This is a genomic window from Methanosarcina mazei S-6, from assembly GCF_000970205.1.
Taxonomy (GTDB): Archaea; Halobacteriota; Methanosarcinia; order Methanosarcinales; family Methanosarcinaceae; genus Methanosarcina; species Methanosarcina mazei.
This window is the reverse complement of record NZ_CP009512.1, coordinates 57,672-115,342: the sequence shown is the minus strand read 5'-3', so window position 1 is coordinate 115,342 and position 57,671 is coordinate 57,672. Positions and strand designations below refer to the sequence as shown.

General features: G+C 41.9%; 49 protein-coding genes, 2 tRNA genes and 1 pseudogene (2 of these 52 cut by a window edge). 22 read left to right on the top strand and 30 right to left on the bottom strand.

Translation table 11 applies throughout. From position 1 onward, the window contains the following. Together argB and MSMAS_RS00495 are read right to left on the bottom strand one after the other, a co-directional pair. A protein-coding gene (gene argB / locus MSMAS_RS00500; RefSeq protein ID WP_011033169.1) for an acetylglutamate kinase crosses the window boundary here: on the bottom strand, window positions 1-272 show its 5' portion. 607 nt of this gene lie to the left of the window's left edge; only the first 272 of its 879 coding nucleotides appear in the window; it begins with the start codon at window positions 270-272; its stop codon lies off the left edge, out of view. Window positions 273-499: 227 nt separating this feature from the next. Beyond that, the gene (locus MSMAS_RS00495) at window positions 500-784 is read right to left on the bottom strand and encodes a non-histone chromosomal MC1 family protein (protein WP_011033170.1); all 285 of its coding nucleotides are present in this window, start codon (window positions 782-784) and stop codon (window positions 500-502) included. 404 nt (window positions 785-1,188) lie between these two features. Here MSMAS_RS00495 and mptA point away from each other — a divergent pair, with 404 nt between their 5' ends. Together mptA and MSMAS_RS00485 are read left to right on the top strand one after the other, a co-directional pair. After that, on the top strand, window positions 1,189-2,145 hold the full coding sequence (gene mptA / locus MSMAS_RS00490; RefSeq protein WP_011033171.1) for a GTP cyclohydrolase MptA: 957 nt from the start codon (window positions 1,189-1,191) through the stop codon (window positions 2,143-2,145). Between the two features lie 256 nt (window positions 2,146-2,401). After that, on the top strand, window positions 2,402-2,728 hold the full coding sequence (locus tag MSMAS_RS00485; RefSeq protein WP_011033172.1) for a DUF2098 domain-containing protein: 327 nt from the start codon (window positions 2,402-2,404) through the stop codon (window positions 2,726-2,728). A gap of 144 nt (window positions 2,729-2,872) precedes the next feature. On the opposite strand, the gene MSMAS_RS00480 is transcribed toward MSMAS_RS00485, so the two are convergent. Continuing rightward, on the bottom strand, window positions 2,873-4,306 hold the full coding sequence (locus MSMAS_RS00480; RefSeq protein WP_011033173.1) for a methanogenesis marker 14 protein: 1,434 nt from the start codon (window positions 4,304-4,306) through the stop codon (window positions 2,873-2,875). A gap of 793 nt (window positions 4,307-5,099) precedes the next feature. Between MSMAS_RS00480 and MSMAS_RS00475 the strand changes: the two genes are divergently transcribed. The 4 genes from MSMAS_RS00475 to gatB all read left to right on the top strand — a co-directional run bounded on the left by MSMAS_RS00475 (window position 5,100) and on the right by gatB (window position 9,637). Beyond that, a complete protein-coding gene (locus MSMAS_RS00475; protein WP_011033174.1) occupies window positions 5,100-6,263 on the top strand; it encodes a Coenzyme F420 hydrogenase/dehydrogenase, beta subunit C-terminal domain in 1,164 nt (387 codons plus the stop codon). A 164-nt stretch (window positions 6,264-6,427) separates the two neighbouring features. Continuing rightward, window positions 6,428-6,709, top strand: coding sequence for an Asp-tRNA(Asn)/Glu-tRNA(Gln) amidotransferase subunit GatC (gene gatC, locus MSMAS_RS00470; RefSeq protein WP_011033175.1), 282 nt, complete (start codon window positions 6,428-6,430; stop codon window positions 6,707-6,709). Between the two features lie 12 nt (window positions 6,710-6,721). Continuing rightward, the gene (gene gatA / locus MSMAS_RS00465; protein ID WP_048039578.1) at window positions 6,722-8,149 is read left to right on the top strand and encodes an Asp-tRNA(Asn)/Glu-tRNA(Gln) amidotransferase subunit GatA; all 1,428 of its coding nucleotides are present in this window, start codon (window positions 6,722-6,724) and stop codon (window positions 8,147-8,149) included. Further along, window positions 8,150-9,637 (top strand): Asp-tRNA(Asn)/Glu-tRNA(Gln) amidotransferase subunit GatB, encoded by a 1,488-nt coding sequence (gene gatB, locus MSMAS_RS00460; RefSeq protein WP_011033177.1) that lies wholly within the window; start codon window positions 8,150-8,152, stop codon window positions 9,635-9,637. 38 nt (window positions 9,638-9,675) lie between these two features. Here the strand turns inward: gatB and MSMAS_RS00455 are convergent, their stop codons facing one another. After that, entirely contained in the window at window positions 9,676-10,494 is an 819-nt protein-coding gene (locus tag MSMAS_RS00455; RefSeq protein ID WP_226987704.1) for a nitrilase-related carbon-nitrogen hydrolase, read from the bottom strand. Between the two features lie 427 nt (window positions 10,495-10,921). On the opposite strand from MSMAS_RS00455, the gene MSMAS_RS00445 reads away from it, so the two are divergent. Continuing rightward, the gene (locus tag MSMAS_RS00445) at window positions 10,922-11,455 is read left to right on the top strand and encodes a class I SAM-dependent methyltransferase (protein WP_011033180.1); all 534 of its coding nucleotides are present in this window, start codon (window positions 10,922-10,924) and stop codon (window positions 11,453-11,455) included. Window positions 11,456-11,911: 456 nt separating this feature from the next. On the opposite strand, the gene MSMAS_RS19670 is transcribed toward MSMAS_RS00445, so the two are convergent. The 3 genes from MSMAS_RS19670 to MSMAS_RS00435 form a co-directional block, all read right to left on the bottom strand. Further along, the gene (locus MSMAS_RS19670; RefSeq protein WP_015411673.1) at window positions 11,912-12,046 is read right to left on the bottom strand and encodes a hypothetical protein; all 135 of its coding nucleotides are present in this window, start codon (window positions 12,044-12,046) and stop codon (window positions 11,912-11,914) included. Window positions 12,047-12,280: 234 nt separating this feature from the next. Then, window positions 12,281-13,369: a hypothetical protein gene (locus tag MSMAS_RS00440; protein WP_011033181.1), complete on the bottom strand. Its 1,089-nt coding sequence runs from the start codon at window positions 13,367-13,369 to the stop codon at window positions 12,281-12,283. A gap of 135 nt (window positions 13,370-13,504) precedes the next feature. After that, window positions 13,505-14,323 (bottom strand): hypothetical protein, encoded by an 819-nt coding sequence (locus tag MSMAS_RS00435; protein ID WP_011033182.1) that lies wholly within the window; start codon window positions 14,321-14,323, stop codon window positions 13,505-13,507. A 157-nt stretch (window positions 14,324-14,480) separates the two neighbouring features. Between MSMAS_RS00435 and MSMAS_RS00430 the strand changes: the two genes are divergently transcribed. The 6 genes from MSMAS_RS00430 (at window position 14,481) to MSMAS_RS00405 (ending at window position 21,075) form a co-directional block, all read left to right on the top strand. Beyond that, the gene (locus MSMAS_RS00430) at window positions 14,481-15,023 is read left to right on the top strand and encodes a dihydrofolate reductase family protein (RefSeq protein ID WP_052273690.1); all 543 of its coding nucleotides are present in this window, start codon (window positions 14,481-14,483) and stop codon (window positions 15,021-15,023) included. A gap of 75 nt (window positions 15,024-15,098) precedes the next feature. Further along, complete coding sequence (locus MSMAS_RS00425) at window positions 15,099-16,019, top strand: restriction endonuclease (protein ID WP_011033184.1); 921 nt, start codon at window positions 15,099-15,101, stop codon at window positions 16,017-16,019. A gap of 429 nt (window positions 16,020-16,448) precedes the next feature. Beyond that, window positions 16,449-17,312, top strand: coding sequence for a zinc metalloprotease HtpX (gene htpX / locus MSMAS_RS00420; protein WP_011033185.1), 864 nt, complete (start codon window positions 16,449-16,451; stop codon window positions 17,310-17,312). A gap of 600 nt (window positions 17,313-17,912) precedes the next feature. After that, window positions 17,913-18,566 carry a thymidylate synthase gene (locus MSMAS_RS00415; protein ID WP_011033186.1) on the top strand — a complete coding sequence of 218 codons (654 nt, stop codon included), beginning with the start codon at window positions 17,913-17,915 and terminating at the stop codon, window positions 18,564-18,566. Window positions 18,567-18,669: 103 nt separating this feature from the next. After that, window positions 18,670-19,962 carry a 3-phosphoshikimate 1-carboxyvinyltransferase gene (aroA, locus tag MSMAS_RS00410; protein ID WP_011033187.1) on the top strand — a complete coding sequence of 431 codons (1,293 nt, stop codon included), beginning with the start codon at window positions 18,670-18,672 and terminating at the stop codon, window positions 19,960-19,962. Between the two features lie 132 nt (window positions 19,963-20,094). Beyond that, entirely contained in the window at window positions 20,095-21,075 is a 981-nt protein-coding gene (locus MSMAS_RS00405; protein ID WP_011033188.1) for a 50S ribosomal protein L11 methyltransferase, read from the top strand. Between the two features lie 345 nt (window positions 21,076-21,420). On the opposite strand, the gene mcrA is transcribed toward MSMAS_RS00405, so the two are convergent. From mcrA to mcrB, 5 genes are read right to left on the bottom strand one after another with little or no spacing between them, the layout of a single operon-like run. Continuing rightward, window positions 21,421-23,133, bottom strand: coding sequence for a coenzyme-B sulfoethylthiotransferase subunit alpha (mcrA, locus tag MSMAS_RS00400; RefSeq protein WP_011033189.1), 1,713 nt, complete (start codon window positions 23,131-23,133; stop codon window positions 21,421-21,423). Between the two features lie 10 nt (window positions 23,134-23,143). Beyond that, complete coding sequence (mcrG, locus tag MSMAS_RS00395; protein WP_048045871.1) at window positions 23,144-23,890, bottom strand: coenzyme-B sulfoethylthiotransferase subunit gamma; 747 nt, start codon at window positions 23,888-23,890, stop codon at window positions 23,144-23,146. 1 nt (window position 23,891) lies between these two features. Next, complete coding sequence (gene mcrC, locus MSMAS_RS00390; RefSeq protein WP_011033191.1) at window positions 23,892-24,512, bottom strand: methyl-coenzyme M reductase I operon protein C; 621 nt, start codon at window positions 24,510-24,512, stop codon at window positions 23,892-23,894. A gap of 6 nt (window positions 24,513-24,518) precedes the next feature. Continuing rightward, complete coding sequence (mcrD, locus tag MSMAS_RS00385) at window positions 24,519-25,031, bottom strand: methyl-coenzyme M reductase operon protein D (protein ID WP_011033192.1); 513 nt, start codon at window positions 25,029-25,031, stop codon at window positions 24,519-24,521. A 24-nt stretch (window positions 25,032-25,055) separates the two neighbouring features. Continuing rightward, window positions 25,056-26,360, bottom strand: coding sequence for a coenzyme-B sulfoethylthiotransferase subunit beta (gene mcrB / locus MSMAS_RS00380; RefSeq protein WP_011033193.1), 1,305 nt, complete (start codon window positions 26,358-26,360; stop codon window positions 25,056-25,058). 419 nt (window positions 26,361-26,779) lie between these two features. On the opposite strand from mcrB, the gene mmp10 reads away from it, so the two are divergent. Further along, window positions 26,780-28,015, top strand: a complete 1,236-nt coding sequence (gene mmp10, locus MSMAS_RS00375) for a methyl coenzyme M reductase-arginine methyltransferase Mmp10 (RefSeq protein WP_048037131.1) — start codon at window positions 26,780-26,782, stop codon at window positions 28,013-28,015. Between the two features lie 359 nt (window positions 28,016-28,374). On the opposite strand, the gene MSMAS_RS00370 is transcribed toward mmp10, so the two are convergent. The 15 genes from MSMAS_RS00370 to MSMAS_RS00300 form a co-directional block, all read right to left on the bottom strand. Beyond that, window positions 28,375-31,833 (bottom strand): DNA polymerase II large subunit, encoded by a 3,459-nt coding sequence (locus MSMAS_RS00370; protein WP_048046256.1) that lies wholly within the window; start codon window positions 31,831-31,833, stop codon window positions 28,375-28,377. Window positions 31,834-31,865: 32 nt separating this feature from the next. Then, a complete protein-coding gene (locus tag MSMAS_RS00365) occupies window positions 31,866-32,111 on the bottom strand; it encodes a hypothetical protein (protein WP_011033196.1) in 246 nt (81 codons plus the stop codon). A gap of 145 nt (window positions 32,112-32,256) precedes the next feature. Next, window positions 32,257-33,351 carry an L-threonylcarbamoyladenylate synthase gene (locus MSMAS_RS00360; RefSeq protein WP_048040724.1) on the bottom strand — a complete coding sequence of 365 codons (1,095 nt, stop codon included), beginning with the start codon at window positions 33,349-33,351 and terminating at the stop codon, window positions 32,257-32,259. Between the two features lie 126 nt (window positions 33,352-33,477). Then, entirely contained in the window at window positions 33,478-34,764 is a 1,287-nt protein-coding gene (gene rbcL, locus MSMAS_RS00355; protein WP_015411687.1) for a type III ribulose-bisphosphate carboxylase, read from the bottom strand. A gap of 189 nt (window positions 34,765-34,953) precedes the next feature. Next, the gene (locus MSMAS_RS00350) at window positions 34,954-36,066 is read right to left on the bottom strand and encodes a DUF1646 family protein (RefSeq protein ID WP_011033199.1); all 1,113 of its coding nucleotides are present in this window, start codon (window positions 36,064-36,066) and stop codon (window positions 34,954-34,956) included. Between the two features lie 552 nt (window positions 36,067-36,618). Continuing rightward, window positions 36,619-37,731, bottom strand: coding sequence for a DUF1646 family protein (locus tag MSMAS_RS00345; RefSeq protein WP_048046254.1), 1,113 nt, complete (start codon window positions 37,729-37,731; stop codon window positions 36,619-36,621). A gap of 647 nt (window positions 37,732-38,378) precedes the next feature. Beyond that, window positions 38,379-39,491, bottom strand: a complete 1,113-nt coding sequence (locus MSMAS_RS00340) for a DUF1646 family protein (RefSeq protein ID WP_011033201.1) — start codon at window positions 39,489-39,491, stop codon at window positions 38,379-38,381. Window positions 39,492-40,396: 905 nt separating this feature from the next. Continuing rightward, complete coding sequence (locus tag MSMAS_RS00335; RefSeq protein WP_011033202.1) at window positions 40,397-41,509, bottom strand: DUF1646 family protein; 1,113 nt, start codon at window positions 41,507-41,509, stop codon at window positions 40,397-40,399. A gap of 1,122 nt (window positions 41,510-42,631) precedes the next feature. Further along, the gene (locus MSMAS_RS00330) at window positions 42,632-43,129 is read right to left on the bottom strand and encodes an Hsp20/alpha crystallin family protein (protein WP_011033203.1); all 498 of its coding nucleotides are present in this window, start codon (window positions 43,127-43,129) and stop codon (window positions 42,632-42,634) included. A gap of 33 nt (window positions 43,130-43,162) precedes the next feature. After that, entirely contained in the window at window positions 43,163-43,687 is a 525-nt protein-coding gene (hsp20, locus tag MSMAS_RS00325; protein WP_011033204.1) for an archaeal heat shock protein Hsp20, read from the bottom strand. A gap of 186 nt (window positions 43,688-43,873) precedes the next feature. Beyond that, window positions 43,874-46,129, bottom strand: a complete 2,256-nt coding sequence (locus MSMAS_RS00320) for a CDC48 family AAA ATPase (protein WP_011033205.1) — start codon at window positions 46,127-46,129, stop codon at window positions 43,874-43,876. Next, the gene (locus MSMAS_RS00315) at window positions 46,126-46,818 is read right to left on the bottom strand and encodes an ArsR/SmtB family transcription factor (protein ID WP_011033206.1); all 693 of its coding nucleotides are present in this window, start codon (window positions 46,816-46,818) and stop codon (window positions 46,126-46,128) included. Before MSMAS_RS00315 ends, MSMAS_RS00320 begins: the two co-directional genes overlap by 4 nt. Window positions 46,819-47,549: 731 nt before the next feature. Then, window positions 47,550-48,257, bottom strand: coding sequence for a hypothetical protein (locus MSMAS_RS00310; RefSeq protein ID WP_011033207.1), 708 nt, complete (start codon window positions 48,255-48,257; stop codon window positions 47,550-47,552). Window positions 48,258-48,580: 323 nt separating this feature from the next. Continuing rightward, entirely contained in the window at window positions 48,581-49,024 is a 444-nt protein-coding gene (locus MSMAS_RS00305; protein ID WP_011033208.1) for a Zn-ribbon domain-containing protein, read from the bottom strand. Window positions 49,025-49,386: 362 nt separating this feature from the next. After that, window positions 49,387-50,061, bottom strand: a complete 675-nt coding sequence (locus MSMAS_RS00300) for a phosphoribosyltransferase (protein WP_015411698.1) — start codon at window positions 50,059-50,061, stop codon at window positions 49,387-49,389. Between the two features lie 486 nt (window positions 50,062-50,547). Between MSMAS_RS00300 and MSMAS_RS00295 the strand changes: the two genes are divergently transcribed. The 3 genes and pseudogenes from MSMAS_RS00295 to MSMAS_RS19330 all read left to right on the top strand — a co-directional run. Continuing rightward, window positions 50,548-51,306 carry a helix-turn-helix transcriptional regulator gene (locus MSMAS_RS00295; RefSeq protein WP_230633315.1) on the top strand — a complete coding sequence of 253 codons (759 nt, stop codon included), beginning with the start codon at window positions 50,548-50,550 and terminating at the stop codon, window positions 51,304-51,306. Window positions 51,307-51,546: 240 nt separating this feature from the next. Continuing rightward, window positions 51,547-52,098 carry a hypothetical protein gene (locus tag MSMAS_RS00290; RefSeq protein WP_050035329.1) on the top strand — a complete coding sequence of 184 codons (552 nt, stop codon included), beginning with the start codon at window positions 51,547-51,549 and terminating at the stop codon, window positions 52,096-52,098. A gap of 12 nt (window positions 52,099-52,110) precedes the next feature. Next, window positions 52,111-52,380, top strand: a pseudogene (locus MSMAS_RS19330) (protease inhibitor I42 family protein); the annotation flags it as partial. 96 nt (window positions 52,381-52,476) lie between these two features. Here the strand turns inward: MSMAS_RS19330 and MSMAS_RS00285 are convergent. Further along, entirely contained in the window at window positions 52,477-52,668 is a 192-nt protein-coding gene (locus tag MSMAS_RS00285) for a hypothetical protein (protein WP_011033213.1), read from the bottom strand. A gap of 241 nt (window positions 52,669-52,909) precedes the next feature. Here MSMAS_RS00285 and MSMAS_RS00280 point away from each other — a divergent pair. From MSMAS_RS00280 to MSMAS_RS00270, 3 genes are all read left to right on the top strand, one after another. Continuing rightward, window positions 52,910-52,984, top strand: a tRNA-Met gene (locus MSMAS_RS00280). Window positions 52,985-53,047: 63 nt separating this feature from the next. Beyond that, window positions 53,048-53,122, top strand: a tRNA-Met gene (locus tag MSMAS_RS00275). A 405-nt stretch (window positions 53,123-53,527) separates the two neighbouring features. Beyond that, window positions 53,528-54,859 carry a signal recognition particle protein Srp54 gene (locus tag MSMAS_RS00270; protein WP_011033214.1) on the top strand — a complete coding sequence of 444 codons (1,332 nt, stop codon included), beginning with the start codon at window positions 53,528-53,530 and terminating at the stop codon, window positions 54,857-54,859. Window positions 54,860-55,156: 297 nt separating this feature from the next. Here MSMAS_RS00270 and MSMAS_RS00265 read toward each other — a convergent pair whose 3' ends face one another. After that, window positions 55,157-55,537 (bottom strand): hypothetical protein, encoded by a 381-nt coding sequence (locus tag MSMAS_RS00265; RefSeq protein ID WP_011033215.1) that lies wholly within the window; start codon window positions 55,535-55,537, stop codon window positions 55,157-55,159. Between the two features lie 289 nt (window positions 55,538-55,826). Here MSMAS_RS00265 and MSMAS_RS00260 point away from each other — a divergent pair, with 289 nt between their 5' ends. Then, window positions 55,827-56,402 carry a hypothetical protein gene (locus MSMAS_RS00260; protein WP_011033216.1) on the top strand — a complete coding sequence of 192 codons (576 nt, stop codon included), beginning with the start codon at window positions 55,827-55,829 and terminating at the stop codon, window positions 56,400-56,402. 207 nt (window positions 56,403-56,609) lie between these two features. Here the strand turns inward: MSMAS_RS00260 and MSMAS_RS00255 are convergent, their stop codons facing one another. Continuing rightward, window positions 56,610-57,179, bottom strand: a complete 570-nt coding sequence (locus MSMAS_RS00255; protein ID WP_011033217.1) for a GMP synthase subunit A — start codon at window positions 57,177-57,179, stop codon at window positions 56,610-56,612. A gap of 467 nt (window positions 57,180-57,646) precedes the next feature. Between MSMAS_RS00255 and MSMAS_RS00250 the strand changes: the two genes are divergently transcribed. After that, window positions 57,647-57,671 carry the 5' end (the start) of a 2-amino-3,7-dideoxy-D-threo-hept-6-ulosonate synthase gene (locus MSMAS_RS00250; RefSeq protein ID WP_015411702.1) on the top strand. The gene runs 773 nt beyond the window's last position, so only the first 25 of its 798 coding nucleotides appear in the window; it begins with the start codon at window positions 57,647-57,649; its stop codon lies beyond the right edge, outside the window.

Sequence of the window (57,671 nt, the reverse complement as noted above, 5' to 3'; positions counted from 1 at the left end):
ATGGTTTCATCATCCGTAATGCGAAGTCCCTGGAAGAACTCAGCTTTTTTGCCCATGCGCTCCATTTTTTCCGTGATTTCAGGCCCACCGCCGTGTACAATAACCGGCTTGATCCCCACATAACGCAGAAGGACGATATCTTTTATGATATCCTCCATGATCTGGGCGCTGACCATTGCGTTTCCACCCACTTTGATAACCATAATTGAATCGTAAAACTCCTGCATATAGGGCAGGGCTTCAATAAGCACATTCTCTCTTTTGAGTTCCATGATTTAGGAATCAGAAAATCTCTTTTTAAACTTATCGTTGAGTATAAAGGTATAATTAGAAAAATTCCCTGAAAAGATCAATATAAAAAACTCAAATAAATTGTTAATACTGGAAATAAGCCAGCCCGGATAGTATTAAATAAAAGACCTTTCCAGGCTAATTCGCATCGGTATTTCAAAAATAAAAAGAAAGGACCCCAATTTTCCAGGGGATATGAGAATAAAGTTTACTCGAGTTTTTCGATCTTTTCTTTCTTAACGAAGGGTTTGCTGATTTTCTCAGGCATCCAGTCCGGCCTGTTTTTCGGAGCTGCGACAAGTTCCTTCCATGCCTTGAAAACGTGCACCTTCTTTGTCCCGCGTTCCCTGAGGCGGATGATATCAGGTTTGGATTTGGTCCCAGAGCCCCGGTTTGCAGCTTTCAGAGCAGCCTGCCGAGGCTGTTTTCCAGTGAAAACTCCATGTTCATTGCCTTCTTCGTCTCGTAAAACAAAATTTCTTGTGTTGGACATAAAGGTCACCTCGCAAATTGTATTGCTAGACACTGATTAATTTTTAAAGTATATAAAATCTTTCTTCGGATGTTGGCTGTAGTTAGTGGTTTATACAAAACTGCTCTTAATCTGTAGAGGGTATATAAACTAAATTTTTCTAAATTGTCCCCAGCATAAGAAATATTTAAATATTTCTCCCTTATTAAAAATACAACTCAAAAAAGTATTCAGGAAAGGGTTTTTAGATACTCTATTAAAATATATTTTATTGTACTTTTGGAAAAGAACCTGGAAAGCACAAACTTTACATGCTATTACTTCTTATGGTCACTATATTTTTCCAAATGCATAAAATAAAATTATGTGTTTATTAAGGATTTACCCTACAAAACATACTTATCTTTTCACGGATCTGGTTAAATATGGAAAAGTGTACTTTCAACCTCCCGGATGTCCAGGCCAGCAAACCAAGCATAGCTATCAATCTCACCCGTGTTGGGGTAACAAACATGAAAAAGCTGGTTGAAATCAAAAGAAAGGACAAACGCCCAATAGTATTGATTTCAACTTTTGATGTATTTGTTGACCTGCCCTCGGACCGTAAAGGAGCAAACCTTTCAAGGAACTTTGAAGCTGTAGATGAGGTTCTGGAGAAGGTTCTCAGCACACCGGTATATGAAATAGAACAGTTATGCAGCGACATTGCACATAACCTGCTTGGCCGCCATGAATATGCAAATCAGGCTGAAGTCAGGATGAAGAGCGAATACATGATCAGGCGCGCCTCTCCCTCAACCGGAATCAAGTGCCAGGAAGTAGTTAATATCTTTGCCGAGGCTTCGGCTGTCAGGGGCAACGGCGATAGAGATTACTTTGATGTGAAAAAACTCATAGGCGCTGAAGTTGTGGGAATGACTGCATGCCCCTGCGCCCAGGAGATCATGAGAGATAAAGCTGCAACCGAACTCGCCAATCTCGGGGTTGAAAGGGACAAGATTATAAAGTTCCTGGAAAAAGTCCCCATGGCTACCCATAACCAGCGTGGCAGAGGCATAATTTCAATTAAAGTAGCTCATGATTTTGACGTTTCCCTGGAAAGCATAATAAAAATAATTGAGCGCTCCATGAGTTCAAGCGTTTATGAGGTTCTGAAACGTTCGGACGAAAAAGTCGTTGTGGAAACTGCACACATGAACCCGAAATTTGTGGAAGACTGCGTAAGAGCAATGGCAGACAACGTGGTAAAAGAATTCCCGAACCTTCCTGACAATGCAGTGATCACCATCAAACAGACCAATGAGGAAAGCATACACAGGCACAATGCATTTGCTGAAAGGGTAGCTCTCATGGGAGAACTCAGGAAAGAAATCAGTCAGTAAAAAGGTTGTAACCGGTGGAGAAAGCAACCCTTACTGAAAGAAACGTCTGTTTACTGAGAAATCAGTAAACACTAAATCCTTTTTTTGTTTTTTTAAACTTAATAATCTCTATCAGGCTTTTAAGATTGTACAGACATTTTCAGGTAAACCACACAAACTTTATTAAAGGACCTGAATAACCTATAAGCATATATTGAAAAAGGAGTGGACTTGCAGGGCCTGAAGTACCGCGTCCTGGAAGCCTCGAGGTGAAAGCATGGACGATGCTAAGGAAATCACAGCGGTAGGGCGGAACAAAAAAACTATCAAAGTGGGAGATGCTGTCAAGTACGTAAATAGCGATACTGTAAGTCGTATTGCCGAGATCAAAAAGGACGACCAGGGGAAAGTCTGGGTCCTGCTCGAAACAACCGATCTATGGTATAAAGAAGAGACTCTGGAATATACTGATATCAAGCCCCCGGAAAAGAAAGAACAAAGAGAATTTACTGCCGAAGAGCTGGAAGAGAGGTTCAGGAAAGAAAGGGAAACGATTCAGGCCTTCGATCTCGGAAAAGCCGGAGGAGGAGGGGCAGGAGGCTAACTTATCCTGCCTTTACTTTACCCTGCTTTTTTATTCAGGAATTCAATGCCTGCCTTTAAACAGCTATTTCTTTTGTTTATGTGAGCTATATTAAGAGAAAAGGCAGTTTGCTGTAGACACTACCATTTCACCTGGGCTATCCTTTCATTTTTCCTGCATTTTGATCCGCTGGGCAAGGATACATTTCCCACCGTGCCTGCCACCAAGCGGATTTTGTGGGGTTCCCAGAGAGTTCATGCAGCGTGCCATAACAGCTGCGCCTCTGGCAAGCCCATCGTCGACAAAGACCACTCTCTCATCAATCTTGGGGGCGAGATTCATTTTCTCCAGGCAGTTCAAAATCAGTTTAGGTTTGTTCCCGGTAATTCCTGCCCTGCCTGTAACTCCGAAAGTGCTGTCTTCAAAAATAAGGCCTTCTTTCTTTGCAACCTCTATGAGCCTGCACACCACTCCTGCCATCACCTCATCAATGACTGCATAAACAATCGATAATCCATGGCTTTTACAGACTTCCATGCCTATTGCACTCAGTTTTCCCATATTTGAGCCATTCTCACCCACATCGCAGCCTATAAGTATTACGCCTATCTCTTCAGCCGCGTCGGGTCTGACAGGGACACTGCCGTATCTCTTTCTATCCCTGGGGACTTTTTCAATAGTTATCAGCTCATGAATACGCCTTGAATACTCTTCTATGGATTTAGCTTTCATTTTCAAAGTAATGAAAGAAGGCGGTTTCTGTTTTTCAAAAACTTCCAGAGCAGTTCCTACTTTCGAATCAACGACCTTTGAGCCCCGAATTATGGCGTCCGGAATTGCGCCTGCATATCCGCAGAAATTACCAATTGTTTTTGCATAAGGCTGGTCAGAACTTGTTATCCTGCCGTCAAGGGTGGTCCCGAAGTCAATTGAGATGCAGGGGTTCCTGAAATCCACATCTGTCAATTTAGCCGCTTCCTTTATTCCTGCAGTTGCAAGTTCACCTTCCATCTCGTTTGCGACAATTTCAACTCCCGTAGAGCCTATTGGGGGCACAACCCCGGCAACTGCCCCATCAAAAATAACTTTCTCCAGTTTACTGTATTTCTGGAATTTTTTAGGGATATTTGAAATGGACATTGGAGCAGTCATATTTCTTGGAGGAACACCAGCCATAAGACACCCATCTGCCAGTGCTTTAATAAATTCGCCGACTTCTTCAGGAGAATCAAAGCCTGCAACGACACCAGTAGAGCGAACAACAAAATTAAGGTCAGTCTTTATGTCCAGACTGGCTTTTTCAACGGATTCTGTAAGTGTATTCTTAACAAGTTCTGCAACAGCCTCGCGTGTAAGTTCTACACCAGTAAGTGTTTTTCCAAATACAGCTTCTCCGGGTTTTGGAGGACGGACATCTCTGGTCATACGCACGACTTTATTTATGATGTGCGTCCTGCCAGTATCCAGATTGGTGGCTGTAAGGATACATTTGGTTGTGGTATTTCCTACTTCTACCGAAGCTACTATAAAGAATGGTTTTGACTTGAGGTCAATCAAACGAACCTGAGGAGATTCTGCAATTCTGGGTTTCATAGCCATTTTTTTTCCCTTCCTGAGGATCTATTATAGACTGAATTGGATCCGCATCTTATACTATTGAACCTGCAACTGAAAATTAATGTATTTGTATTGGAACACACCATGAAATTTATTTAGAGATAATAACAGTTAAAAACCGAAATATGGATGTCGAACTAGTATGAAGACCTGCCTCCTGATTCAATAAACAATCCTGATTCAATAAACAAGTGAGACAAGAATACAATTTATCTGAAGTTTAAAGAAGGTATAAACAAAGCCTGTAATAACCTTTTCTAAAACACTTCAAATTGACAGTTTATTCCAATTAGTTATTATTTGTTATTTTTCTGTTTGCAAGACATAAATAATATAATTTTTTATGTTAAATTTTTATCCAGCGGGACTATTTGTTATCCTATTTTTTTCTTTATTTAAAAAAGACTTGAATTTGAATTATCTGTGGTTATAAGGTCGCATTTAATCTGTGACTATAAGGCCTTATTTAGATACATATTGTAGCATTATTTTATTCACCCTCAAATATGTTTTTATAAAGAAGATTTTAACCCTGATTTATATTTCCTATCGAGACAGAAATTATATTTTGGGAAGAATAAATTAAGACACGTACTAATAAATAGCATAAATTATAAAAAGTACAAATATAATAACACATAGGAATTATTATAGACACATAAAATATAATAATTACAGATTGAAGAGCAATTTTAGATTTTTTCAAGAATCGGGAACTAGTGAATCAGGCACTAGTTATCCTTAAATATGGGGCAATAATCACAGGAGGTCTTTAATGCCGTTAGATCCTATTTGCAAAAAAATAATATCCAGGGATACTGAATACTTTTCGGATTACGGGGGAAAAAATTACTATTTCTGCAGTTCCGAATGCAAGCATAAATTTGATGCACTTGAAAAAAGCGTCATCAGGCTCAAAAGAAACCTGAGCGAAAAAGAAAAAATTTCATTTGGAAAACTAAAGAGAGATATTATAAAACCGGGAATCTGCACTCTTTGCGGAGCCTGTGCAGCAAGCTGTGAGTATATAACCATCAAAGATGAAAAGCCTGAACTGATCGGTCCCTGCAAAGCCTGTGGGGTCTGCTACTACCAGTGCCCCAGAACTATCACTACGGAAGAAGGGCTGATAGGTAGCTTCAGGTATGCTTATGCTGCACAGTCTGCCATACCGGAAATAAAAGGTCAGGACGGAGGGGTTGTGACTTCTCTTCTTCTGTATGCTCTGGACGAGGGGCTTATCGACTGCGCCGTGGTCACGGTTCATTCAGAAGAAGAACCCTGGAAACCCGTACCCATAGTTGCAAAAACCAGGGAAGAGATCCTGAAGAGTAGCGGCAGCATTTACTCCCATTCGATGACACTGGAAGCCCTTATGAGCGCAGTCAAACAGGGAATGAACAGCGTTGCCTTCGTAGGTACGAGCTGCAATATCGATGCAGTCACAAAAATGCAAAAAAGCTCTTACGGTTTTCTGCACCTTTTTATGAGGGCGAAGGTCCTCAAACTGGGACTTTTCTGCATGGACACTTTTGCCTACGAAGGGATCAAAGCAGTACTGGAAAGCTATGGGATCACTCTTGACAACGTCGATGCCATGAAAATCCGAAAAGGGAAATTCGAGGTCGCCCTGAAAGATGGAAAAGAACACATCTTCGAACTCAGCGAATTTGACGAATACAGAAGCTCCTCCTGCCGTTTCTGTACAGACCTGACAGCCGAAAACTCAGACATTTCCTTCGGAGGAGTAGGCAGTCCCAGAGGCTACACTACAGTCCTTGCCCGTTCAGCCATAGGCTATGAAATCTTCAACGAAGCCATAGACAATGGCTACATCGAAGCCCGTCAGCTTACGGATGACGAACTCGAAAAAGTCCTCAACCTGGCAAAGATGAAAAAGGTACAGATGTACGACCTGCACAGAAGGCAGAAAACATAATAAGCATAAATAAGTCCTCTTGAGCGAGCGAAGCGAGTGAAAAGGACCGCGTACTCCCGAGGTGCAATTCGGGCGAGATGAATATATATTTATTTCATAAACTGTTTCTATTATGCATTACCAACGGCATTCTATTCGGATCATTCTATTTTTGAGGAATTTTCATGATTACAAAAGAAGATGTAGAACATATCGGCTGGCTTGCCCGTATTGAGATCAATGAGCAGGAAACAGTCGAATATATGGAAAAACTTAACTCAGTTCTGGAGTACTTCGGGCAGCTTGATAAGGTGCCAACCGAGGATGTTGCTCCTACATACCACGTTGCTGAGGTCTATAATGTATTCAGGGAGGATGTGGCGGAAGAATGCCTCCCGCAAGAAACTGTTCTTGCAAATACCGAGCACAAACAGGACGGGACTTTCAGGGTCCCGAAAATCGGCTGAGGAGATGTTTTGATGGCAAAATGGATGAGTGTTGCACAGGTTAAAGAAAAGATTAAAGAAAGTTCAGCCGAAGAAGTGACATCCAGATACCTTGAAGTTATCAAAAAAAGCAAAATCAACGGATATCTAACGATTTCCGATAAGGCTCTTGAGCAGGCAAAAAAGATCGATAAAGAAGGGCATGAAGGCCCTCTTGCAGGCGTACCGATTGCTATTAAGGATAACATTTCTGTTGTCGGGCTGCCAAACAGCTGTGGCTCGAAGATCCTTGAAGGCTATGTCCCTCCTTTCAATGCCCACGTCATAGAGAAACTTCTTTCTGCAGGAGCAGTGATCCTTGGAAAAACCAATATGGACGAATTTGCCATGGGATCTTCCACTGAAACAAGTCATTTCGGGCCGACTGCAAACCCCTGGGACCTTGAAAGAGTGCCAGGCGGGTCTTCCGGTGGAAGTGCAGCAGTTGTAGCAGCAGGAGAAGCTCCTTTTGCTCTCGGTTCCGACACAGGCGGATCTGTACGCTGTCCTGCATCTTTCTGTGGGGTTGTAGGGCTTAAACCGACCTATGGAGCAGTTTCAAGGTACGGGGTTGTGGCTTATGCAAATTCCCTTGAACAGGTTGGACCCCTCGCAAACAACGTGGAAGACATAGCAGTCCTGATGGATGTTATAGCCGGATATGATAGAAGAGATTCCACTTCAATTGACAGCAAAACCGAGTACCAGAAAGCTCTTGTTGATGACGTGAAGGGCCTGAAAATAGGGGTTCCGAAGGAATTCTTCGGGGAAGGCATCCATCCTGACGTAGAAAAAGCAGTATGGGATGCAATACACAAATGTGAGAGCCTCGGAGCGACGTGGGAAGAAGTCTCAATGCCCCATATAAAGTATGCCCTTGCCTCATATTATATAATTGCAATGAGTGAAGCGTCCTCAAACCTTGCCCGCTTCGATGGAACACGTTACGGATTCAGAGCAGGCGGAGAAAACTGGCATGCTATGGTTTCAAAGACCAGAGCTGAAGGTTTCGGCACAGAAGTCAAGAGAAGAATTCTCCTCGGAACCTATGCTCTTTCTGCAGGTTATCATGACAAATACTATCTCAAAGCCCTGAAGGTCAGGACTCTTGTGAAGCAGGACTTTGATAAAGCCCTTTCAAAAGTTGATCTGCTCATGGCTCCGACCATGCCGAACCCTGCTTTTAAGATCGGAGAAAAGATTGAAGACCCGCTTACCCTCTACCTTTCAGACATAAACACCTGCCCGATTAACTTGGCAGGCGTGCCTTCGATCTCCGTGCCCTGCGGATTTACGGACGGGCTGCCGATAGGACTTCAGATAATGGGCAAGCCCTTTGACGAAGAAACTGTCCTGCGTGCAGCTTACACTTTTGAGAAGAATACCGATTACCATACCAAGAGACCTCCGGAGGTGGCATGAATGGTCTATGAAAACCCTGACGGTATAAGGATAGGGCTTGAAATCCACGTCCAGCTTAACAAACTCAAGACCAAAATGTTCTGCGGCTGCTCTACAGATTATCACAATGCGGCCCCCAATACCCACACCTGTCCGGTCTGCCTCGGCCTGCCGGGTGCACTTCCGGTCCTTAATAAAAAAGCCGTGGAAGCAGCAATTAAAGTGGGGCTTGCCCTTGAAGGTGAGATTGCAGAAGAAACCCAGTTCCACAGGAAGAATTACTTCTATCCTGACCTCCCCAAAGGTTTCCAGGTCACCCAGTACGACTATCCGATTGTTAGCAAAGGAAAAGTCGTGATCGAAGGAGAAGACGGGGAGCATGTGGTAGGAATTACAAGGGCTCACATGGAAGAAGACCCTGGAAAGCTTGTACACATAGGGAGCATTGAAAAGTCCAAAGGTGTCCTTATAGACTACAACAGGTCAGGCATGCCCCTGATCGAGACCGTTACCGAGCCGGATATGAGGAGTCCCAAAGAAGCAAGGAGATTCCTTGATAAGTTCAGAAACATCCTCGAATACCTGGATGTCTTTGACGGAAACCTTGAAGGAGCTATGCGTGTCGACGCGAACGTTTCTGTCCACTGGGGGACCAGGGTTGAGGTCAAAAACATCTCTTCCCATAAAGGAGTGGAAAGAGCACTTCTCTACGAGATCATGCGCCAGAAAAACGTGATCCGCCGCGGAGGAAAAATTACGCAGGAAACGCGTCACTTCGATGAAGGAAGGGGAGTAACCATTTCCATGAGGACAAAAGAAGAGGCAGAAGACTACCGCTACTTCCGTGAACCTGACCTCATGCCAATGCGCGTTACAGGCTGGATACCCGCAATTAAAGAGACCCTTCCCGAGCTTCCGGATGCCAAACGTGCACGCTTCATGGAGCAGTACGGTATCACAGATATGCATGCAAGAGCCCTGACCTCAAAGATTATGCTCGCCGACTTCTACGAAGGCGTTTGCGCAAAAGGGGTAGACCCGAAGGTTGCAGCTACCTGGACTGCTGACGTCCTCCTCGGAGAGTTAAACTATAGAGACCTTGCAATCTCTTCTTACGACGGCAGGACAATTGGCTTTATCCATGCAAAAGACCCTGAAGTGGAGAATTCCTTCAAGGTCTCGGATATGGTTGAACTGGTCACACTTTTTGCCGAAGGCAAGGTCAGCGACAGGGCTGCGGTTGAAGTCATCCGTACCATTCTGGACGGAAATGAGGAAAAGAGCCCATCGCAGATCATAGAAGAAAAAGGCCTTTTCAAAGCCGAAGACGATCTGGTAACCAGAGCTGTTGCAGAAACAATTGCCGAAAACGAAGCTGCCGTGCAGGACTATCTTGGAGGAACGGAAAAGTCCCTGAACTTCCTTGTAGGACAGGTCATGAAAAAGACAAAAGGCACGGCGGACGCAAAGACAGCCCGTGAACTGATTGTAAAGGAACTTAAAGGGTAACCCGGCAGGGTTCACCTTTTTAACTACTTTTTTAACGGTTAATAAAGGTCAGGCCTGCGGTCTTCGAGAATAGAGCCGGTTTGTCTGATTTTTCTTGCCTCGTCAAGGTCAATTTCCCCCAGAATAACACACTCTTCTTTTCCAGCCTTTGCCAGAATGCGGCCCCAGCCATCAGTAATAAAGGAGCTCCCCGGATAAGTAGAATACCTGTCTTTTCCAACCCTGTTACATGCAATATGCGGCAGTTGATTTTCTATTGCCCTGGAGATTGACATGATACGCCAGGGATATATGTAAAAATCCGGAATTTCGGCAGCTGAGACCAGAAGGTCTGCTCCATCAAGAGTCATTTTTCGGGCAACTTCAGGATACCTGAGTTCATTGCAGACTATAAGTCCCAGTGAGAGGCTGTATTTTTGCAGCCTGATAGGGGCTATACTGTCTCCGGACGCAAAATATTTTTTTTCGGGACCGTAAAGCTGGACTTTTCTGCGGATGCCTGCAAGTTTTCCGGATTCGATACAGAAACCGAGGTTATATTGATAAGGAGCTCTTTTTTCCGGACTTATTGCCCCCTTATCCTTTATTTCTCTCTTTTCTATCATTGAGCCCGCAAGGATACAGCCATATTCTCTGGAAAAGTCACTGAGAGCCTCAATAGTGGGACCTGAAACGGTTTCAGCCACTTCTTCTATGCGCTCATAACAAAAACCGGTTGAGAAAACTTCCGGAAAGACAAGCAACTCTGCTTCTTTTGAAACTGCTTCTTCTGCCAGGGAAAGGGCGTGATCAAGATTTTCATGCTTCGAGCAGGGTGAAATATTCATCTGGATACAGGCGGTTATAATAGAGGTCACTTCCCTTCCTTTTAATTGTAAATGCAGATCTACCAGATACTTCAGTACTTTGTTTAAGTACTGTGTTTGAGTACTTTGTTTAAGTAATTTGTTTAAGTACCTCATGAGGTAATTCTATTCTGCAGTAATATTCAATTTTCCTGTTTAAGACTACGATTTGAGATGACAGTAGAATGAGACAGTGGAGCAGGGCGGTAGGACAAAACACCATTGAGGTAAAATTTATAGAAAGTTTCATAGCTATTGCAGACAATACTATATAATAGATGTCAAAAAATTTGTATATAACAGCAAAAAAATCGTGAAAATTTTCCGAGATAAAATATAAAACATGTGAATGCCAAAATAGCCTGAAAAAGAAATCTCTTGCAGCAAAAAGCCCTGAATTTTTACTGATCTGAAAATGACCATACAGAAGGAAAATATCATGGAAGAGCCAGATTCTGATTTCAAGTTCCATGCAAATACCCTCGTATTTAAGTTGCGCGACTTCTTTTTTCCCCGCAGAAAGATCCTCGAAGAAGCCGGTATAAAGCCCGGTTTTAAAGTTCTGGATTACGGCTGCGGGTCAGGGTCCTATATTCGTGATGCTTCCGAGATGGCAGGCCCTTCAGGAAAGGTCTACGCCCTGGATATAAACCCTGTTGCTATTGAGATGGTCAATCAACTCGCTTTTATAAAACAACTGAAAAACGTAGAAACTATCCTTTCAGACTATAATTCAGGCCTTCCAGCATCCAGTATGGACGTGGTTCTCTTTTATGATACCTATCATACCCTGAAAAAACCGGAACTGGTTATGAAGGAGCTTCACAGAATTCTTAAACCCGAAGGCATTCTTTCCTTCAGGGACCATTACATGAATGAATCAGAAATAATGGAAGGGGCTACTCGAAAAAGATTATTCAAGCTGAAAAAGAAAGGTAAAAAGACATATTCTTTCAAAAAAGATGAAAGTTAATTCGGGCTCAAATCCTTATCTTCAGAAAATATCCGGTCTTTAGAGATGTATTATATAACATATTTATTGTATAACATTTTGCCTGCTACTGTTAAAAGAAATAAAAAAATGAAAAAATAAAGGAATTCGAACTCAGTAGAAACACAAAGCCTGATTGGTCAATAGAATAACTCCTGATAAATTTCTATCTGCTTTTTTCTTACCTGTTTTTTCTTTACCTGTTCATTTCCATCGCTGTCTTTTAAGCTTCTATCTTTTGAGCTGAAGTCAGGTCAGGAGTGAATTATTGTTTGTTGTAAGACCGATTTAGCGTTACAGGAGGTTGTTTTGTTGGATTTGAGTTTATTAGAGGCTAATTACTGGCAGTTAGGTATTCTGGAGGTTTAGTCACAGGTTATTCATGATGAGTTATTTGACCTTTTTACAATGTGCTCTTTCGCAGTCCAATTTTTGAGTTTATGCTTTTGTTGCCGGAATGATCCCTAGGCTTTGCATGATTCTCATTTCCACGGGAGTAATAAAAGTTCCGTTACCAAACAAAAACCCATGCAAAACGGGTTCCGGAGTCTTTCTCTGTATTTTTTCGTTCATATTCTGGATTCTCCTTTTCTGGTTTTGCAATTCCTTGTACTTCACAGGAAGTACGGAATCCTATTACCTTATTCAAATATAAATAAATTTTGCTAAATTAGAGAAAATGAAAGAAAAAGTACAGAAAAATTAAGGCAAAACAGATCTGAAGATAAAAACCTGAACTTCGGATAACTTCCGGGTCAAAGCTCCAGGTCAAGTTCCATTCTTTTCAAGTTCATTTTTTTCAAATTTTTATTTCAAGATCATCCTTTCAAAATCTTTCTTTTCAAACTCTTTCCTTACTTCAGCCGGCACCCTGTTAAAAGGGCACTCGAAATAGATACAGCGACCACATTCATACCGCCATATTGTCAGTAGAAAAACCGATATGGAAACAAGATAGGTCCCCAGCAGAAACGGAATTTCCAGCAGAAACGGCAGAGGGAAGAAAATCAAGATCATGAACCCTAGAGATGTAATGGCAATATCGAATTTGCCCGGCGGGTGCGGTCTGGGCTTAAAATGCCTTGGCCAGCCCCAGTTCATCATACACCTCAAACACTTTTCTCCCCTGACAAAATAAGGGCAGTGAGTGCAGAAAAAACGCTGTTCCAGAATTCCAAAATGGAAAAAAGCTATGAAAATGTAGGCAAGAAGCCATCCTGTTGAACTGATGCCGATAGCAAGTCCAGCTGAAAATAAAATGGTAAGAGTTACAAAATTCCAGTAGAGAAAATCTTTAAACTCATGTTTTACTCTAAGAGAAGTACATCTGCCTGAACCTGCTGCCCAAAATTCCTCTTTTGAAACCTCAATATTCCCGGGAAAGCCGTCCCTTTTCTTAAATTCTTCTTTCACGCCCACAGACACACGGTTCACGGGGCATTCAAAGTTAATACAACGAACACACGCATATCGCCGAGCCGTCAGAAAGAAGAGTGCCCAGGCTACGATATAAGCTCCAAGCAGCAAAAGGTCTCTGATAAGCCAGTAAACCGGAAAAAGGAACATGGGAAGAGTACCAAGAACGGTCATTGCTTTTTCAAAAGGACTGTGAGACCCGGGCCGGGCCTTAAAGATTTTTGGAACTCCCGGAAGCATCATGCATTTTACGCATCCTTTGCTCCGAGCGTAATAGGAGCAGTGAGTACATGCGAACCGTAATTCGATAATCAGGAAGAAAATGAGGGCTATCCCTATGTAAACCGCTACCAATTTGAGAGAGTCCCTTGCGACGGCTATCGAACCAATAAGGAAAGGGATCGCATTTAAAAAATTCCAGTATAGACGATCTCTGGCAGAATGTTCTGTTTTTAAGGGAAGCGAAATGCCTGAAGACATGAGGAGTTTTTGGGAAAGTAAAAGGTATAAAGTTTTGGATCTTAAGGAATTTTGCTGGAGGGCAGTCTTGTATTGGATACTAATCAAAAATTAAAATTTCAGAGAGGCTCATCAATAATTTAACAAATAAGATATTTAACCAAAGTAATCCTCATAATCGATATTCCATTCTATTGCAGAAACGCCACCACTATCTGGAACCATAAAAAACTCGGTTGCTGCAATATCTTCGTAGTTGCAGAGCTTACATCTGTAATATCGTCTTTCCATGGTTTCTTGCTCTTTAGACACCCGTATGTCCGGTTTTTTATATTCAATATATGTACCGGTTTTGCCGCATCTTTTACATTGAACCTTTGCCAGGTCAGAGACTTTCATTGTTTTTCCTTTTTTTGTAACGAAACCTTCAGAACTCTCTCGAACATTCATATATCCGCAGGATCTGCAACTCCAATAGCGGGTAATCTGTATTCTGTAAGTTTCTGGAGTGCTTATTTCCTTAATATCCGGTTTTTCTGTTTCACGGCAGATAAACTCTTTTCCGCAGTTATTACATACAGTATTTCTGTAATATTCTGCAATATAATAGTACTGAAGTTTTAAAGGCACTGCAGTGGTAATTACAAAACCGCTAAGAAGAATAGCTAATAAAATGCCCCTTTCAGAAGTATAATAATTTGCTACCGAGAGAAAGAATGCCGAGAAAAAAAAAGACACTATAAAGAATATTATGGCAAATAAGGAATTGGGAATTTCTCCGACAGCAGAAGTAAAAGATTTACCAAAAATTTTGATTAAACCAGGAGCTAAGTCTTTAAGGAAGAAGCCTTCTTTAAGATCGCCTTTATAGGTAATTGTGTGGGTGGTTGAAGAGAGTGTACACTGAATAGTCGCTATATATTCTTTACCTGGTTTATATTTTATAAGTTTTTTAGATTCTTTGGCTGTATTCATCTTACCCAACCCAGCTTACTAAAAACAGATAAAAAAGAATACATGTTTTCAAATGATACAACATTTACAACTATTTAAATTTTAGGAGTAAGAGTTTAACGCTTATGTTGAGAGGTTCAATACTAATTTGTTGAACCATTAATTCGTTTCAGGGGGAATAAATATACCAAAAATAAAACTTTACATCGCCTGCAGCCTCGACGGTTACATAGCCAGAGAAGACGGCAGCATAGACTGGTTAACAGAATACGACAACAATTCCGAAACCGATTACGGCTACTCCGAATTTTACGCATCAGTCGGTACAGTTCTCATGGGCAGAAAGACCTATGAGCAGGTCCTGGGTTTTGGAGACTGGCCTTATGCGGACAAGAAAACTTATGTTTTTACAGGGCAAAAAGAGCCTCTGCTCCGGGAGAAAAACGTAGAATTTGTTTCCGGGAATGTCAGAGAGTTCACGCGCCAGCTGAAAGAGAATACTGACAAGGATATCTGGCTTGTGGGTGGCTCACAGCTTATTAAGGCGTTTCTCGAAGAAGACCTGGTGGATGATATGATCGTTTTTATTGTTCCGATCATTCTTGGAGGAGGAATTCCGCTTTTTGATCGGATTGGAAAAGAGATTAAACTCAAGATGACCAATACGGAGAGATATGAAAGCGGGCTTTTGAGAACGGAATATAACCTGAAGCCGACATAAAGAAAAAATAGCAAATCATAAAAAGAAGGTCACTCAAAGTTCTTAGTAGAATTAATCAGGCTTTCGAGTGATTTAATGGCAATTCCAGATTATCAGGCTGTAATGCTCCCTTTGTTGAAATATGCAGGAGACGGTAAAGAGCACCACATTCGCGATGCAATAGAAAAACTGGCCGAAGAATTCGAGCTGAGTGAAGAGGAAAGAAAAGAACTTCTACCGAGTGGTCAACAGGCTATTTTTAAGAACAGAATAGGATGGGCTAATACTTATCTGAAAAAGGCTGGACTACTGGGTTCCAGAAAAAAAGGATATTTTTCCATTACCCGGAGAGGACTGGATGTTCTCAGAGAAAAACCTCCTTCCATTGATGTCAGTTTTCTGAAGAGATACAAGGAATTTAATGAATTTTACAATAAGGACAAACAGGTTTTAATTGACAAGCCAGATGTTCCCGAAGCGGAAGGAAAAAGAGCTCTCGACCCCGAAGAATCTCTCGAAATCGCATATCAGAAACTTCACAACGAACTTGTTTCCGAAATAATTTCTACTACTAAAAAATGCTCTCCTGCTTTCTTTGAATCACTGGTTGTTGACGTTCTGACAAAAATGGGATATGGGGGTTCAAGAGTCGATGCCGGAAAAGCGATTGGCAAAAGCCATGACGGCGGCATTGATGGCATCATAAAAGAAGACAGGCTAGGGCTCGATGTAATTTATATACAGGCGAAGCGCTGGGAAGGTACGGTATCAAAACCTGAAATCCAGAAGTTTGCCGGAGCTCTTATAGGTAAGAAGGCTAAGAAAGGCGTTTTCATAACGACCTCAAGCTTTTCAAAAGAGGCTATTGAATATGCCGACTTTACAGGAAATATTGTCCTGGTTGACGGGGAAATGCTTGCACGGCTAATGATTGAGTATAACGTTGGGGTTTCGAGGGTAAAATCATATGAAGTCAAAAAGATGGATACAGATTATTTTGAAGATGGAGTAATCTAAAAAATTTCTTTCAACAAATAATATATACCTGAAGTCCCCATATAATGGTTTGAAATCAAACCAATATTGCATACAAAAGCATACAAAATATAAATATATCCAAACCGATATTTTAGTTGTGCTTTAAGTTTAAAGTTTGGGGATTGTAGCAGAAGGCAGAGAAAGTACGATCGCAAAGAGGAAAAAACTTCCAGCTTGATGTTTAATTTTTCCTTTTTGAGACAGCCATAAATGGTTTTATGGATAAAAAGGAAAACCATGTGGCACCATTGTAGAAACCTGCCTGATGCGAGATAAAAAATATATATCTGTAAACAGAATACTTATTATTGATTCTATTTAATCGAACTTATTAAAATAAGTCCAGAACATAGAAATCAAAGACCGAAAACCCAGACGTTAGCCTGGGAGGACGTCGTGTGAGAAGTCATGAAGAACATGCTTAAAACTACAGTTTTGCTTGCCGCCCTTACAGGTCTCCTTGTTATCATAGGTGACTACTTTGGCGGAACAGGCGGAATGATCATCGCATTCCTGTTTGCAGTAGTTCTCAACTTTGGGAGCTACTGGTACAGTGACAAGATAGTCCTTAAGATGTACAGGGCAAAAGAAGTTTCCCCGGCGGAAGCTCCAAACCTGCACAGGATTGTCGATGGGCTCGTGATGAAAGCAGGAATACCAAAACCTAAAGTGTATATTGTACAGTCCGGAATGCCCAATGCCTTTGCAACCGGCAGAGATCCAAAGCATGCGGCTGTGGCTGCAACTACCGGAATTCTTGAGCTCCTCTCTTATGAAGAGATGGAAGGTGTACTGGCACACGAGCTGGCACACGTAAAGAACAGGGATACCCTGATAAGTGCTATAGCTGCAACCCTTGCAGGTGTTGTCACAATGCTTGCTCACTGGGCGCAGTGGGCTGCAATATTCGGCGGTTTCGGAGGCAGAGACGATGACGGCAACGGCGGAATCGTTGGCCTTATTGCAATGGCCATTGTGGCGCCGATTGCTGCAACCCTTATCCAGCTTGCAATCTCAAGGTCAAGAGAATTTGCAGCCGATGAAGAAGGAGCCAGGATTTCCAGAAAACCATGGGCTCTTGCTGATGCTCTTGAAAAGCTCGAATATGGGAACTCTCATTACAGAGCGAGAGTCTCAGATGTACAGGCAAAGGAAAGCAGTGCCCACATGTTTATTGTCAACCCTCTGAAAGGAGGAGCTGTTCAGTCCCTCTTCAGGACTCACCCCGTGACCGATGAACGTGTAAGGCGCCTGAGGGCAATGAAGTTCTAAAGCCCTCTAACTTTTTAAGTTTCATTTTTATTTCTACCTTTTGACCTATCTTCGATTTTGTTCTTCGATTCATTTTTAATTTGTTTTCAGTATTCATCTTTCTAATTTTCATTTTCATGTATAGTTTCTTTAAATTCTTTAATCGTAAATTTCAGGTCCGTTTTCTCTTTGAAAGCCTTCCCGGTATTTTTTTAAACATAGCGTGCTATATGGTATCAGACTACACAGGAATTATCAGACTCACAGAGAAAAGACACTTATAAAAGACACTTATAAAAGACACTTATAAAAGACACTTATAAAAGACACTTATAAAAGACACTTATAAAAGACACTTATAAAAGACACTTATAAAAGATAATGATAGATGAAATAAATGGACTGGTAGCCTGCAAAAGATAGAAGAAAAGATATCTGTTCATGGTAAGATTGCCGATAAAAGGTAAAGACAAGATCCAACAAATTAAATTATATCAGTCCATATCTGATGTTTGTAGAATGCTTGATAAAGCAGACAGATTCGGATGAAGAACACTTCTGGTATAACAAATTATTGCACGGTTATTCACACCCTATTCCGATCTGATTGGGGAGCTTTTTATGGAAAACAAGTTTGAGATTGGCAGGATCATCAGGGCAAAGAACATTTCTGATGCATGGTACCGCGGACTTAATATTATCTGGAACCACGGGAGAGTAATTACTGACGAAAGGGGAAGCCAGATAAAGGAATTCATGGATTTGATGGTGGTAATTGAAAATCCCTATACGGACAGAATTCCCGCAGATACTGCCTGGAATGAAGAAAGGCTTGAAGAGTATGCAAAACAGCTGATCTCAGGCGAAAATATACAGGACTTTGAGTACACTTACGGGCAGCGTCTCAGGAACTGGAATGGGGAGGTGGACCAGATAGAGTATGTAATCGAAAAGCTGAAGGAGAGTCCCACCTCCAGACGTGCTACAGCTGTAACCTGGATTCCGCCTGTGGATACAAAGGTCAATGAAGTCCCCTGCATGATCCTGGACGACTTCAAGATCCGGGATGAGAAAGTCCACCTTACTACACTTTTCAGGAGCCACGACTTTGGAGGAGCTTACCCTGCAAACCTTTACGGACTCTCCAAACTTCTTGAATACGTTGCCGAAAAAGTAGGAGTGGAGCCAGGAGTAATCACCACTGTAAGCATTTCAGCCCATGTCTATGACCACGACTGGGACATGGTAGAAAACATTGTGAAAGGTATAAACTGAAAGTTTCGCTCAAACTCAGCAGTCAACTGTTTCAAAAGGTAAAAAGAAAGCAGTCAAACTCAACAACACCCGGATTAAAAAAATAGAAGAGCTCTGATTATACATGCGCGCCTCAATTAGCAAATCCTCAATCAAAGGGGAGGTCTTTGCCCCTCCTTCAAAGAGTTACACCCACAGGGCTATAACTCTCGCAGCCCTTTCAAAAGAATCGATCATTCACCGTCCCCTCCTTTCCGCTGATACTCTTGCTACAATCAGAGCTTCTGAGATGTTCGGAGCCGCGGTTAGACGGGAGAAAGAAAATCTCATCATCCAGGGATCTAATGGAAAGCCCGGTATTCCTGATGATGTAATTGATGCCGCAAATTCAGGGACAACCCTCCGCTTTATGACAGCAATAGCAGGCTTAACTGACGGAATCACTGTACTTACAGGAGACTCATCTCTTCGCACGCGTCCAAACGGACCTCTTCTTGAAGTTCTCAACAGGCTGGGAGCAAAAGCCTGTTCTACGCGAGGAAACGAAAGAGCGCCTATTGTGGTCAAAGGAGGAATTAAGGGATCTGAAGTGGAAATAAGCGGCTCGATCAGCTCCCAGTTTATCTCTGCTCTTCTTATAGCCTGCCCGCTTGCTGAAAACAGCACCACTCTTTCCATTATAGGAAAACTGAAGTCAAGACCTTATGTTGACGTGACCATAGAAATGCTCGGGCTGGCAGGAGTCAAAATCCATACAGATGATAATAACGGCACGAAATTTATCATCCCCGGAAAACAGAAATACGACCTGAAACAATACACGGTTCCCGGAGACTTTTCTTCTGCTTCCTACCTGCTAGCAGCTGCAGCCATGCTTGAAGGCTCCGAAATCACAGTCAAAAATCTATTCCCTTCAAAACAGGGAGATAAAGTGATTATTGATACTCTCAAACAGATGGGAGCAGACATAACATGGGACATGGAAGCTGGCATTGTGACCGTAAGAGGAGGAAGAAAATTAAAAGCCATTACCTTTGATGCCGGATCAACCCCTGACCTTGTACCGACTGTTGCCGTCCTTGCTTCAGTTGCCGAAGGGACCAGCAGAATAGAAAACGCCGAGCATGTCCGCTATAAAGAAACAGACCGGCTTCACGCCCTTGCGACCGAGCTTCCGAAAATGGGAGTCTCCCTCAAAGAAGAAATGGACAGCCTGACAATCACCGGAGGGACTCTTGAGGGAGCCGAAGTCCACGGCTGGGACGACCACCGGATTGTGATGTCTCTAGCTATAGCAGGCATGGTTGCAGGAAACACGATAGTTGACACCACTGAGTCTGTATCGATATCCTATCCTGATTTCTTTAAAGATATGCGAAACCTTGGAGCAAAAGTCAAGGAGATTCCTGAAGAATAAGTGAGATAAAAATTACTCTCCGCTCTGCCAAAGAAATCATTAGCCTTCTAAATGAATCTGAACCAGTTCAGGAATAATAAGGAATAATAAGAAATGACATAGTACTTATACAAAATATCCACAATTAAATATATGGAAATAAAGTGCAGGTGCGGAGATAAATGTATAAAACCTGTTTCGGAAGTACTGAAAGACATTGAGTTATTCTACAAACCATGCAGGGATTGCAAAACAGAAAAAATAAGAAAATTCTCTCCTCTGGCAGAACAGATTAACCTGGACGAAATAGATAACCGTTTTGGAAATTGTAAATGCGGCAAAAGGCAGCTTGATATTGTAATGGCTCACGTGCTAAAAGTAATGATAGATGAAGGAATAAAAGATAAAAAAGCTAATTTAAGGAATGCATGTGTTCCTCTTATAACTCCTGGCTATCTAACTGATTATGTACCCTTTTTGCCTGAGAATTCTTTAGTAATATTATCCAGTGAAATGAATAAAGAATGTGCTGAGAGAGTTATAAAGGAAGTTCCGGAAGTTAAAGGAGTTTTAAAGGGAGATGCAAGAAAAACTGTGGGCATAAAAGACTCCGATTCCAGCCCCCATATATATGAACTTCTTGCCGGATGCGATTTAAGATGTGATATTATACAGACTCCTTACGGTGCTTTAGGGATTTACAAATATCAGCATGAAATCCACATAGAGTTTCCGCAGGTACACTCTCCGAAAATAGAAATACTTGAAAAAGCTTTGAAAGATTATAATAATCCTTCTGTTCTTGATTGCACATGCGGCCCCGGAAGTTTAGGAATCACATGCCTTAAAGCCGGCGCGCGAAAAGTTGTTTTTAATGATATATGGCACCCTGCAATAGAAACTACTTTGATTAATCTGGAAGCTAACGGGTTTCCGGTAAAATTCTCAGGCAGCGAAAAAGAATTAATAGCATCCGGAAACAACTTTGAAGTTTACAGTACGGATATAAGAGAATTAGTAAATTACCTGGATGAAAAATATGATATTTGTATCGTAGACACGTTTCCCGGTGTGGATACAGCAAAATTTATTGAAGCCGCAGGTAAATTAGGCAAAAATGTTGTTGTGATTTGAAATAGAAATATATGAGCCTGGAATGGAAAGCTGATGGTAGGAAATCGTGGATCAAGATATCAAGTGTAAAGGAAAATAGACACACTTCTACTTTTTTTGAATGAGCAAAAAGAAGCAACTTCCCGTAAAATTAGTCCTCTTGAGCCCAGTTCTCAATACTGGCTCTCAATATGTAATTTTGTAAATTAGTCCTCTTGAGAGAGCAAAGCGAGCGAAAAGGACCGCGTGCTCCCGATGCGCAATTCGGGGCGGAAAGGACACCGCCCTCCCGAGGCGGGACTCGGGAAAGAAAGAAAAAGCAGGCCCGAAGGCCTGCTCTGTTTTAAGTTGTTTAATTTATTGAGTTTATTTTGCCGGGATGATGAGGGATCTCTCACCAGCAGGCACGAACTCTCTGATGGCACCGCGGCCGAACTCTCTCCTGGGCTCTGCAAAGTTGAAGGGCATGAGATCGTCAGCGAAGCAGACCTTAATGAGTGGGTTGACGGTGAATGCGTCTCCACGTCCGGAGTGGGCTGCCTGAGCGATACCTGCGTATCCACCCTGGTGACCGACGTTCATTGCGTAGTTGGGGTAGTTTGGACCACGGAGTTCGTCTGGGAGACCTTCGTCGCCCTGGTAGGACAGAACGTTTGTGGCACCACACTGATCCTGCAGGTCGAAACCGAAGAATCCGAGTCTGCCCCATGCTTCCTTGTGGACATACATGGAGAGGTACCAGCCTGAGAGACCAGCATTTGCGTTTCCGGTTGCAAGAGCGCATGCAACGCCTGATGCAGCTGCAAGCACGGTTGCTCTCTGGGACCCACCGAAGTGGTCTTCAAGGGCTGTTGGGAATTTCTCGTAGGTCTCGATACCATAGAGTGTGGACTCGGTTGCGATGTCTTTTACTACATCGAGGGTTGCCTTTACCTTGTTGTCAGTTCCGAGGTTTGCAGCACCGTTGTACTTGTCGTTGATGTAGTCAACGTCATAGTAGGTGTTGTTGTCGAGGATGTCGTCTGTGTATGCAGCTGTTGCATACTGTGTGAATCCTACACCACCGGACATGTATGATCCGAGCCAGATCTGGTCGTAGAGCATACAGCCTGCACCGACTACTTCAAGAGCAATCTTTGCCGGGTCCTGGGAAACACGGCTTGTCTGGATAATGTCTGCGAGGTGACCGAAGGAAAGTCCACCGGGCTCGTTTGGTCCGCGTGCACGCCTTGCCGGGAGCATTTCACCCATGGAGACAAGAGCTGCGTGCTTTGCAGCGAAGGACAGGTCAGCGACTGCTGCTTCACCGGCACACATTGCGTATGCGGAGATGAAGGACATACCGATCTGCATGGCTGCCCACCTGGAGGTCTGAGCACCGTCAGTTGTTCTGGAGACAATTGTTGGGATGTGGATTGCCTGCCAGGTTGTCTTGCCCATGGAGGCCTTAATCTGGGCTGCCTGCTCTTCAGAGAACATCTTGTTGATGTTGATGACGTACTGCTTGTCGATTTCGTCTGCAAGTTCGTCGTCACCGGTGAACACCTTGACGTAGCAGTCGTCAACAAGGGCGGGGTGGGTTTCGACCATCATTTCCTGAACCACTGCTGCACCGGGCATTGCGTGGTTAAGGACTTCGAGGTAGTGGTTGATGGTTTCAGGTGTAACTTCCTTACCCAGCCTCTTCTCGAGGGTCTCGTGAGCCATGTCAAGACCGACGATACAGGTTCTCCTGATGTCATCCCACATCTGCTGCATTGCAGCGTTGTTGACGTAGTGGAGGTCGTCAGGTTCTGCAACGATGTCAGTTCCGGAAAGTGTGTAAGGAGTGATTGCACGCTGACCGAGTGGTGCACCAGAGTGCATCATTGGGTTGTAGAATGCAATGCCTCTCTTCTCTGCGATTTCCTTTCCGGCTTTGATCATTTCGGCTTTTCTTGCGTCCTGCTCAGGACCGAGTCTCAGGAACTTTGCAGTCTTGCCGGTGATGTCTCCACCAGCCTGCTGGTTTGAACCATATTCCTGTGTGAACTTGACTTCCATTGATTTCTTGAATTTAGAGAAAATATCTGCTGCCATTATGATCACCTCATTTAGGCTGGAATCCGTACTTAGTTCTCAGATCGAAGATCCTCTGTACCCATTCAACGACTTCTGCATCGTCCCTGAAGGCTACATTGTCCACACGGTAGATTGTGGTTCTTTTTGCAGCTTCTTCACTGGACATTGGCTTGCCGAGGTCTACTTTCCTGTCGAGTGGAATTGCGACCTGGTCCTTGTCCATTATGATAGTGCTGCCTTCGAGTCTTCTCCTGTCAAGCATGTCGAACATTACACCGTCTTCCTGGAGACGGACAGAGTGACCGTGCACAGTTGCACCACGCATACCTGCGAGGGCGTGGTCAGTCATTTCAGTTTCCATCTGGACCTTTGCGCACTGTTCCATGTCTCTTTCACGGGCTTCAACAATCTGACGACCGGAAAGGGTACCCGGGTCTACACCTCTGAAGTTGATTGCTGCGAAGTATGATCTGAAGTACGGGGTAGCCGGAGCGTTGTACATTGAGTCAGCGAACTGGACGTACCTGACCCTGTCTCCTGCTGCTGCACCGGGTGTTGGTGCCACTGCTTCGCGGACAGAGCATGCAGGCTCTCCCATTTCTGCGAGTGGTGGGTGGGTGCTCGGGTAGTCGCTCCCTGGGGCACGGTGTCCGAGGACTGCAGTTAAGTCTTCGTCGGAAATTTCCCTGAGTTTCTCAAGTTTTCCGGACATGTGCTTTCTTCTGTTAGCGCCGACAGATGTAGCGCCTGGATAATACTGTGATTCGTATGCCATCTCATGCAACTCCTTTATGATCTTTTAACTGGTCTAATGTCGTCTTGACGTATTTTACTATTAAATTTAGTTTATCCCTGGGACAGGAGTCACCGCGTGTAACCCCACTTACCATATCCATCACAATTCCTTTGGTACGGATGTTTTCATCCCTTGGCATCACTAATCTCGTCTTTATCCCTGCTTCTGCAAAATCCTCAAAATCCACCGGAATCTGGCTGACTATGATTGCCGGTATGTCTACCTGGCTCAAAATTTCTCTGGTTTTTCTGATTACATGGTCTTTGATATTCCCGAGGTGAATAACAGCCAGCTTGTGCATTTCGATCTGTGCGACTTCTACCGGACTCAATACAAATGATCCTGTCCTCATGCCTGATTCCGGGATACCTGAACCTGAGTAAAGTACAAGCACACTCACCTGAATGTTTTCTTTCCTCATGCCGTATGTAATCTCACATACCGGTTTTGTGATATGCCTCTGTCCGGGACTCATGGCAACAGCTACAACGTCGGCACGACCGGCTTCCGAAAGAGTGCCTCTTTGAGCAAGTCCTCCTCCTTTGCCAAGTCCTCCACCGCATCGGCAATCAACCACCTGTGTTTCCCGGTCAAACATCATATCTTTTCACTCATCTTTATCTTCATCGTCTTCTTTCTCTTGTTTCTCAATGAAGACAAGCTGGTTTATTTTGGCTTTGGGATCTACCATACCAAGCAAGCGTGGATCAGCTTCAGGACCAAGTTTAGCGTAGTCAGTTACTGTAGGCTTTCTCCTGAGGAAATGCCCTTCCCTGAATTCAAAAGAGAACGGGAGCATTTTTTCGCATACTGCCCTGACATTTTCCTTGACTTCGGCATTTAAGACCTCAAGCCTGATCCTGCCTACACTAACCCTGAGCTCAATAACCTGACCTCCGATCTGAATAGGCTTTCTCAGAGGATGTTCAACCTTTTCCCCGGTGCCAGGACCATAACCTACCTTTTCAGGAAGTCTATTGCCCTGGATCATAACACGGAGTATTCCATCAACCTGAGAAAGCTCAACGAGTAGTTTCTGAGCAGTCTCAGGGGACAGAATTCTACTGGGAAAGATTTCAATTTGAATGGAATTTTCTGTGTTTGAAGCAGAGTCTGACATCTTTAGACCTTTTAACTAATTTGTTTAGAGCGCTCCTGCAACTGCCTTAATTGGCTGGCGGAATTCATCGATCGATCCGAACACGTCGCCAATGAGGCCAGATGTTGATTCGATTGTGAACATCTGAGTACCTGCATCCAGAGCTACTGCTGCGCATACGCAGGGAATTGCGAAACCTCTGGAGTGCCTGGTAACGACGTGGTTACCGTTGAATACACCGGGTCCACCGCCACCATAAATTGAGTGGCTGAAGAATGAGAATCCTACTGCAGTACCCTGTACTTTACCATAGTCGCATCCTGGGAGACCGGTTTCCTTCTCAATGATGTCGTTGAAGTACAGAAGTGTTGAGGAGACGTTCTGGGCTGCACGGCCTGCACCACAGTTCACGAGAGTGGATGCAAGTGTACCGGCTGCGGCATAGGCGTTCCACATTGGGACGTCGTTTGCTTTGTAGAACTTATATCCGGAAGGTGCGGTCTTGTCAACGGAGATTACATTGTTTTCAATTGCCCTGCCGACAATTGATTCGATAACGGTTCCAATGGTTCCGTCCTTACCGTTCTCCTTCACGATGTCATATACCATGTTATTGGCGTTGAGACCCTGGTAAGCGAGACCAAGGAGCTGGTGTCTCTCGAACATACCAACTGCTCCACCCATCTCGAAGATACCGGACTGTTCGTAGATTGAGGAGAGAGCTGCTGCGTTCATTGCGCCACGGTTGGTGATTGCTGCAACGTGGTTGGCCATGATGTTCCTGAGGGAGTAGCCAAGACCTTCGTTGTTCTGGGGGATGCTCAGAATACCCTGAACCTGTCCGCCCATGAGGTCCATTGTCTGCGGGTAGCTTCCCCAGACTGCAGATTTTACGATAGGTGCATCGTATAAGTCTGTTTTAAACATGTCAATGAGGGTCTGGGTAACTGCTGCTGCACCGACTGTTGTTGCAGCCATGAAGTCAGCACCAGCGGCCATTCTGGATGAGGGGGCCTGAATAAGCAGGCTCTTTCCGCCTTTAAGGACCCTGACATTTGTGTCGTCGCCTTCGTCAACCTGGACGAGCTTCTTTACGTTTGCTGCAATAGCATCAACATTGCCTACGATATCGTAGTTGAGTCCACGGCCTAAGATCTGACGGCCCTTACCGCCCATCTTGCCGCTGGCAAGTGCGCCCTGAATACCTGCGAGGTTGACTGCAACGGACCGCTTGGTGTCCAAGATAATCTTTTTAATTGCTGCGTTTCTTGTTGGAGCAAGGCTCATAATGTCGACATTGCTCTCGAGCAGTTTTCCTCTGTCGTCGTAGATGTCTACTGTGTCAGACACTTTAATTTCCTCCTTAATTTATTAAAATCACTTTGGGACTGGTCACCTAATCGAGTGCTTTTGCACTCAATAAATCAAGTACCGCGTCGTTTTTAAGTGTCCACTTTCCCAATGAAATCTCATTCGTTTAGAAGGTACTTAAATCTTTTGTGTTCTCCGCTAGATGAATTCATGTATTTTTTTAAAAATCATTTTATTAAGGTGAATTGTATTTTTCTATAATTATATTAAAAAACAGCATCAATCGAAAATTTAATTTTTAGGGACACCCAAAAATATCAAAAAATTGACAAAAAACTTATTTATATATTTTTCTGAGAAATGCCTGAATTAATGTAATTTTTTTGGTTCTGTTAATACTCACTCATAGAATCATACCAAAAAGATTTAGTAATATCCTCATTATACGAAAGTTTGATATGGAAGTAGTTGTCGACGTAGGTGGAAATCCCGGGGTAGACTGTAGAGGCTTTTGCAAATACTGCTACTTTAAAAAAGTCAAAGACGTTCAGCCCCTCGGCTGCAAGTATTGCCTCCCCTTTAAAAAAGGGTGCGATTACTGTACTCGCAGCGTAAAAGAATCGTATTCAGGCTTCAAGCCTCTCCAGATGGTACTCGAAGAGACTGCAAATAAGCTGTATTTCGCAACCGGAGAGGTAAAAAAGTTCACTGTTAGCGGAGGAGGAGACTTAAGCTGCTACCCCGAATTGAAGAATCTTATTACTTTTCTGTCCCAGTTCAACACTCCAATACACCTTGGATATACCAGCGGAAAGGGATTCAGCAAGCCTGATGACGCTCTTTTTTACATAAACAACGGTGTTACGGAAGTGAGTTTCACGGTCTTTGCGACAGACCCTTCCCTGAGAGCCGAATACATGAAAGACCCTGAACCCGAAGCATCTATTCAGGTTCTCAGGGATTTCTGTGCCCACTGCGAAGTGTATGGAGCGATAGTCCTTCTTCCGGGAATAAACGATGGAGAGGTACTTGAAAAGACCCTCAGCGACCTGGAATCTATGGGCGCAAAGGGAGCCATTTTTATGAGGTTTGCAAACTTTCAGGAAAACGGCCTTATCCTTAACAATTCTCCAATTATCCCGGGGATAATTCCACATACAGTCTCCGAGTTCACTGAAATTGTACGCAGTTCTGCAGCAAAACATCCTTCCATGAGGATCACAGGAACACCACTGGAAGACCCTTTAATTGGTTCGCCTTTTGCAATCCGGAACGTTCCCGAAGCCCTCTCAAAACTTCCCGGAGTTACCAAAAAAGCAACCGTTCTTACAGGGCAGGTAGCAGCCCCCAGGCTTACCGAAATATTTGAAGCTCTTGGAGGCAGCGTGAATGTAGTCCCGTTGAAAAAGGACATAGGCTGCCTTATTACAATTGATGATTTCAGAAATCTGGACCTCTCCGAGGTGACTGAAACTGTCTTCATACCTGGAAGAGCTTTTGTGCATGATATGGAAGTCAGGGAAGCTCTCAAAAAGGATGGAGTAGACAGGATTGTTCGCAGAGGACCGGAACGCCTCTCAGTAGACGGTGAAATGTCCATAGGCATGACAAGAGAAGAAGTTCTGGAGCTGGAAATAGAAGGTTTCACAGAGCTTATTAATCAGATTAACTCCCTTGGACTGCCGGTAGATTAAAGCCTTGATCTACCCGGAACCCGTTCAAATTCAGCTTTAAAAAGAGGAAAACATCATCAAAAAAGAGCTACAGAAAAAGGTATAGATATTAAAACAGATACTATATAAATCCATAAGAAATTATATAATTATCGAAAAAATCAATAGAAAGCTACTCAATTAGATAGAGAGAATTTTGCAGATAAAAAAAGAACGGAGAATGAAAAGACCTCTTTTCCGGAAGAAAAAAAATCCTGCAGGAAGGTTTGGAGGCATTATTAATAAACATTTCCATTTTTACCGGAATTTAGATTGCCCTACCTTCTCCCTGAAGGCAATAAGAATATTTTCATCTTCCTGAACATTCTCTGTTTTTCAACTCAGCGCGCAGACCCGGACATAAAATCCGAGAGTCCAAGCTGCTTAACCTTATGGTTTTCAAACAGAGAGCAGATATCATAGTCAAGAAGCTCGATTCTTTGCCTGGTATAGCTTGAAACCCCGTACCTTTCACCGATCTCTTTTGAAATTTCAAGATATTTGCGGACAGCTCCCTCATGTACAGTCAGTACTACATTGCCCCCGCACTTAGGGCATGCTCCTGTGAGAGGCGGGCGTCTGAACTTTTCTCCACATTTGATGCAGCGCATGCGCTGTCTGGAAAAAGAACGGAGATTTCCAATCAGGTCCGGAAGAAAATGAGACTTTAAAACTCTTTCAGCCACATCAGGTGCATCTACCGCCCTTATCTTGCCAGCCAGGGAGAGTTGAGCCTCCATCTTCTCAATCATGCTTCCAAGAGTCTTATATGAAGATTTCAGAGGACCTGCAGCAATATTTGAAGTATCGTGTGTAAACATAAAGTGCTCGTACTGATCAGGCTTACCCAGCCGGCTGCTGACGAGGTCCATAATGCTTTCAATCTCGGTGGGGCTTTTGATCTCCTGCGTAGCCCTGTAAAACTCAAGAGGATATCTTGCAAGCAAATCAATATTATGGGCTTCTTTGTCCACTTCCTTGGGGTCGATTCTGGTGGTCAACACCAGAGGAGCGTCCATCTTTCCTCCCCTTTTCTCGGGAAGATACGACCTCGAAAAATTGAGAATTCCGTCCATAAGAAGCATTACGCAGTCCTCATCCCCATCACAATTCCTGCGTTTTGAAGCATGAAAAAAAGGATGTGCATAACCTACTGAAGCTTTTGTAAAACCTATAAGGCGCCCAAGCACTCCCGCTGAAGTATGTGGAGCAAGCCCTATCATCAGTACCCCGACGAGGTCCTGAATGGTTTCGGCATTATAGTAGGGTTCAACCTTGTAATACTTCACAAGAAGCTCATCCACATACTTTGCCGTACGCAGCATATACTCAGCCCCATCATAAGAAAGCAGAAGGTCCTGAACCTTCAGACAGACAACCTGGTCGTCCCTCTCAAGCGGCTTTCCATAGATGTCCTCTTTATAGTCGAGTTCTCTAAGCCTGGCTGCGGTAATTCCGAGCTCATCAGCCCTGATATGCGTAAGGGGGATATCGGACATATCATACCTGACTGTCCCATCCTTAAAAATATAAACATCATGCTTTGCACGCAGGATTCCTTTTTCCAGAGGCTCGGGAGTCATCTGCCCATTCATGAGCCTTTTTACTCCCTTAATAATATCCATTCTTTCCCTTTCGCCCACATTCTCAAAAGCCTGCTTGTAAATAGGACGGAAATCCAGCTTTACATTCGCAACGGAGGTCGGTTTTCTCCCACACTTGGGGCAGGTTTCTGCACCTCTCACGTCAATTTTGCATCGGGGGCAGGAAAGTTTGGGATTGGTAAATTCCCCGCATTCACAGCGCCAGAAATAAGATTCTTTCCCGCAGGCGGGGCACTCCCTCAGCCCCAGTTCAACTTCGATTTCCCCTATCTTGGCATTCATGCACGAAGTATAATCTGAAGCAGAGACAAGGTTACGCGTCATTCCTCCTGCATTGCTTATCGGAAAAAGAACCTGAGCAGCAGGAGACATCTTTCGCAGGTCGGATTTTTCCGGTCTTCCCATCCTTGCCCCTATCCTTGAAGGAGCCTTTGGATAAACCTTAAACCCGCTCAAAATGCCTGCGGCTTCTACCATATCACCAGTATCCGGCATACTGACTTTTTCTTTAAGCGACCTGTCAAGCCCGAGGCATAAAATAAACGGGAGAGCTTCTTCAACAAAGATACCGCCTTCTTTTACCTTATGCAGAACAAGAAGCTTTTCAAGCACAGGTTTTATGCCCTCTTTAACAGAGTCTTCGAGGGGCAGTTTGAGGATTCCTTCTCCTTCTCCTTCTCCTTCACCCTCCAGAAAGGTCCCTTTTTCAGCTACGAACTTTCTTAAAGCCTCAAACTCATTTCGGTTTATGTCATGCCAGAGATAGGTGAACTTCGGGTGCAGAGGCACATTATACTTCTCTGCAAGCTTGAGGGCAAGACTGGCGGACGGATTTTTCAAATCTTTCTCAAGGATCTTTTCGGAGCAGACGGATTCGTAATCATAAATCCACCACTCGAAAACATAGGGGGAAGGCATGAGAGGATGATTATTCTCCAGAAAGTCCCCGTAATTGATCAGAATTTCCCCGATATCCACAATTACTTCAACCTGCTGGCGGACTTCGTACGCCTCCTTTATATCATCTACCCGGATAAGGTCTCCTGAAAAAAGCCTTACCGTAGGCCCTTCTATCGAGTCCACGGCAGACATTGCGGCAGCTTTACCGGGCCTTTCGATCTTAAGCTGGGTTCCGTTAGTAATAAAATCATCAAGCAGAACCATACCGGCAGGATTAATCCCTGCTGAAGCAAAAGAAGTATTTCTTGACCGCCCGTACCGCAGCCTGAATCCTCCAGGCCTTGAGGGGTGAGAGAACACAGGTCTCCCGGCGATCAGGTCACGGATGTATTTATCCTTTGGCTTGATTTTGTTTTTCTGCTCATCTTCATCGCTTTCCCCGCTTTTAGCTCCCCCGATAAGTGTCTCGAGCCAGTCCCAGCCGTCCATTTTCAATTTATTCACGTGCTTTTTGACCTTGGGAGCCTTGAGTGCAAGCCCTTCGGCAAGTACAAGGCACATCCCTCCCCTGACGCGGTTCGTTCCTATCCTTTCAAGGTCCCTGTGCCCTTCAACCTCGGCTTCTTCAGTCGGGTCCCCGTCAATACAAACAGGACAGTTCCGGACTATCAGGCGGATTTCATCTTCAGAAGGCGTATACTGTAAGCTTGCAACCCTTTTATAAAGCAGGATTTCTTCCACATACCTCTCCACTTCCTCTTCTCTTGGCTTATAGCGGTCGATCCCGATCCCGCGTCTCACATAATCGCCGACCAGAACGGAAAGTGCCTGAGCAGTCCCTCCAGCGCTTCTGATAGGCCCGGAATAAAAGATCCTTATGTACTGCGAACCGTCATCATTTTTACCAAGGTCTACCTTATCAATTCCTTCAATAGGAGCCGCAACCACCCCTTCCGTCAGAACCGCCATTGAGACACGAATAGCAGCTTCAACGGCATCTTTCTTTGAAGGAAAACTTCCTACCACCCCTTCAGCAACCTGTTTTCCGATCTCAAGGGCAGCTTCTTCCCTGGACATCCTGGCCTCAAGTTCCCGGATCTTTTCAGCAACACCCTTGACTCCAATAAGGTTTTCAACCCTATCCGCAAGGTCTTTGGCAAGAGGGATTTCTACAACGGGTCTGGGATCTCCTCCCCGGGCTCGTGCTCTGTTTGCAATCTCAATTGCTTCTTTTAATCTTGCCTCAAGCCCATCGAAGTACCTGTGCATTTCTTCACTTGCAATAGTTTCACCCATTTTAAAAATCCCCTTTTAAGAGAACGAAAAAATTATCTCTGCTTTCGCAGGGAACCGGCAGCAAAGAGTCCCTGAATTGAGACAACAAAGAAGACAAAAACCCCAGCCCACATCAAATAGTATCCGATATCAATTCCAAGGAGGTCTATTTCAAGAGTTGTCAAAACCATACCTGTAGCCAGGATCGAAAGGCTTATTAATGTCGTTTTTTTGTTCTGCTCGCGGACTTTCTTATAAGCCCGCATCTTTTCCATCTGTTCTCTTTTTTCCGCCTTCAAGAAGATCTCTCCAGATATCTAAAAAATAAATGGTTATCAACATTTGAACCTCGAATCGGAATTTCAGATCCGGGTGTCAAACTTCACTCAACTCTGACTGTCAAACCCTCACTTATACTCTTGCAATTTAACCGATGTCCCTGATTTAAACAAGATGCCTTACTGAAGCGGCTTCTCTTAACCGGTTAATAAGGGCAGCTCCAAGTCCTGAATGGGAAAAAGAACCGTCAGCAAGGATCACATCCAGCCCTGCTGCGTCAAGTGTCCTGAGCCCTTCAAATAATCTCTTTGCGGCTCCTTCCGGCTCTTTTCGGGACCCCAGTAAAAAGCAGTCGTGGACATTCAACTCTTCGGCAGTAAAAAAACCTGCGGTCTCATCACTGAGTAAAAGCCCGACTTTCTGGCCTTTGCTCACATGTTCTTCCAGCAAAATACCAATCTGTTCAGAAACTTTTTCTTCGCTTTTCCCTTCGACGAGCACGACCTGTGTATTGGGAGTGTAATGGCTGTACTTCTGTCCTGCCTGTTTTTCAGGCATAAGCATTCCAGACCCGGATTCGGCTCCCGCATATGTGGGCCTGATTTTACCTATAACTTTTTCAAGCTCGCCAATTCCTACGGCTCCTATCCTGAGCACGACAGGAGGTTCGACCGTCATATCAACAACGGTAGACTCAAGCCCTATGGCTGTCCCCCCTCCATCAATAACCGCATCAATCCTGCCTGCCAGGTCAGCCAGGACATGGATTGCCAGGCTGGGACTGGGCTTTCCTGAAAGGTTAGCACTTGGAGCAGCCAGAGGGGTGCATGCCCTTTTTACAAGTTCCAGGGGGATCCTGTGGTCAGGCATGCGGAGCCCTATTGTAGGCAGGTTTCCCGAAGTGATTTCCGGAACAGTATCTTTTTTCTCAAGCACAATTGTGAGGGGACCGGGCCAGAAAGTGTCCATAAGCAAGAGAGCTTTTTCAGGAATATTTTTTGCAACCTTTTTAATGTCTTCCCTGGAATGGACAAGGAGACTTAGAGGGTTCCCCGGGGGGCGTTCCTTTGCCTCAAAAATTTTCAGAACGGTATCCGGGTTAAGCCCGTCAGCCCCAAGCCCGTAGACTGTCTCAGTTGGGAAGGCGACAGTTCCTCCTTTTCGGATGATTTCCGCAGCCTCGTCTATAATCACGTCAAAATTCACTTCAGAGACCCTCAAAATCCGGGTCTCTTTTTTATTTCCGTTTTCTGCCTTCACCAGAGGAAAACTCCTTACTGATTGTTATTTTGCTATTGTTTTGTTTGTAAAACCTGTGCACGGTTCATAGCCTATAATAGTGCTGCCGATATTTCCGCTTATACAGGCTGTTTCACACTCAGCAATTTATTTCTTCAACCATTTTCCAAGAGCGGTTTCAAGTTCTTTATGATTTTTCGCATAGTCCTGGAGGCTGATTCCTTCAAGGCTTGCTTCGAGAGCCTGCCTGCACGCAGTGGCTCCGGCTACTGTGCCCATTGGGTGAGCGTGAATTCCGCCTCCGAACTGCATAATAACGTCTTTTCCAAAGATAGAATAAAGGTCAGGGATCATTGTAGGAGCGAGACCTCCGGATGCTACAGGGAACATTGGCTTTAATCCCCCCCAGTCCTGGGCAAGGATATGCTGGCTTTCGTCGGCAGGCACTTTATCGAGCACGCACTGGTCCCTGAGGTTAAGGACTTCATGCTTTTCTCCATGCATTTTCCCGACAACAGTGCCTATGTGGAGCTGGTCAAGGCCTATCAGCCTGCACAGCTTGGCAACAACAAGCATGCTTATCCCATGGCGCGGGTTTCGTGTGTAGGCGGAATGCATGCAGCGGTGGGCGTGAAGGGCAAGACCCGCATCCTCAGCTTCCTCGCGCAGGGTTTGAATCGCAGTCCAGCCAGCGGGCACGATGTCAACCATTACATAACTGGCTCCAAGGTCTTTAAGGAAGTTCATGCGGCGGATCATTTCCCTGCAGGTGGGGGCAGTGACATTGCAGAGGTACATCTTCTTTTCCCCTGTCTCAGACTCTGCCTTTTCTGCAAGTTTCAGGGTAAGCTCGGCTCTCTTCTCAAAACTGTTAAATTTCTGATCACTCAGATTTTCATCGTCCTTAACAAGGTCGCAGCCCCCGACAAAAGAATTGTAAGCGACCTCAGCGTGCTTTTCAGAGTTCAGGCCGACTTTCGGTTTAACAATAGTCCCTATGAGAGGCCTGTCCTGTACGCCCACAAGTTTTCTGATCCCCGGCAGTCCGAAGTTAGGGCCTTTGAATTCATTAATCATTGATTTCGGGAAAGCGATATCCTGCAGCCTTACGTTATCAACTATTTTCATGCTCAGGATATTCCCTGCAACAGCACTGAGGACCTGAGGGACAGAACCCAGCTCAAAAAGCTCTTCCGAATAAGCAACCCTTATAGTCTGTGCACCCTCATCCGCATAAAAGACATGGGGTTTCAGTTTCTCTGCAAGTTCAGGACTCAGCGTAGCAATCTCAGTCCAGGAATCTATGGAACTTTCCCCTGCCAGATGGGTGGCAGCTTCTTCAAAATTCACTCCTGCTGTTGGTTCAATGTGGAATTCACAGACCAGATCCGTCTCTTTCGGGCTGTAGCCGATGTCAATATAGTCCCTTCTCATTTTGTTTTCTCCTTACTCCTGACTGAATATTAATTCCAAGAACATAATTCTGTTAAATAAAAATAGTAGTTCTGATTGAAGGAAGTAACTGAACATAAATAAAAACTTGTTTACTGAGCAAATAGAAATTAAATCGAAAGAATACTCTCAAAAGATGAATAATAAAAATAAAAAAAGAAATTTGAAAGTTTAGATTTTGAGTATAAACAGCACGATGAAATAGATAGTCATCGCGACAAGCCCGAGAGGCAACCCGAGTCTCGCCCACTCTTTACTGGTAATACCCAATTTGCTTGCAGAGATAATGTTAGGAATATTTCCTGGTATCATCATTCCTCCCGAGATTAAAAGTCCCATAAGGATACTCCTTATCTGGAATTCACTAAGGATAGGTCCTATCTCAGCAGCTGCCAGAGTTGCATTATCAAGGACAGCAGAGACCATGTTAATCCAGTAGAGCGCCATAGACGGAACCTGTATGAAATACTCGAATATGAGGGGCTTGAAACCTTCTCCGAGCAGTACGAGCGCCGCAATAAACACATAAACCTTGATAGCCCTCATCACGACATCCTTTACAGTCTCGTTATAGTCTGCGGATTCCATTTCATGAGCTTTTGGGTCAGCTTTTCCAAGGAAAAACACACCAAGAAGTCCAAAAGCAAAGACACCCGGGAAAATATATTTGCCAAGCATATTAAACAGGAACAGAAAATCAGCATTGTAAGGTTCGCCGGCTAACTTTGAAACAGCAATTGTTGAGAGAGGCTCTCCGAGGGGGGTAAGTGCTGCTCCAAGACCAATTGAGAAACATGCAATGATTGTAAGGTCTATCTTGGACTTTCGAGACAGAGGCATTGCATTAACTACCTCAACAAGAATTATTGCAGCAAGAATAGCCGAGATAATACTTGAGGATAAGCCGAGCACGACAATCAAAAGAAAAGCCAGAACCTTAACAGAAAGCATGTCGGTAAGTTTTCTGATTGCATTGTGGATTGGAGTATGCCATTTATAGATGAGCAGGCCGACTATAAGCACGATCTGGAATATGCCGATTGGAATACCAAAGATATCTCCAACGTGCAATGGAGCGGTCACTGCCTCTTCAATAATTTCTAAACTCCATCCTGTTTCAACATCGGGAATTTTAACAAAACCTGAAAGTGTCATTGCTGCGATACCGCAGACCAGCAGGAATACTTCCAGATTTTCTTCAATAACGTGTATTTTAAAAGGTCCAATCAATACGGTGAGGAATATTACAAGAAATCCAATTAAAACTCCTAAATCAAGAGCCATTAGTTTTCCTCCTTTAGTTATTACTCTAGGTCATAAAGGGCCTGAGAAAGTAGCTTGCTATTTAACAGCATGAAATTCTCGAATGGTTGGGCCTTATAGAAACCTGTTTTATTAAATATAGTCCTATAATATATTAATCTATCATTATATTATACTTTAGAATTTTATTCCCCCCGTACAATAGTCACGGACTTCTTGTTCTCGGTTTTGATAATAATTCATTCCTGCATATAATTCATGGGCTCCTTTACCTGCACGCAAATATTGCCTGTGATGAAAGAGAAGTGCAAACTCCAAAATTGGATAAAAACATTAGAAATATTGTACATCCAGGAAATATGGTGATTTCAAATCTGGAAAAATCAACAATTGAAAAATAAGGATTAAAACCTGATACTAAGATAATCTGAGAATTAATAGCTAATTATTCGTTATATGGGAGCTTTACTAAAATTTGTTCCAGAATTCAGTGATTTTAAAGTTTATTTTATCACCGAATCTGAAACATATAATTACACTATATAATTACACTCGAATGGGTGCACTTTGAGCTTATATTCCAAGTACGAAGATAACGACGAAATAGATAGCCATTGCGACAAGCCCAAGGGGCACTCCAAGCCTTGCCCATTCTTTACTGGTAATACCAAGTTTTCCTGCAGAGATAATGTTCGGGATATTTCCAGGGATGAGCATACCACCAGCAATTAAAAGCCCCATAAGTATACTCCTTATCTGTATCTCACTGAGAGCTGGCCCGATTTCAGCAGCGCAAAGGGTAGCATTATCAAGGATAGCAGAAACCATGTTAACCCAGTAGAGAATGCCAGAAGGAATCTGGATAAAGTATTCAAGGATAAGAGGCTTGAAACCTTCGCCGAGCAACACGAGTGCTGCAATGAATACGTAGACTTTTACAGCTCTCATTATAACGTCCTTTACAGTTTCGTTATAATCTGCTGCTTTCATTCCTGCATCTTTCGGGTCAGCTTTTCCAAGGAAGAAAACTCCTAAAAGACCAAACGCAAAGATACCCGGGAAGATATATTTACCAAGCATGTTGAACAAAAACATGAAATCAGCGTGGTAAGGTTCACCGGCTAACTTTGAGATGGCGATTGTTGAAAGAGGTTCTCCAAGGGGAGTAAGCGCAGCGCCAAGTCCGATTGAGAAACATGCAATGATTGTAAGGTCGATCTTGGACTTACGAGGAAGTGGCATTGCATTAACTACCTCAACAAGAATAATTGCAGCAAGAATAGCTGACATAACACTTGAGGATAAGCCAAGAACAACAATTAGAAGAAAACCCAAGACTTTAACAGAAAGGATATCGGTAAGCTTTCTGATTGCTTTGTGGATCGGATCATGCCATTTATAAATAATCAAACCGACAACAAGCACAATCTGGAATATGCCGATTGGAATGCCAAAAATATCTCCAACGTGCAGAGGTGAAGTTAGCGATTCTTCGATGATTTCCATCCGCCAGCCAGTCTCTTCACCTGGCAGTTCAACAAAACCTGAAAGAGTCATTGCTGCGATACCGCAAACAAGCAAAAATGGTTCCAGATTTTCCTCAATAACATGTATCTTAAAAGGGCCGAGTAATACGGCCAGGAAGATTACAAGAAATCCAGCTAAAATTCCTGGTTCAAGAGCCATTACTATTTTTTCCTCCTTAAAATTATTATTCTAGAGAATTAAAGCCTGTAAAATTCGCCTACTGTTGAACGCTTTGAGTTCCGAATTTTTTACCTTATAAAAGCCAGAGTAATTATATATTCTTCCATAATATATTTTCCCTAAAAATGGAATTAAGCTCTTGTGGATCTGTACAGGGCTCTCAGGCTTTTCTTTATCAGAAACTTACTTAAGATTCATATTTAGGTGCCATTAGAAAGTGTTTTTAATTATAGTTCTGTCAGGCTGCTTTCATATCTATTATTCCAGAGAATCAAAAAAATCTGGATTAATTTATAGAAAACTGTTAATATAAATAAAAGGGTTTAATTTCAGAGTTTAATTAAAAAAAGATGAGAAGTTAAATGAATACAGAAAATATTGAGTTTTAAAACGGATTACATTTTCTACAGGAAATTTAAAAAATTGCCGAAAGTATAAAAAAGCGCAAGTATAAAAACTGTATCTTCTTCAATCTTTTTCCATTCGATTCGAAGAGGAATAATTGAAACTGCAAGCAGTATTATGAGGCTGTAACAAAATTTGTTCCAGAATTCAGTGATTTTGAAGTTTATTTATCACCGGATTCTGAAACTAAATCAGTATAGCTGAATGAGCATATTTTGAGCTTATATTCCAAGTACGAAGATAACGACGAAATAGACAGCCATCGCGACGATCCCGAGTGGGAAACCGAGCCTTGCCCATTCTTTACTGGTAATACCAAGTTTTCCTGCGGAGATAATGTTAGGGATATTTCCAGGGATAAGCATACCACCTGAGAGTAAAAGACCCATAAGTATACTCCTTATCTGTATCTCACTGAGAGCAGGTCCGATTTCAGCAGCGCAAAGGGTAGCATTATCAAGGATAGCAGAAACCATGTTAACCCAGTAGAGAATGCCAGAAGGAATCTGGATAAAGTATTCAAGGATAAGAGGCTTGAAACCTTCGCCGAGCAACACGAGTGCTGCAATGAATACGTAGACTTTTACAGCTCTCATTATAACGTCCTTTATAGTCTCGTTATAATCTGCTGCTTTCATCCCTGCATCTTTAGTATCAACTTTTCCAAGGAAAAACACTCCAACAATACCGAAAGCGAAGATACCTGGAATAATGTATTTACCAAGCATATTGAACAAAAACATGAAATCAGCGTGGTAAGGTTCACCGGCTAACTTTGAAACAGCAATTGTTGAGAGAGGTTCTCCAAGGGGAGTAAGCGCAGCGCCAAGTCCGATTGAGAAACATGCAATGATTGTAAGGTCGATCTTGGACTTACGAGGAAGTGGCATTGCATTAACTACCTCAACAAGAATAATTGCAGCAAGAATAGCTGACATAACACTTGAGGATAAGCCAAGAACAACAATTAGAAGAAAACCCAAGACTTTAACAGAAAGGATATCGGTAAGCTTTCTGATTGCTTTGTGGATCGGATCATGCCATTTATAAATAATCAAACCGACAACAAGCACAATCTGGAATATGCCGATTGGAATGCCAAAAATATCTCCAACGTGCAGAGGTGAAGTCAGTGATTCTTCGATGATTTCCATCCGCCAGCCAGTCTCTTCACCGGGGATTTTGACAAAACCTGAAAGAGTCATTGCTGCGATACCACAAACAAGCAAAAATGGTTCCAGATTTTCCTCAATAACATGTATCTTAAAAGGGCCGAGCAATACGGCCAAGAATATTACAAGAAATCCAGCTAAAATTCCTGGTTCAAGAGCCATTACTATTTTTTCCTCCTATAGTTATCAATCTAGACCACAAAATTCTTTAAGAGTTTATTATACTGTTAAACTCCTTTAGAGGCTAGAATGTTTTAGTGTTATAAGAGGTGTTCTATTTAATCTGCCATAATATATTAGTGTTTAATATATAAAGAAAGTATTACATTTTTTCCAAAGATGGATATTTTATTTTCATTTGAAACCCTGATAAAGCATATTTTTATCATTAAAAAAGGATTTTTGGCCCATATTTTCAGTAAATAAAACTGTTTGGCGCTGGTAATACAAATAATAAACATTTGACGTCTTTTTATAAATAATAGCCAGTGTGAGATTAAAAAACATAATCAAAGAGTCGATCCAAAAGAAGTAAGGATAGTAAGTTTATAAGCCCTAGAAATCTCAAGGCTCCGTCTTATATCAAGATAAAGTGATCTGAGTTAAATATAAAATAATATTAAACATAAAATAATAATAATAATAAGTATAAAAAAATAGCAAATATAAAAAATAGTAAATATAGAAAATAGCAAATATAAAAAATAGTAAATAAAAACAATAGATATAGAAAATAATATCTCGTATTTCCTGCAGGGTTTTAAATCGAAGGTTATCAACAAAACTATCAAAAAAATGATATCCTCTTCAAATTTCATGGAGAAATTCGATTCAAGATATGAAAGAATTTTGTGGTATGGATTGATAGGATTATGTGGTCTCTTGAGTGTATTTATTAAATTTTAGATTTCATATCTGTGAAAATTACTTTTCCTGTAAACTTGAAGAGAATATTATGAATTTGTAATCACTAATGGAAATATACCGGAGTTTGTTCCAGAATCCGGCTTTTCATTACCAGATTTCGGAACTGACCGGTACAACTTTTCTGGTGGGCATATTTGAGCTTATATCCCAAGCATGAAGATGAGGACGAAATAGACAGCCATTGAGATGACCCCAAGAGGGAGTCCAAGTCTTGCCCATTCTTTACTGTTAATACCAAGTTTTCCTGCAGAGATAATATTAGGGATATTTCCAGGGATAAGCATACCACCTGCAATTAAAAGACCCATAAGTATACTCTTAATCTGGATTTCACTGAGAGCAGGTCCGATTTCAGCAGCTGCGAGGGTAGCATTATCAAGAATGGCAGAAACCATGTTAACCCAGTAGAGAATACCAGAAGGAATCTGGATAAAGTATTCAAGGATAAGAGGCTTGAAACCTTCTCCAAGGAATGTTAGAGCCATGATAAACACATAAACTTTGACCGCCCTCATCACGACATCCTTTACAGTCTCGTTATAGTCTGCTGCTTTCATTCCTGCCTCTTTCGGGTCAGCTTTTCCAAGGAAAAACACTCCAATAATACCGAAAGCGAAGATACCTGGGATAATATACTTACCAAGCATATTGAACAAAAACATGAAATCAGCATTGTAAGGTTCACCGGCTAATTTTGAGATGGCGATTGTTGAAAGAGGTTCTCCTAGGGGGGTAAGTGCTGCTCCAAGTCCGATTGAGAAACATGCAATAATTGTGAGGTCTATCTTGGACTTGCGAGAGAGAGGCATCGCATTAACTACCTCAACGAGAATAATTGATGCAAGAATAGCCGACATAACACTTGAAAGAAGTCCCAGAATAACAATAAGGAGAAAACCTAAAACCTTAACAGAAAGCATATCAGTCAATTTCCTGATTGCTTTGTGGATTGGAGAATGCCATTTATAAATAATCAAACCGACTACAAGCACGATCTGGAATATGCCTATTGGAATACCAAAGATATCTCCAACGTGTAACGGGGCAGTAAATGCTTCTTCGACGATCTCCATCCGCCAGCCGGTCTCATTACCCGGGATTTCGACAAAACCTGAAAGAGTCATTGCTGCAATACCGCAAACAAGCAAAAATGGTTCCAGATTTTCCTCAATAACATGTATCTTAAAAGGGCCGAACAATACGGCCAGGAAGATTACAAGGAATCCAGCTAAAATTCCTGGTTCAAGAGCCATTACTTTTTTCCTCCTTTACTAATAAACCTGTAGCGTTCCCACAGTAAAGTAAAACTTGATAAACTGTAGATTTGAAATCCCTTATTAACAGTATAACTAATATTGAGGGATGAAATAACCGAACTAATATTGCAATAATTACTGGTTGATATGAAGAATCATTAACTGTAAACAGTAGATTACAAACTAATTGAAGAATTTGTGTCCTGTTGAACGCTGCGAAGCCCCATTTTTTAGCCTTGCAGAGACCTTTTCTGTGCTATAGACCTGTTCAATTTCATACATTTGAAAAATCAATTTATTAATAATCTTCAAATGGAAAAGTCCCGATCCACAATTGTTATGTACAATTGAAATATTATCAGACAATTCACATGAAGTTGAGTCATTCTATCGGCAAGACCGCCTCTATTTTTTAATCCATGGAGTTAAGAAATTAAGATAAAGAACAAAGTGTGATCCCGGATTTTTAATGTTAAAAATTACACAGATCAGAACTAATATCCATATATCTTTCTCTCAATCCATCATGCTTTGTTTATATCGGGGCTATAGAGATCTTGTTACTCTAAGATAGGTATATAGTTTTTGCTTTTGTTATTATCAAAAGTGAAAGGTTTAGCGTAAAAATTCCCAGCTGGAAAATTAATAAAAAGAGATTAAGCGCCAGAAACAGGAAATTCATAAACTTGCTATATTTTTTTATTTTGGATCAAATAGTTTTTATACATCTTTTTTTAAGAATTTAAACCCATAAAATAAATATTTTTTATTTATACTCAATATTTTCCCAGAAAAACCGGAATTCGAGCTTGGAACTCCAATGATGAAAAATATATTCAGAGATTATCCATAAAAAAATTTGATAAACTACCAATATAAAAGTGAAAAAAGAATAGAATAAAATAAAAAAGTAGATAAAAAAATTAATTCTTTTGGACCAGCAGAGAGAATATTCGCTTTATAGGTATTCCTATGGGCTTTATCTTTTTAATTAGAACATCAGCTTATATTTGTCCAGAGCTTCAAATTTTCTCTCGAATCTGCAGTTCGAGCTTGAAATTATTCACAGTTCCAGACTGCATTATATAACCCTTAAAAAATATATAGGGTTGATAAATATTAGCTGATCTTAATTTCAACTGGTTTTTCTTCAACACAGCGCCTGAAGATAACTTCAAGCACCCCATTTTTATAGCTGGCTTTTGCACTCTTCGGGTCCACTGGAACAGGAAGTTCCACATCTTCCGAAAATTCAGAAAGCCCTGTGACTTTAATTTCAAGGTTCTGGGCAGTCGCATGCAGCAGAAGGTTTTCCTTTTCGATTTCTGGGAATTCTGCAAGTACGTGCACCATATCTTCGTTTTCGAAGATATCAATTAAAGGTTCTTTTGTTTCTGAAGGAAAGAAGTTCTCTTCTTTTTGAGGGTATTCCGGAACGTTTCCGAATTCCCGGAGTTCGGGATCTTCCCCCGGGCGGTGAATGATAGAAAATCCGTAAACAAAGGGGCCGGATTCTCCCATTTCTTCCAGGAGGGCTTCGATAATCTCTTCCAGGTTGTCAAAAAGTTCAGACCCAAAGTCTTCAAAGAAATCCTTTCTTTTTCTTATGCCCACCATTATTACCTCTTATTTTCCTCACGCTCCCGAAGATCACTCAATATTGATTGAAGTTCGAGAACTGGACTCCATTTTGTTAAAGGTAACCTCCAGGACGCCGTTTTTATAAGTGGCTCTGGCACTCTGGGGATCCACCTTTACTGGCAGTTCAACACGTTCGGAATATTTTGGATTCCCATCTAATGTTTCGATGTCAAGTATTAAATCAGTTGCGTTCAGTTGGATATTTTCTTTATCGATGCCTGGCATCTCGGCAATCACATGGACTACTTCTTCGCTTTCCAGTACATCAATAAGGGGTTTTCTTATGTCAAGATAGCGCTTTTCTCCGGTTTCAGTCTGCTCAAACATAGGGATATTCCCAAATTCCCGGATTTCAGGCTCTTCCCCTGGCCTCTGGGTTACAGAAAAGCCGTAAACAAACGGATGTTGCCCGAAGTTGTCCATGCTCATGCCCATAGCCCTGCTGAGGCGCTCGAACATTTCTTCCATATCCTGCAGGGGATCAATTCCGAATATTTCATCGAAAAAACTTCTTCTTCTCCTGTCTCTGTCCATCTAATCACATCGTTATTAAGTTATGCGTATTGAGTTTCTTAAGTGAGTGCTACTCAAATCAATAAAGTTTTCAATTAAGCTGCTCTTTTCCTGGCAAAAATTAAAGTGCCGGAATTTACCGGCTGGTCAAATAAAGTTTTATCTGCCTGCAGAAAATCCGGATATCTTTTTCTTAGGAATCTTTTCTTAGACCCTGGTTTCCTGATCTTTTTCTTCGACCTTGATTTCCTGATCTTTTTCTTCTGAAGACTCTTCCTCAAACTCAGTTGCGTACCTGGCAAAGAGTTCAGCACTCTTTTCATAGGCACTCAGAGTTTCTCTGGATGTCGTGGGCTTTACACGGCGGATCGCTTTTTCGAAGTGCCTTTTTGAAAGACGGACTTCTGCTGCCTTTTCCTGGATGTTCTTCCTATCAGCACCCGGAGTGACGATTTCCCTGAGGGCTAGCATTGCAGCTTCCCTGCAGATGCCTTCAATATCCGCACCCACATACCCTTCGGTCATCTCAGCGAGCTCAGAGAGTTTTACATCTTCTGCAAGCGGTTTTTCTTTCGCATGAATCTCAAAGATCTTCTCTCTTCCTTCTTTTCCAGGAGGCTTGATGTAGATGAGCCTGTCAAAGCGGCCGGGCCTCAGAAGGGCAGGGTCTACCATATCCGGCCTGTTTGTAGCGGCGACTATGATTACGTCTTTCAGCTCTTCTATCCCGTCAAGTTCCGTAAGGATCTGGCTGACCACTCTTTCGGAAACATGCGTGTCGGAAACAGAGCTTCTTTGAGGAGCAATGGAATCGATCTCATCAAAGAAGATTACAGTCGGAGCAGCCTGTTTTGCTTTCCTGAACGTTTCCCTTATCGCACGCTCGGATTCACCCACATACTTGCTGAGGAGTTCTGGGCCTTTAATGCTGATGAAATTAGCCTCACTTTCATTTGCAACAGCTTTTGCAAGCAAAGTTTTACCAGTACCCGGCGGCCCGAAGAGAAGGACGCCTCTCGGAGGCTTTATACTGACAGCCTTGAACATTTCAGGATATTTGAGAGGCCATTCCACAGACTCGATAAGTTCCTGTTTTGCTTTCTCAAGCCCGCCTATATCGTCCCAGCCAACATGCGGAACTTCAATATAGACTTCTCTCATGGCTGAAGGCTCAATATTTTTCAGGGCTTCTCTGAAATTTTCTTTTGTGACCACAAGATTGTCGATGATCTCCTGTGGAATCTCCTCTTCGATATCAATTTCTGGAGTGATCCTTCTGAGTGCATGCATTGCAGCTTCCTTACAGAGGGATGAGAGGTCAGCTCCCACAAAACCATGGGTCACATCTGCGATCTCACTGAGGCTCACTTCATCTTCGAGTGGCATGCCTCTAGTATGGATCAGGAGAATCTGCTTCCTGCCGTTTCTGTCAGGTATTCCGATCTCGATCTCTCTGTCAAACCTTCCACCGCGGCGGAGAGCTTCATCAATGGAGTTCGGGCGGTTTGTAGCAGCTATGACCACCACTTCGCCCCTGGACTTGAGCCCGTCCATCAGGGAAAGCAGCTGGGCTACAACCCTTCTTTCCATTTCCCCGGTGACTTCGCCTCGTTTAGGGGCGATTGAGTCTATTTCGTCTATGAAGATGATGGAAGGAGCATCCTTCTCGGCTTCTTCGAAGATTTCCCTGAGTTTCTGTTCGCTTTCTCCGTAATACTTGGAGACGATTTCAGGACCGCTGATTGTAATAAAATTGGCATCGGTTTCACTTGCGACAGCCTTTGCAATCATGGTCTTACCCGTTCCGGGAGGTCCATGAAGAAGAACTCCTTTTGGAGGCTCGACACCCAGCTTCTGGAAGAGTTCAGGATGCCTCATTGGCAGCTCAATCATTTCCCTTACAAGCTGGATTTCCCGTCTGAGCCCTCCGATATCTTCGTAGGATATACCTTCAGGGGCCTTGATCTCTTCAATTGATTTTTCTTTAATGATGATTTCAGTATCTTTGGTAACAACAACAGGACCTGCAGGTCTTGTAGATGCGACCACGAAAGTCAGTGGGTTGTTTACGGTTTCAACCCTTATTTGCTGACCTTTATTTAGAGGTCTGCCCTCAATTATTCTCAGGATGTAATGAGCACCACCCACAAGCCTGACAGGCTGGGATGGAGCAAGTGTAACCCTCTGAGCATGCTTTGCCTGGACCTTCTGAATAGTGACTCTGTCGTCTATTCCTACCTTTGCATTGCTCCGCAGGTTTCCATCTATTCTGATCCTGTTTTCCTGCCCACGTTCGACGTTTGGCCAGACAATTGCGTAGGTTTTGGATCTGCCCGAAATCTCAATAATATCCCCGCTTACAAGTCCCATTTCCTGCATTAAACGGGTGTCGATTCTTGCAATTCCCCTTCCCACGTCTTTATGATAAGCCTCAGCTACTCTCAAATTAATTTCTTCAGTCATTTATTTTCAACTCCGGTCTCACATATTTTCCAGTACTGCTGGCTATTTTTGATCGTATACTCAACAAAGCCTCTTTCTGCAAGATCCATAAGGTTAGAGTTTATAATGCTGGGATGCAGACGCAGGTTATAGCAAAGGACTGCCGCTGTAGCCTCGTTTTTCAAAAGCTCGAACAGAAGCTCACATTCTACAGGGTTTCTGGCAATATCCTCGATGGAATCCAGGCATTTATCCATCAATTCCGTATATTCAGCCTGAAGTTGTTTCTGCATCTGTGCAAGCTCTTCCTGTTTTATTCTAAGTTCACGGAGCCTTTCGCTCAGCTTCAGGAAGAAGCAGGATGATTCATCTCTGGTAGCAGGTCCATTATTTTCGACAGCATAACTTTCCCGTTTTTTCTCCCTGTCGAAGTTGATGTCCTGAAGAGCCATCGTATATGAATAAGGTGATACAGATACCTCAAGCCGCACATTATTTGCAATATTGAAATATTTGCGCCTTTGCTCGTCCACACTGCACTCGATCAGCCCTGCCTGTTCTAACAGGCTAAGGTGACTGATAATCGCCTTTGGTCCTACCCCCAGCCTGCCTGAAATCTCACTGACATAGCAGGGGCGGTTTGCAAGAAGCTGAATTATCTTCCTGCGGTTTTCATTCCCCAGGATGTCAAGTAATTTTGCTGGGTCCATTTTCCCCCTCTGGTGATCGCTGAAATTTACTATTGAAATTACTATTAATTAATGATGAGTTAATTAATGATGAGTTTACGGTTCTGTTTTTATGTAATTTTGAATAATTAATTACATATTTTTTAATTAATACAATATTGGAAGCTAATGTTCTACCCAAATTACTGGAATTATCGTCTGGAAGCCAGGTTTCAGGTAAAAATAATGTTACTGATCTATATTTCAAAATTTACAGATAACCCTGATCAGAGTACTAACCGTATTGCGAGATTAATAGTTAGTAACCATTAGTTAGCGGTTATAATATATAAGCTTTTCCATCAAACTCTTTATATTCGGATGATTTGAAAATAAGATGAAATTTATCAGTAAGGTAAGCTCTCTTATCATCACAAAACCCGCAAAACTTGAATCCACAAAGGATGAAAACGCCTGTAATTATGTAATAAAAAATTAAAGGATATATCGCTAAAGAATATTAAGCAAATGAAAGATAAAATGACTGCTAATTTCTCACAAAATTACTAAAATATCAAATCAGGCAATTGGATTATTTCCACTTTAAATTACATATTTCATTTTAAATCGATTATTTTCGTATCAGGTTACTTATTTTCATTTAAATTACAAATTTTTGTTTTAAATTACAAATTTTTGTTTTAAATTGCTTACTTTTGTTTTAAATTTCTTTCTTTTTCTATTTTCTGCATATCCTGACCCCTGCTTTAAGATTATCCCCGGATGGTGCCGGCTGTTCCTGACAGGTTATAAGTAGAGTTGAGGTTTGCAGGAGACATGGCTGGTGTCACATTAATATCTCCCTTCTTACCAAAGGAAAAATATTTCAGGGGATTTAACCAGCTTTTCAGCCTTTCTCTGTCCTTTTTCCAGTCTGTAATAAATACAATATAAACGGTTTTTTTGTCTTTTATTTCAGAGCTTACTGCAATATTGTACATAAGATCTTCAAACTTTATAGAACCGCTAAGTAATTCTCCGGAGACATAGAAAGTTGCCTCACTTTGAGGCACGTCTTTAACATACCCAGAATACTGGTACGACTTTCCTCCATTAAGTCTGGAAATCTTTTTAATCTGTATCTCAAAATCATTCTCCAGTAATCTGAGGCTTAAATTTCCATTTGCAGCGGCGCTTTCAAATTCCTCAACATTTATTGTAACAGTTTCAAACCCGTCCCAGTATTTTTGAGACTCAAATGAAATATTCTGAACCTCAACCTTTTCAACTATATTATCAGAAGTCTTTGAAAAATTCTTAAGTATTTCTTCATTTGAATTGATCTTATCAGGTGGTCTTCCAGCAATTCCAGGAGTTCTGGTTTTATTACTATCATCAGCTAAAATCAGATATCCTGAAAGAGCAACCAGACCCAGAAAGACTGCAATTAATGAGATTATCCCCAAGCTGTCCATTTTCATTTAAATCCCGGCACTAATAAATAGATTCAAATTATCAAGTAAAAAATCAATTATTGCATATCATAAATAACATTTTCTTTTTATTTCAATCTTTTTACATTATATCGAAAAATAGCAAAAAAGTAAAGCTTCACGAAATGAAAAAAATGTATATAAAGAGCCGGATTGAAGCTAATATAATTAAAAAATTAAGAAATTCAAGAATAAATACAAGATAGACAAAATTAAGAAATTCAAGATAAATACAAGATAGAAAAAACAAGGAATTCAAGAATAGATTTAAGATGGAAAACTTTATAAAAATGAGAAATTATCTTCTCTCTTTAATCCTGGTTTCTCTTTTTGTTTTTCTTTTGCTGATTAAAAACAGAAGGCAAGTGGAGTGCATATGAACCTTCTTCCCTGATTGCCATAACAAGCTCCTTGCGCTCTAAAAGAGAATCCAGATTAAGTTCGTAAGAGCCGGGACCAAGAATCCTCACAGATTCCACCCTCTCCTCCTCAGTTTTAGTTTCGCTCCCTGATTCGTGTTCCTTCTCTTTTTCTTCGGATGCGAGGGCTTCGTCAATATTTCTGACAACCTCGTCCAGAGAGGCTTCAAGATCCAGCTTTTGTTCTTCCAGAGCGGCTCTTCCCGGGTTTTCCAAACCTTCCGGATCCTGTTTCACATAAAGAAATTTATTCCAGCCGCAGCTTGGGCAGCCGCTGAGGATTACAGAATCCCCGTCTTCAAAAATGGTTCCGCATCTGGTACATCTATGGGGCATGAGTTCACCAGTAATCAGTAATACAAACGTAAATGCTGTAGTATACAGCTCTAATGCATCTTAATTGCATATATACCTTAAATTAATAATTTGAACGGTACCCTGTTAAGTATGGATTTATTTACACGAAATAAACGCTTATGTTATACTTCTCAAATGTTGTCTTAAATAATACCTTTAATAAATATGTATATTTGTATTTACAGTTTTTTTATTTAGCAAATTCAAAAGACCTGCTTTAACCCGAAGTTTTTACTCTTATTTACTCTTATTTACTCATTATTTACCTTACCCGATGCAGATTATTTACATCAAAATTTACATCAAAAACAATTATCGAGAACATGACATAAAAATCTATTTTATAAAAGTCTCCAGTACTTTTTCCTATTAATAACATTGGAAGTAGTTCTATGGATTCGATCCATTTCTTCCAGAACTTCCTGAAGCCTGCCAGGTTGAGTAATTTCAAAAACCACAGGGTCAAGGGCATGATTTATGTAAAGGCTATGTTTAATATCTTCTAAACTCCAGTGCTTTTCTGGTTCTTTTCTCATGTTTTTTGTCAGAATGCTTATCATGTCTTCCATAAAATTCCAGGGATAAACAATCCATGCCCAATCTTCAAGACGTTCTCCTACATAATCAGGATCTATTTTTGAGCTTCCCAGGTACTGCAAGGAAGCAGTCCGTACCTCGCTGGGATTTCTGCTTTCCACATAAGTTTTAGCGCTGATCATACTTTCCCCGGTATCCACAATATCATCTACAATAAGCACTTTTTTACCTTTAATTACATTATCAGAAAGAGGATACCGTATATACGGTTCACCGGTGTCAATAGCTACAGCCCCTATATAGTGCTCGACCTTAAGACTGGACAGGTCATCAAGTCCCAGAAAATCACATAGCACGCGTCCTGCAAACCAGCCTCCTCTGGCCAGTGCAATAATAACATCCGGCTCGTAACCGGAACTTTTGACTTCTCTTGAAATGTTTCGGCACAGATTGTAAATATAATCCCAATTTGTAAGCACGCATCTAAACGATTCTATATAAAACCCTCCCGGATCCGAAACCCGGTATTGACAGGAAATTATGCTGTTTGGGGGGCACGCATGCCCAGGCACCACCTTCGAGATTATATAATTTAGCCCATAGGCTTTAAGTTTTCTTATCTTGTCAAAAAATAGTTTGGGAAAGAATTGAAAAGAAATATTTTAAAGTGGATTGAAAACCTTACATGCATAAAGACCTGAAACTTTGTTGATATATTCGAATGCAGTTAAAATATTATTTCAAAAGCAGTTAAAATATTATTCCAAAAAACGTTTAAAACTAAGCATTATATTAATGATTTTTTAGATATTATGGTTTCTTGGGCAGTAAGTTCAAGTTCTGGAAGATTACCGGCAAGCAGGAAAAGTCAAAAATAACAATTCTGCAGAGGCAAAGAGCATTTCTGCAGAGGTAAAGTCTGGAAAGTGAAAACAATGGATAGAATGTTAATAGACCTGCTCTTCATGTCTCAGAAAAGAAAGGACCTTTTAATACTTCTCAGAGATGGAGGGAAGACAATAGAAGAAATAGTAGATACTCTTAATGTCACCCCTACAGGAATGCTTCCGCAGATTAAAAAGCTAAAGGAAGAATTTCTTATTATTCAGGATGATAAAGAATACAGACTTACCCATCTGGCAGAAATTCTGGTAGAAAAAATGAAGCCTCTGCTTAACACTCTTGAGGTCATTGAAGAGCATAAAAATTTCTGGCAGGAACGTGATCTCAGTGATCTATCTCCTGAATTCCTTGAGAGACTTAATGAATTAAAACCATATTCTCTTGTAAAACCCGATCCTGACAAAATTTTCGAGACTTCCCCGGTATTTCTGAAAAACATAGAGAAATCAAAAAGAATATTGTCTTTATCTTCAATATTTCATCCGGCATTCCCGGAAATATTTCTAAGAATCGAAGGTGAAGATATTGAAATTACACTCATAGTGACAGAAAGAATTTATGAAAGGTTAAAAAAAGACTTTGGGGAAGAGCTGAAACTTTATATTGCCAGGAAAAACAGACAGCTTTTTGTTTGCACTGATGAACTGAAAATAGCTATGCTTACAAAAACCGAGCATTTTATGATGGCAGATTTTCTCACATGGAAAGGAGCCTATGATCAGGAAAGTATCGTGGCTTTCGAGCCTGCCTCTCTGAAATGGGCGGAAGAGCTTATTCTCCATTATAAAAACCAGGCTCAGGAATTAAAGGATGGATCCTGAAAATAAGAAATAAAGATTACCGGAATTATTCCCCTGATACACTTTATCCTTCCATTAAAAACCCTGATATTGAAACCGGAAATTTAAAAACCGGTTTTTTACTTTTTCATTTTTTAAATGCTTCTGCTTAAGAATTCCGGATTAAAAAATGAAAGCTACGAACAGAACTGAAGTTTAAGCAAAAGATAAATTGGAACAGGCTTATTTTTTCATCTATATATTAAAAGAAGAGGGAGACAGATGAAAGGAAGAATAGATGGAAAGTACATAAAAAGTATCAGGCATGTCAAAACTGTAAGATTGACAGCAGTCCTGTTTACATTCTTTATAGTTGCTCTTTCCGGCTGTGTTGAAAACGTCGAGGACGAGCAGAATAACACCACTGAAATAGAATACACTTACGGTATGGCAAATGTGGAGAGTATTGATATTCTGATTATGGAATCTTTTCCAGTGCAGATAAATGTAATAGCAGAAGGCTATCTGCCTGATGGATGCACCAGGATTGACGAAATAAAGACCGAAAGGGAAGGAGAGACCTTCAATATCAATATCACGACAAAGCGTCCAAAAGATGCAATCTGCACCCAGGCTATAGAGAGCTTCAGGGAAACGATCCCCCTGGAAGTCCAGGGTCTCAGAGCCGGAAATTATACTGTAAATGTAAATGGAGTGACCGGATCTTTTGAACTTACTGTCGATAATATCCTTAAGGAGACGCCGGACTCTATGCCACCGGGACAGCAGGTAGTAACAGAAGCTGGTAATGGGACAAATATAAATATCGAATAGGGCGAGAGTTTCTATCTTAGACTTAAGGATAACCCGTCTACAGGCTATTTGTGGGAATTAAACCTGAGCCAGGGACTTAATCTCACTGATATCAATGGAACATTTTATTCCCCAGACTCTCAGGAGGATACTCCACCTCTTGTTGGTGCTGGAGGAGTCCGTGAGTGGGAAATTAAAGCGGATTCCGAGGGCGCCCAGCAAGTAACAGCGGTATATAAAAGGCCCTGGGAAAATGAAACAGGAACCGAAGACAGATTTATACTTAATGTTGATGTTTTCTGAGCAGTAATCTCATTTTTCATGCCTCTGATTCTTTTTACTTTCTCCTCATAGAGGCATGAAATATTTCTCTTAAGGACCGCATCGGCTTCAAGAGCTTTATAAGAGCCCGAGAGCTTCTTTAAGATCTTTGAGGCAGCTGTCGCAGATATACGAGGTGCCTATCTGGGTACACCCAAGTATGTTTGCGTCTTCCGTATGTTCTTTTTCTTCCGTGTTTCCTGAATAGCTTTCACAGTAGACACCGCATTTTACTTCACAATAAGCCCCGCAAAACAAACATCTGGTCATAATATAACGTGGGACTTCAGCTTTCAAATATCTTTCCCGAAAAAGCCTGAAAAACAGCTATTAGAAATGAAACCTGAAATAAAGACGGGTAAAATAGAGGAGTTTGGCGAAGTTTTTAAATCGGACATGACCGTCATCCGGATTTTCCTGCAAGATTACAGGTGAGCGAAAAGTATATAAGTAATCGTTAGTATGTTCTGATAGCTGTCTCGGGCATAATGCCTGAAGTATAAAGCCCCGTAGCGGGGTGGGGTAGCCAGGAGATCCCGACGGGCTCATAACCCGTAGACCGATGGTTCGAATCCATCCCCCGCTATAAGGAAAGTTTCGCATCTCTTCATGATAATAATCCTTTTGTAAAATAATCAGCAAACCCCGTAGCGGGGTGGGGTAGCCAGGAGATCCCGACGGGCTCATAACCCGTAGACCGATGGTTCGAATCCATCCCCCGCTATTAAGAGTAATTTTTCATGAATTATTTTTCCGTTTTTCTTACCTGAAATTTTATGCATCCTCAGGTTTTTTTCATACTTTGATTTTTTATATCCGAGCGGTTATTTATATTCGGAGCATTTAATCTGCCTGATATTCAAATTCGTTTTACACATTCTATCATACACATTCTATTATTATCTCAGACATCACCTTCACACCTTTTAAGTATCAAAAACTAAAAGGCTTATTAAACAAAGATCGCCTCTTATACAGAGTAAAATAAATGCAAAAAAAATCACCTTCTTATAAGGTAAAAAATAAAACCGGAAAACAACTTTGTACGCAGACGAATAAGTTAAACTCAAGATATTAAATTTAATCTATCCTTTTATCCATCCTCAAAATTTAGCAGGACGATTCTCATATGGTAATGGAAAAACTCGGAGACTCCTTACAGGGAGCACTCAAAAAGCTGATCGGCGCAGGGAGAATTGATGAGCGCACGGTCAATGAAGTAGTAAAGGATATTCAGCGCGCTCTGCTCCAGGCTGACGTTAACGTAAAACTTGTCATGGGGATGTCGCAGAGAATCAAAGAGCGTGCAATGAAAGAAGACCCTCCTGCGGGTATGAACCCGAGGGAGCATGTGATCCGCATTGTGTATCAGGAACTGATGGAAATCATCGGGAAAGGAGCCGATATCCAGCTCAAGCCCCAGACAATCATGATGGTGGGACTTCAGGGAAGCGGAAAGACCACAAGTGCTGCAAAACTGGCACGCTATTTCCAGAGAAAGGGGCTCAAAGCAGGTGTTGTTGCCGCAGATACCTTCCGGCCAGGAGCTTACCACCAGCTCAAGACTCTCTCTGAAAAGCTCAATGTGGGTTTTTACGGAGAGGAAGGAAACCCCGATGCTGTAGAGATTACCATACATGGGCTTAAAGCACTCGAAAAATACGATATAAAAATAGTGGACACAGCAGGCAGGCACGCCCTCGAAGCCGACCTTATCGAAGAAATGGAGAGGATCCATGCCGTTGCAAAACCTGACCACAAGTTCATGGTTCTCGACGCGGGTATAGGGCAACAGGCAAGCCAGCAGGCTCATGCTTTCAATGATTCGGTAGGGATCACGGGCGTTATCATCACAAAACTGGACGGAACAGCAAAAGGTGGTGGAGCGCTTTCAGCAGTATCTGAAACAAAAGCTCCGATTGCCTTTATAGGAGTAGGGGAAACTCCGGAAGACTTTGAAAAGTTCGAGGCTGACAGGTTCATCTCAAGACTTCTTGGAATGGGGGACCTCAAGAGCCTGATGGAAAAGGCAGAGGAAAGCCTGAGCGAAGAAGACGTCAATGTCGAAGCCCTTATGCAGGGGCGCTTCACATTGAAAGATATGTACAAGCAGCTTGAAGCAATGAATAAAATGGGCCCTCTCAAGCAGATTATGTCAATGCTCCCTATGGGCATGGGAGGACTGGGAGGCGTGAAATTATCAGATGAGATGTTCCAGGCTACCAGTGACAAAATGAAGAATTACAAGGTCATTATGGACTCGATGACAGAAGATGAAATGGCTGACCCCAAGCTAATAGGCGGATCACGGATCAAAAGAATATCAAGAGGCTCTGGCTGCAGTCCTGAAGATGTCAGGGAACTTCTAAAATATCATAAAACCATGCAGACGGCTTTGAAAGGCTTCAGAGGCGGAAAATTCAATATCCAGAAAATGATGAAGAAGAAAATGGGGATGTAATAATCCCCGAGTTCTTTTTTAGTGTTATTTTTCAATACTAAAATTTTTAGAACATATTATAAGAATAGAATCCAAAACCGATGAATGAAGACTTTTCTTGTGGACTATTAAAGGAAAAAATTATAAACGAATAAAAATCGTCATTCGTTTATACAGCAAATTGGAACTGGTGTCGGTCCATTTTGAAAATACTAACCTGCATCGTCTTTCGCGATAATACAAGTTAATCCGTCAGTTCCAAAGCATACTAATTGAAATCCCAGTCTGCACCAATTGAAACTGTCAAACTAGTAAACTTTACACCTTTATTTTATCATGAAGCAACTTTCCTTCATAATGCCATTGACTTTTTTTGACCCCTCCCTGCCAGAAAAGGTAAGGTAATCCATCAGTTCCAAGGCATACTACTTGCAGATCCTTGTCCGCACCAATGGAAGCTGCCACACTAGTAAACTTGATACCTTCGATTTTATCATGAAGCAACTTTCCTTCATAATGCCATTGACTTTTTTTGACCCCTCCCTGCCAGAAAAGGTAAGGTAATCCATCAGTTCCAAGGCATACTACTTGCAGATCCTCGTCCGCACCGATGGAAGCTGCCGTATGATTAAATTTAGGAGCCTTACTACTCGAAATGTTCTCATGAATTATAGCTTCTACATCTTGAGATATTTTCATCATATACCTCCATATGTTGATCAAATAACCAAGTGTTTGGCTGTTTCATCACCATTAAAATAATAACTGGTTTTGTCAAGCGCTTTTGAGTTTTCACAAGATGTAATGTTGACTTTTTAGAGAAGAGTTTTTTTACATCAACTGTAGAAATCTCACAATAATTTTTTTGTGTTGACAAATTAATTAAATATACACATGTAAAAATAAGTTGTCTGCGTATCGTATGTTCAGCATATACATTATAAAATTAATGAGTCATATAAGAGAAGTAGAACCGGGAGGTGCAATTTTGAAAAGACATCGTATTGCCACGACCATTTCAGATAAACATTGGAAATTATTAAAAATACATGCAGAAAAATTTGAAACACAACGAAAAGCCTTGGAAATAGCATTGGAATGTCTAGAAAACAATACAGAACAATACTCAGAATTAACTGTCAAGCAAAAATATTGGCTGATGTGTGAATCAATAGGTTCGGTTTGTTGTGTCCAAAAAGAGGCTTTAAAAATACTAATGGAAACTGTAAACCATGAACGATTTAAGGAGTATGTGACCAAAAATAAACCCATAGAATATGAAATACAGATTCTTCTCCAGAAGCCTCTTAACGAATGCAGTCTAGAAGAAGTTGTAAATGGACTAATGATTGTCTTCCGAACATCACACATGTTTGATACAATAGACTGCAAGGACAATGGCGACTACTATTTGCTGATACTAACTCATAGTCTGGGCCTTAATAATTCAAAACTAAATTTAATGACATGCAAAAGTTTGTTTATAACATATGGAGCCGATATCGAGAGTAAAACCTCCGGGAATATAATTTTTATAAAAGTATTTAAAGATAAAACGTTATAGGGCTTACGCAGTTGAAATGAAAACTCGATGACTTAAAACCACTAATTCTCTAAGATGCGTATTTCATTCAGACGCCTCTTGCACATGATTTTGTACCTCAAATGCGTAAGTCCTACTATATTTAATGCAACTTCAACATTTTAGGGACTAAATACAAGTTACCTACCCGAAACAGCGAAGAGCCGACAATAATGATCAATGACCGGATTAATACAGATCACAAACTTCAAAGAAATTCATGAGCAGCTCTTCTCCCTTCTTTGTGTGGGAAACCTCAGGGTGCCATTGAACGCCGTAAATCGGTTTTGTGGGATGGCGCATGGCTTCAATCTCGCAGACATCCGAGCGGGCAAGATGGATAAATCCGTCAGGAAGAATGGCTACCTCATCAGCATGCGAGGCCCATACAGTTGTTTTCGGGCCAAGTCCTCTGAGTATGTCGTCTTCTTCGAGAACCTCTACTTCAATTTCGGCATAGCCTCCTTTTTTGCCTGCATGAACATGCCCTCCGTAAGCGAGAGCAATTGCCTGGTGCCCCAGGCAGATTCCAAGTATAGGGACATCTATTTCCCTCACATAGTCAAAGCAAAGGCCTGCCCTTTCCATTTCGGGGCCACCACTCAGGATCAGCCCGTCAGGCTCTTCTGCCAGAATCTCTTCTATGGGGGTTACATTAGGAATGATTTTTGTATCCATGTCAAGGTCCCGGACAGTCCTGTGAATAAGGTGGCAAAACTGCCCGTAGTTGTTCACAACAAGGATTTTTAGTTCTCTCATAGTTCCTTCCGTTCCTGTTTACAAATATAAAATGTTCTTACGCTCTGAGCTTATCCTATTAGCCCATCTTATCCTATTTTAATTCTTGTATCTTCCAGGATTTGATTCAGAGCTTTCCTGTTCTCCAGCCCTCATTTTCTTAGACTTATATAATTGCACCAGAAGGAAAAGGTTTCAGGAAAGTTAACTGAGAATTTGAAACAGGAATAATAACCTGCTATAAAAGATTGTTAAATAAGAGAAAACTTTAAGAACTGGACATTATAGTACATAGATGTACAAATTAGCTCAATAACTTCATTAGAATTCAGAATAATTAAAACCGGATTTAAAAGGGGCTTGAATAAGTTTAAATATAAGTTCTGTGCTAGTATGTCACACACTAGCACGCTAGAAAAGAGTAAAGGTTAGAAAATCAGGAAAAAATAAACAGATAAAGTTAATCAGTTTAGAATAGGGGAATGACGATGTCTGAAATTGGCAAAAAGATCC

Excerpts from the sequence above, each read along its gene's own strand:
- MSMAS_RS00445 (WP_011033180.1), top strand. The coding sequence starts at position 10,922 with ATGGAAGAGCCAGATTCTGATTTCAAGTTCCATGCAAATACCCTCGTA.
- gatA (WP_048039578.1), top strand. The coding sequence starts at position 6,722 with ATGGCAAAATGGATGAGTGTTGCACAGGTTAAAGAAAAGATTAAAGAA.
- htpX (WP_011033185.1), top strand. The coding sequence starts at position 16,449 with ATGAAGAACATGCTTAAAACTACAGTTTTGCTTGCCGCCCTTACAGGT.
- mptA (WP_011033171.1), top strand. The coding sequence starts at position 1,189 with ATGGAAAAGTGTACTTTCAACCTCCCGGATGTCCAGGCCAGCAAACCA.
- hsp20 (WP_011033204.1), bottom strand. The coding sequence starts at position 43,687 with ATGGACAGAGACAGGAGAAGAAGAAGTTTTTTCGATGAAATATTCGGA.
- MSMAS_RS00340 (WP_011033201.1), bottom strand. The coding sequence starts at position 39,491 with ATGGCTCTTGAACCAGGAATTTTAGCTGGATTTCTTGTAATATTCTTG.
- MSMAS_RS00315 (WP_011033206.1), bottom strand. The coding sequence starts at position 46,818 with ATGGACCCAGCAAAATTACTTGACATCCTGGGGAATGAAAACCGCAGG.
- MSMAS_RS00285 (WP_011033213.1), bottom strand. The coding sequence starts at position 52,668 with ATGACCAGATGTTTGTTTTGCGGGGCTTATTGTGAAGTAAAATGCGGT.
- MSMAS_RS00320 (WP_011033205.1), bottom strand. The coding sequence starts at position 46,129 with ATGACTGAAGAAATTAATTTGAGAGTAGCTGAGGCTTATCATAAAGAC.
- MSMAS_RS00345 (WP_048046254.1), bottom strand. The coding sequence starts at position 37,731 with ATGGCTCTTGAACCAGGAATTTTAGCTGGATTTCTTGTAATCTTCCTG.
- MSMAS_RS00370 (WP_048046256.1), bottom strand. The coding sequence starts at position 31,833 with ATGGGTGAAACTATTGCAAGTGAAGAAATGCACAGGTACTTCGATGGG.
- MSMAS_RS00440 (WP_011033181.1), bottom strand. The coding sequence starts at position 13,369 with ATGTCTTCAGGCATTTCGCTTCCCTTAAAAACAGAACATTCTGCCAGA.
- MSMAS_RS00335 (WP_011033202.1), bottom strand. The coding sequence starts at position 41,509 with ATGGCTCTTGAACCAGGAATTTTAGCTGGATTCCTTGTAATCTTCCTG.
- MSMAS_RS00495 (WP_011033170.1), bottom strand. The coding sequence starts at position 784 with ATGTCCAACACAAGAAATTTTGTTTTACGAGACGAAGAAGGCAATGAA.
- mcrD (WP_011033192.1), bottom strand. The coding sequence starts at position 25,031 with ATGTCAGACTCTGCTTCAAACACAGAAAATTCCATTCAAATTGAAATC.
- MSMAS_RS00350 (WP_011033199.1), bottom strand. The coding sequence starts at position 36,066 with ATGGCTCTTGATTTAGGAGTTTTAATTGGATTTCTTGTAATATTCCTC.
- MSMAS_RS00265 (WP_011033215.1), bottom strand. The coding sequence starts at position 55,537 with ATGAAAATATCTCAAGATGTAGAAGCTATAATTCATGAGAACATTTCG.
- MSMAS_RS00405 (WP_011033188.1), top strand. The coding sequence starts at position 20,095 with ATGGAAATAAAGTGCAGGTGCGGAGATAAATGTATAAAACCTGTTTCG.
- MSMAS_RS00480 (WP_011033173.1), bottom strand. The coding sequence starts at position 4,306 with ATGGCTATGAAACCCAGAATTGCAGAATCTCCTCAGGTTCGTTTGATT.
- mcrC (WP_011033191.1), bottom strand. The coding sequence starts at position 24,512 with ATGATGTTTGACCGGGAAACACAGGTGGTTGATTGCCGATGCGGTGGA.
- MSMAS_RS00435 (WP_011033182.1), bottom strand. The coding sequence starts at position 14,323 with ATGAATACAGCCAAAGAATCTAAAAAACTTATAAAATATAAACCAGGT.
- MSMAS_RS00310 (WP_011033207.1), bottom strand. The coding sequence starts at position 48,257 with ATGAAAATGGACAGCTTGGGGATAATCTCATTAATTGCAGTCTTTCTG.
- MSMAS_RS00255 (WP_011033217.1), bottom strand. The coding sequence starts at position 57,179 with ATGAGAGAACTAAAAATCCTTGTTGTGAACAACTACGGGCAGTTTTGC.
- MSMAS_RS00415 (WP_011033186.1), top strand. The coding sequence starts at position 17,913 with ATGGAAAACAAGTTTGAGATTGGCAGGATCATCAGGGCAAAGAACATT.
- rbcL (WP_015411687.1), bottom strand. The coding sequence starts at position 34,764 with ATGAGAAGGGACTATATTGACATCGGCTACAGCCCGAAAGAGACGGAT.
- MSMAS_RS00330 (WP_011033203.1), bottom strand. The coding sequence starts at position 43,129 with ATGGTGGGCATAAGAAAAAGAAAGGATTTCTTTGAAGACTTTGGGTCT.
- gatC (WP_011033175.1), top strand. The coding sequence starts at position 6,428 with ATGATTACAAAAGAAGATGTAGAACATATCGGCTGGCTTGCCCGTATT.
- MSMAS_RS00305 (WP_011033208.1), bottom strand. The coding sequence starts at position 49,024 with ATGCCCCATAGATGTACCAGATGCGGAACCATTTTTGAAGACGGGGAT.
- mcrA (WP_011033189.1), bottom strand. The coding sequence starts at position 23,133 with ATGGCAGCAGATATTTTCTCTAAATTCAAGAAATCAATGGAAGTCAAG.
- gatB (WP_011033177.1), top strand. The coding sequence starts at position 8,150 with ATGGTCTATGAAAACCCTGACGGTATAAGGATAGGGCTTGAAATCCAC.
- MSMAS_RS00475 (WP_011033174.1), top strand. The coding sequence starts at position 5,100 with ATGCCGTTAGATCCTATTTGCAAAAAAATAATATCCAGGGATACTGAA.
- mcrG (WP_048045871.1), bottom strand. The coding sequence starts at position 23,890 with ATGGCATACGAATCACAGTATTATCCAGGCGCTACATCTGTCGGCGCT.
- aroA (WP_011033187.1), top strand. The coding sequence starts at position 18,670 with ATGCGCGCCTCAATTAGCAAATCCTCAATCAAAGGGGAGGTCTTTGCC.
- MSMAS_RS00290 (WP_050035329.1), top strand. The coding sequence starts at position 51,547 with ATGAAAGGAAGAATAGATGGAAAGTACATAAAAAGTATCAGGCATGTC.
- MSMAS_RS00295 (WP_230633315.1), top strand. The coding sequence starts at position 50,548 with ATGTCTCAGAAAAGAAAGGACCTTTTAATACTTCTCAGAGATGGAGGG.
- MSMAS_RS00485 (WP_011033172.1), top strand. The coding sequence starts at position 2,402 with ATGGACGATGCTAAGGAAATCACAGCGGTAGGGCGGAACAAAAAAACT.
- mmp10 (WP_048037131.1), top strand. The coding sequence starts at position 26,780 with ATGGAAGTAGTTGTCGACGTAGGTGGAAATCCCGGGGTAGACTGTAGA.
- MSMAS_RS00425 (WP_011033184.1), top strand. The coding sequence starts at position 15,099 with ATGGCAATTCCAGATTATCAGGCTGTAATGCTCCCTTTGTTGAAATAT.
- MSMAS_RS19670 (WP_015411673.1), bottom strand. The coding sequence starts at position 12,046 with ATGAACGAAAAAATACAGAGAAAGACTCCGGAACCCGTTTTGCATGGG.
- MSMAS_RS00270 (WP_011033214.1), top strand. The coding sequence starts at position 53,528 with ATGGTAATGGAAAAACTCGGAGACTCCTTACAGGGAGCACTCAAAAAG.